This is a genomic window from Limnohabitans sp. TEGF003, assembly GCF_055395455.1.
On the sequence record NZ_AP029225.1, the window covers coordinates 886,499 to 942,303 of the forward strand.

At 60.3% G+C, this 55,805-nt stretch carries 56 protein-coding genes (2 of these 56 running past the window's edge); 28 read left to right on the top strand and 28 right to left on the bottom strand.

The window, feature by feature from the left end:
• The 5 genes from ACZ5RT_RS04280 to ACZ5RT_RS04300 all read right to left on the bottom strand — a co-directional run.
• A protein-coding gene (locus ACZ5RT_RS04280; RefSeq protein WP_464453621.1) for a UxaA family hydrolase crosses the window boundary here: on the bottom strand, positions 1-1,065 show its 5' portion. Its footprint begins 465 nt before the window's first position; only the first 1,065 of its 1,530 coding nucleotides appear in the window; its start codon is at positions 1,063-1,065; its stop codon lies off the left edge, out of view.
• Between the two features lie 45 nt (positions 1,066-1,110).
• Complete coding sequence (locus ACZ5RT_RS04285; protein WP_422171106.1) at positions 1,111-2,505, bottom strand: TRAP transporter large permease; 1,395 nt, start codon at positions 2,503-2,505, stop codon at positions 1,111-1,113.
• A 30-nt stretch (positions 2,506-2,535) separates the two neighbouring features.
• The gene (locus ACZ5RT_RS04290; RefSeq protein WP_416560210.1) at positions 2,536-3,120 is read right to left on the bottom strand and encodes a TRAP transporter small permease; all 585 of its coding nucleotides are present in this window, start codon (positions 3,118-3,120) and stop codon (positions 2,536-2,538) included.
• 149 nt (positions 3,121-3,269) lie between these two features.
• Positions 3,270-4,259, bottom strand: a complete 990-nt coding sequence (locus ACZ5RT_RS04295; RefSeq protein WP_464453622.1) for a sialic acid TRAP transporter substrate-binding protein SiaP — start codon at positions 4,257-4,259, stop codon at positions 3,270-3,272.
• Between the two features lie 56 nt (positions 4,260-4,315).
• Positions 4,316-5,044, bottom strand: a complete 729-nt coding sequence (locus tag ACZ5RT_RS04300; RefSeq protein WP_422171104.1) for a FadR/GntR family transcriptional regulator — start codon at positions 5,042-5,044, stop codon at positions 4,316-4,318.
• Between the two features lie 224 nt (positions 5,045-5,268).
• Here ACZ5RT_RS04300 and ACZ5RT_RS04305 point away from each other — a divergent pair, with 224 nt between their 5' ends.
• The 9 genes from ACZ5RT_RS04305 to ACZ5RT_RS04345 all read left to right on the top strand — a co-directional run bounded on the left by ACZ5RT_RS04305 (position 5,269) and on the right by ACZ5RT_RS04345 (position 13,639).
• Complete coding sequence (locus tag ACZ5RT_RS04305; protein ID WP_464453623.1) at positions 5,269-6,384, top strand: mandelate racemase/muconate lactonizing enzyme family protein; 1,116 nt, start codon at positions 5,269-5,271, stop codon at positions 6,382-6,384.
• On the top strand, positions 6,381-7,130 hold the full coding sequence (locus ACZ5RT_RS04310; protein ID WP_416560214.1) for an SDR family oxidoreductase: 750 nt from the start codon (positions 6,381-6,383) through the stop codon (positions 7,128-7,130). The genes ACZ5RT_RS04305 and ACZ5RT_RS04310 overlap by 4 nt, the downstream gene beginning before the upstream one ends.
• 19 nt (positions 7,131-7,149) lie before the next feature.
• Positions 7,150-7,908: an SDR family NAD(P)-dependent oxidoreductase gene (locus ACZ5RT_RS04315; protein ID WP_422171100.1), complete on the top strand. Its 759-nt coding sequence runs from the start codon at positions 7,150-7,152 to the stop codon at positions 7,906-7,908.
• A 25-nt stretch (positions 7,909-7,933) separates the two neighbouring features.
• Positions 7,934-8,797: a fumarylacetoacetate hydrolase family protein gene (locus ACZ5RT_RS04320; RefSeq protein ID WP_108428418.1), complete on the top strand. Its 864-nt coding sequence runs from the start codon at positions 7,934-7,936 to the stop codon at positions 8,795-8,797.
• A gap of 341 nt (positions 8,798-9,138) precedes the next feature.
• Positions 9,139-9,885, top strand: a complete 747-nt coding sequence (locus tag ACZ5RT_RS04325) for a TetR/AcrR family transcriptional regulator (RefSeq protein WP_291926569.1) — start codon at positions 9,139-9,141, stop codon at positions 9,883-9,885.
• 46 nt (positions 9,886-9,931) lie between these two features.
• On the top strand, positions 9,932-11,743 hold the full coding sequence (locus ACZ5RT_RS04330) for an acyl-CoA dehydrogenase C-terminal domain-containing protein (RefSeq protein WP_464453624.1): 1,812 nt from the start codon (positions 9,932-9,934) through the stop codon (positions 11,741-11,743).
• 23 nt (positions 11,744-11,766) lie between these two features.
• Positions 11,767-12,207, top strand: coding sequence for a DUF2147 domain-containing protein (locus ACZ5RT_RS04335; protein ID WP_464453625.1), 441 nt, complete (start codon positions 11,767-11,769; stop codon positions 12,205-12,207).
• 61 nt (positions 12,208-12,268) lie between these two features.
• On the top strand, positions 12,269-13,033 hold the full coding sequence (locus ACZ5RT_RS04340) for an enoyl-CoA hydratase (RefSeq protein WP_291926560.1): 765 nt from the start codon (positions 12,269-12,271) through the stop codon (positions 13,031-13,033).
• Positions 13,034-13,156: 123 nt separating this feature from the next.
• Positions 13,157-13,639, top strand: a complete 483-nt coding sequence (locus ACZ5RT_RS04345) for a thioesterase family protein (protein ID WP_291926557.1) — start codon at positions 13,157-13,159, stop codon at positions 13,637-13,639.
• Positions 13,640-13,654: 15 nt separating this feature from the next.
• Here ACZ5RT_RS04345 and ACZ5RT_RS04350 read toward each other — a convergent pair whose 3' ends face one another.
• Positions 13,655-14,065: an acyl-CoA thioesterase gene (locus ACZ5RT_RS04350; protein ID WP_464453626.1), complete on the bottom strand. Its 411-nt coding sequence runs from the start codon at positions 14,063-14,065 to the stop codon at positions 13,655-13,657.
• A 41-nt stretch (positions 14,066-14,106) separates the two neighbouring features.
• Here ACZ5RT_RS04350 and ACZ5RT_RS04355 point away from each other — a divergent pair, with 41 nt between their 5' ends.
• From ACZ5RT_RS04355 to ACZ5RT_RS04380, 6 genes are all read left to right on the top strand, one after another.
• A complete protein-coding gene (locus ACZ5RT_RS04355) occupies positions 14,107-15,951 on the top strand; it encodes an ABCB family ABC transporter ATP-binding protein/permease (protein WP_464453627.1) in 1,845 nt (614 codons plus the stop codon).
• Positions 15,952-15,967: 16 nt separating this feature from the next.
• Positions 15,968-16,909, top strand: a complete 942-nt coding sequence (locus ACZ5RT_RS04360) for a LysR substrate-binding domain-containing protein (RefSeq protein ID WP_464453628.1) — start codon at positions 15,968-15,970, stop codon at positions 16,907-16,909.
• Positions 16,910-17,132: 223 nt separating this feature from the next.
• A complete protein-coding gene (locus ACZ5RT_RS04365; RefSeq protein WP_291926549.1) occupies positions 17,133-18,023 on the top strand; it encodes an amino acid ABC transporter substrate-binding protein in 891 nt (296 codons plus the stop codon).
• Positions 18,024-18,116: 93 nt separating this feature from the next.
• Positions 18,117-18,836: an amino acid ABC transporter permease gene (locus ACZ5RT_RS04370; protein ID WP_422171086.1), complete on the top strand. Its 720-nt coding sequence runs from the start codon at positions 18,117-18,119 to the stop codon at positions 18,834-18,836.
• Between the two features lies 1 nt (position 18,837).
• Complete coding sequence (locus tag ACZ5RT_RS04375; RefSeq protein WP_108428407.1) at positions 18,838-19,506, top strand: amino acid ABC transporter permease; 669 nt, start codon at positions 18,838-18,840, stop codon at positions 19,504-19,506.
• A 27-nt stretch (positions 19,507-19,533) separates the two neighbouring features.
• Positions 19,534-20,271, top strand: a complete 738-nt coding sequence (locus tag ACZ5RT_RS04380; RefSeq protein ID WP_291926542.1) for an amino acid ABC transporter ATP-binding protein — start codon at positions 19,534-19,536, stop codon at positions 20,269-20,271.
• Positions 20,272-20,832: 561 nt separating this feature from the next.
• Here ACZ5RT_RS04380 and ACZ5RT_RS04385 read toward each other — a convergent pair.
• The 5 genes from ACZ5RT_RS04385 to ACZ5RT_RS04405 form a co-directional block, all read right to left on the bottom strand.
• Positions 20,833-21,405 carry a protein-tyrosine phosphatase family protein gene (locus tag ACZ5RT_RS04385; RefSeq protein WP_464453629.1) on the bottom strand — a complete coding sequence of 191 codons (573 nt, stop codon included), beginning with the start codon at positions 21,403-21,405 and terminating at the stop codon, positions 20,833-20,835.
• Positions 21,402-22,142 (bottom strand): amino acid ABC transporter ATP-binding protein, encoded by a 741-nt coding sequence (locus ACZ5RT_RS04390; protein WP_464453630.1) that lies wholly within the window; start codon positions 22,140-22,142, stop codon positions 21,402-21,404. Before ACZ5RT_RS04390 ends, ACZ5RT_RS04385 begins: the two co-directional genes overlap by 4 nt.
• A gap of 1 nt (position 22,143) precedes the next feature.
• Positions 22,144-23,250 carry an amino acid ABC transporter permease gene (locus tag ACZ5RT_RS04395; protein WP_464453631.1) on the bottom strand — a complete coding sequence of 369 codons (1,107 nt, stop codon included), beginning with the start codon at positions 23,248-23,250 and terminating at the stop codon, positions 22,144-22,146.
• Positions 23,250-24,446 (bottom strand): amino acid ABC transporter permease, encoded by a 1,197-nt coding sequence (locus ACZ5RT_RS04400; RefSeq protein ID WP_464453632.1) that lies wholly within the window; start codon positions 24,444-24,446, stop codon positions 23,250-23,252. Before ACZ5RT_RS04400 ends, ACZ5RT_RS04395 begins: the two co-directional genes overlap by 1 nt.
• Before the next feature lie 82 nt (positions 24,447-24,528).
• On the bottom strand, positions 24,529-25,572 hold the full coding sequence (locus ACZ5RT_RS04405; RefSeq protein WP_464453633.1) for an amino acid ABC transporter substrate-binding protein: 1,044 nt from the start codon (positions 25,570-25,572) through the stop codon (positions 24,529-24,531).
• 131 nt (positions 25,573-25,703) lie between these two features.
• On the opposite strand from ACZ5RT_RS04405, the gene pyrC reads away from it, so the two are divergent.
• From pyrC to ACZ5RT_RS04440, 7 genes are all read left to right on the top strand, one after another.
• Positions 25,704-26,741, top strand: coding sequence for a dihydroorotase (pyrC, locus tag ACZ5RT_RS04410; protein WP_422171078.1), 1,038 nt, complete (start codon positions 25,704-25,706; stop codon positions 26,739-26,741).
• Positions 26,720-27,565, top strand: coding sequence for a DUF3025 domain-containing protein (locus ACZ5RT_RS04415; RefSeq protein ID WP_464453634.1), 846 nt, complete (start codon positions 26,720-26,722; stop codon positions 27,563-27,565). Before pyrC ends, ACZ5RT_RS04415 begins: the two co-directional genes overlap by 22 nt.
• Positions 27,566-27,633: 68 nt before the next feature.
• A complete protein-coding gene (htpX, locus tag ACZ5RT_RS04420) occupies positions 27,634-28,509 on the top strand; it encodes a protease HtpX (RefSeq protein ID WP_108428402.1) in 876 nt (291 codons plus the stop codon).
• Between the two features lie 222 nt (positions 28,510-28,731).
• Positions 28,732-29,682: a DMT family transporter gene (locus ACZ5RT_RS04425; RefSeq protein WP_108428401.1), complete on the top strand. Its 951-nt coding sequence runs from the start codon at positions 28,732-28,734 to the stop codon at positions 29,680-29,682.
• A 36-nt stretch (positions 29,683-29,718) separates the two neighbouring features.
• A complete protein-coding gene (locus tag ACZ5RT_RS04430; RefSeq protein ID WP_464453635.1) occupies positions 29,719-30,408 on the top strand; it encodes an ABC transporter ATP-binding protein in 690 nt (229 codons plus the stop codon).
• Entirely contained in the window at positions 30,405-31,706 is a 1,302-nt protein-coding gene (locus ACZ5RT_RS04435; RefSeq protein ID WP_464453636.1) for an ABC transporter permease, read from the top strand. The genes ACZ5RT_RS04430 and ACZ5RT_RS04435 overlap by 4 nt, the downstream gene beginning before the upstream one ends.
• 16 nt (positions 31,707-31,722) lie before the next feature.
• Positions 31,723-32,346 (top strand): DUF3299 domain-containing protein, encoded by a 624-nt coding sequence (locus ACZ5RT_RS04440; protein ID WP_464453637.1) that lies wholly within the window; start codon positions 31,723-31,725, stop codon positions 32,344-32,346.
• Between the two features lie 139 nt (positions 32,347-32,485).
• Here ACZ5RT_RS04440 and ACZ5RT_RS04445 read toward each other — a convergent pair whose 3' ends face one another.
• The 12 genes from ACZ5RT_RS04445 to gspG all read right to left on the bottom strand — a co-directional run bounded on the left by ACZ5RT_RS04445 (position 32,486) and on the right by gspG (position 44,118).
• On the bottom strand, positions 32,486-33,385 hold the full coding sequence (locus ACZ5RT_RS04445) for a 5'-nucleotidase (RefSeq protein WP_108428398.1): 900 nt from the start codon (positions 33,383-33,385) through the stop codon (positions 32,486-32,488).
• 183 nt (positions 33,386-33,568) lie between these two features.
• The gene (gene gspF, locus ACZ5RT_RS04450; protein WP_464453638.1) at positions 33,569-34,807 is read right to left on the bottom strand and encodes a type II secretion system inner membrane protein GspF; all 1,239 of its coding nucleotides are present in this window, start codon (positions 34,805-34,807) and stop codon (positions 33,569-33,571) included.
• A 5-nt stretch (positions 34,808-34,812) separates the two neighbouring features.
• Complete coding sequence (gene gspE / locus ACZ5RT_RS04455; RefSeq protein ID WP_464453639.1) at positions 34,813-36,219, bottom strand: type II secretion system ATPase GspE; 1,407 nt, start codon at positions 36,217-36,219, stop codon at positions 34,813-34,815.
• Between the two features lie 10 nt (positions 36,220-36,229).
• Positions 36,230-38,368, bottom strand: coding sequence for a type II secretion system secretin GspD (gene gspD, locus ACZ5RT_RS04460; RefSeq protein WP_464454190.1), 2,139 nt, complete (start codon positions 38,366-38,368; stop codon positions 36,230-36,232).
• Between the two features lie 77 nt (positions 38,369-38,445).
• Positions 38,446-39,240, bottom strand: coding sequence for a type II secretion system protein N (gene gspN, locus ACZ5RT_RS04465; protein WP_464453640.1), 795 nt, complete (start codon positions 39,238-39,240; stop codon positions 38,446-38,448).
• Positions 39,237-39,794 carry a type II secretion system protein GspM gene (gspM, locus tag ACZ5RT_RS04470; protein WP_464453641.1) on the bottom strand — a complete coding sequence of 186 codons (558 nt, stop codon included), beginning with the start codon at positions 39,792-39,794 and terminating at the stop codon, positions 39,237-39,239. The genes gspN and gspM overlap by 4 nt, the downstream gene beginning before the upstream one ends.
• On the bottom strand, positions 39,791-41,053 hold the full coding sequence (gene gspL, locus ACZ5RT_RS04475) for a type II secretion system protein GspL (protein WP_464453642.1): 1,263 nt from the start codon (positions 41,051-41,053) through the stop codon (positions 39,791-39,793). Before gspL ends, gspM begins: the two co-directional genes overlap by 4 nt.
• 7 nt (positions 41,054-41,060) lie before the next feature.
• Positions 41,061-42,059, bottom strand: a complete 999-nt coding sequence (gspK, locus tag ACZ5RT_RS04480; protein ID WP_464453643.1) for a type II secretion system minor pseudopilin GspK — start codon at positions 42,057-42,059, stop codon at positions 41,061-41,063.
• Positions 42,056-42,874, bottom strand: coding sequence for a PulJ/GspJ family protein (locus ACZ5RT_RS04485; RefSeq protein WP_464453644.1), 819 nt, complete (start codon positions 42,872-42,874; stop codon positions 42,056-42,058). Before ACZ5RT_RS04485 ends, gspK begins: the two co-directional genes overlap by 4 nt.
• A complete protein-coding gene (gene gspI, locus ACZ5RT_RS04490) occupies positions 42,874-43,227 on the bottom strand; it encodes a type II secretion system minor pseudopilin GspI (RefSeq protein WP_464453645.1) in 354 nt (117 codons plus the stop codon). The genes ACZ5RT_RS04485 and gspI overlap by 1 nt, the downstream gene beginning before the upstream one ends.
• Positions 43,224-43,706, bottom strand: coding sequence for a prepilin-type N-terminal cleavage/methylation domain-containing protein (locus tag ACZ5RT_RS04495; RefSeq protein ID WP_464453646.1), 483 nt, complete (start codon positions 43,704-43,706; stop codon positions 43,224-43,226). Before ACZ5RT_RS04495 ends, gspI begins: the two co-directional genes overlap by 4 nt.
• On the bottom strand, positions 43,681-44,118 hold the full coding sequence (gene gspG / locus ACZ5RT_RS04500) for a type II secretion system major pseudopilin GspG (protein WP_464453647.1): 438 nt from the start codon (positions 44,116-44,118) through the stop codon (positions 43,681-43,683). Before gspG ends, ACZ5RT_RS04495 begins: the two co-directional genes overlap by 26 nt.
• A 21-nt stretch (positions 44,119-44,139) precedes the next feature.
• Between gspG and ACZ5RT_RS04505 the strand changes: the two genes are divergently transcribed.
• Positions 44,140-44,592: a type II secretion system protein N gene (locus tag ACZ5RT_RS04505; protein ID WP_464453648.1), complete on the top strand. Its 453-nt coding sequence runs from the start codon at positions 44,140-44,142 to the stop codon at positions 44,590-44,592.
• Positions 44,593-44,710: 118 nt separating this feature from the next.
• Complete coding sequence (locus ACZ5RT_RS04510; RefSeq protein WP_464453649.1) at positions 44,711-45,982, top strand: hypothetical protein; 1,272 nt, start codon at positions 44,711-44,713, stop codon at positions 45,980-45,982.
• Between the two features lie 20 nt (positions 45,983-46,002).
• On the opposite strand, the gene ACZ5RT_RS04515 is transcribed toward ACZ5RT_RS04510, so the two are convergent.
• Positions 46,003-47,475 carry an IS5 family transposase gene (locus ACZ5RT_RS04515; RefSeq protein WP_464452555.1) on the bottom strand — a complete coding sequence of 491 codons (1,473 nt, stop codon included), beginning with the start codon at positions 47,473-47,475 and terminating at the stop codon, positions 46,003-46,005.
• Positions 47,476-47,700: 225 nt separating this feature from the next.
• Between ACZ5RT_RS04515 and ACZ5RT_RS04520 the strand changes: the two genes are divergently transcribed.
• The gene (locus ACZ5RT_RS04520) at positions 47,701-48,444 is read left to right on the top strand and encodes a hypothetical protein (RefSeq protein ID WP_464453650.1); all 744 of its coding nucleotides are present in this window, start codon (positions 47,701-47,703) and stop codon (positions 48,442-48,444) included.
• Here ACZ5RT_RS04520 and ACZ5RT_RS04525 read toward each other — a convergent pair.
• The 3 genes from ACZ5RT_RS04525 to ACZ5RT_RS04535 form a co-directional block, all read right to left on the bottom strand.
• Positions 48,401-49,873, bottom strand: coding sequence for an IS5 family transposase (locus ACZ5RT_RS04525; protein ID WP_464452555.1), 1,473 nt, complete (start codon positions 49,871-49,873; stop codon positions 48,401-48,403). The genes ACZ5RT_RS04520 and ACZ5RT_RS04525 overlap by 44 nt on opposite strands.
• A gap of 298 nt (positions 49,874-50,171) precedes the next feature.
• Entirely contained in the window at positions 50,172-51,719 is a 1,548-nt protein-coding gene (ilvA, locus tag ACZ5RT_RS04530) for a threonine ammonia-lyase, biosynthetic (protein WP_464453651.1), read from the bottom strand.
• Between the two features lie 105 nt (positions 51,720-51,824).
• Entirely contained in the window at positions 51,825-52,130 is a 306-nt protein-coding gene (locus ACZ5RT_RS04535) for a hypothetical protein (protein WP_464453652.1), read from the bottom strand.
• Between the two features lie 332 nt (positions 52,131-52,462).
• Here ACZ5RT_RS04535 and ACZ5RT_RS04540 point away from each other — a divergent pair, with 332 nt between their 5' ends.
• Together ACZ5RT_RS04540 and ACZ5RT_RS04545 are read left to right on the top strand one after the other, a co-directional pair.
• Positions 52,463-52,915: an OsmC family protein gene (locus ACZ5RT_RS04540; protein ID WP_464453653.1), complete on the top strand. Its 453-nt coding sequence runs from the start codon at positions 52,463-52,465 to the stop codon at positions 52,913-52,915.
• A gap of 43 nt (positions 52,916-52,958) precedes the next feature.
• Positions 52,959-54,179 carry an ATP-binding protein gene (locus ACZ5RT_RS04545; RefSeq protein WP_464453654.1) on the top strand — a complete coding sequence of 407 codons (1,221 nt, stop codon included), beginning with the start codon at positions 52,959-52,961 and terminating at the stop codon, positions 54,177-54,179.
• Positions 54,180-54,206: 27 nt separating this feature from the next.
• Here the strand turns inward: ACZ5RT_RS04545 and coq7 are convergent, their stop codons facing one another.
• Positions 54,207-54,833 (bottom strand): 2-polyprenyl-3-methyl-6-methoxy-1,4-benzoquinone monooxygenase, encoded by a 627-nt coding sequence (gene coq7, locus ACZ5RT_RS04550; RefSeq protein ID WP_464453655.1) that lies wholly within the window; start codon positions 54,831-54,833, stop codon positions 54,207-54,209.
• A gap of 353 nt (positions 54,834-55,186) precedes the next feature.
• On the opposite strand from coq7, the gene ACZ5RT_RS04555 reads away from it, so the two are divergent.
• Positions 55,187-55,805 carry the 5' portion of a porin gene (locus tag ACZ5RT_RS04555; protein WP_464453656.1) on the top strand. It continues 416 nt past the right edge of the window, so 619 of the gene's 1,035 nt are visible here — the first part of the coding sequence; it begins with the start codon at positions 55,187-55,189; the stop codon falls past the right edge of the window.

The following is a 55,805-nucleotide window of genomic DNA, read 5'->3' on the forward strand; positions in this document are numbered from 1 at the left end:
GGGCGAGGGGTTGTTGTTCATCTCCCCGCCGTTGATGGCGGTGTAGTTTTCCCACCATTTGATGCGCTCGATCAGTTTGTGCGCCACCTCGGGCTTGACCGCACGGCGCGTGAGCAAATGCTCTGCGCCATAAATCTCGGGTGTTTCGCTCAGGATCGCGGTGCCGCCATGCTGCACCAGCAGGTCGACCGCCACGCCCAGCGCAGGGTTGGCGCTGATGCCCGAATAACCGTCCGAGCCGCCGCACTGCAGGCCCACGGTGATGTGCTCGGCGCTGCAAGGCTCGCGGCTGATGGCGTTGGCGCGGGGCAGCATTTCTTCAATCAGCTGGATGCCTTTTTCCACCGTCAGGCGTGTGCCGCCTGTGTCCTGGATGTTGAAGACCTTGAGCGTGTCGCCCTCGCGCAGGCTGCTGTGCGCCAGCCAGGTGTTGAGTTGGTTGGCTTCGCAGCCCAGACCGACGACGACCACGCCCCAGAAGTTGGCGTGGGTGGCATAGCCGGCCAGTGTGCGTTCGAGCAGCTGGATGCCCAAGCCCTCGGTGTCCATGCCGCAGCCCGTGCCGTGCGTCAAGGCGACCACGCCGTCCACATTCGGAAACTTGGCGAGTGCAGCCGGGTTGTTGCGTTTGGAGAAATGGTCGGCAATGGCGCGTGCGGCGGTGGCCGAGCAGTTCACGCTGGAGAGCACGCCGATGTAGTTGCGCGTGGCCACATGACCATCCGAGCGTTTGTAGCCCATGAAGGTGGCCTGTTTACGGGAGGGCTCGGGTTTCACGTCTTGGCCGATGGCGTAGTCGCGCTCGAAGTTGCCTTTTTCCGGGCCCATGTTCAGGTTGTGTGTGTGCACATGCTCGCCCGGCGCGATGGGCTGGTGCGCAAAGCCAATGATCTGGTTGTAGCGACGCACCGGCTCGCCCACGGCGATGGCCCGGGTGGCCACCTTGTGGCCTGGGGGGATCAGGCCGCGCACGGGCACGCCCTCGACGGCGCTACCGCTCATGAGTTGGCTGCGCGCGATGACCACGTCATCGGCAGGGTGCAAACGGATGAAGAGATTGGACATGGTTTGAATCGGTTGGGGACGGAGCCGAAGATCTGTTCCGCGAGGTTAATAAAACTGTTTAGGCAGCCACAGCACCAGGCTGGGCACATAAGTGATCACGACCAGGCTGCCCAGCAGCGGGAACAGCCAGGGCAGGATGGCCATGGTGGTGCGCTCGACGCTGAGTCTGGCCACACGGGCGAGCACAAAGAGCACCATGCCCATGGGGGGATGCAGCAGACCGATCATCAGGTTGAGCACCATGACCAGACCGAAGTGCACCAGGTCAATGCCCAGTTGCTGGCAAATCGGCACGAGGATCGGCACCAAGATGGTGATGGCGGCGGTGGGCTCCAGGAAGCAGCCGACAAACAGCATCAACAAGTTGGCCAGCAGCAAGAAGACCCAAGGCTCTTGTGTGAAGCCCAGCACCCAGCTGGAGATGGCGGTGGTCACACCTGTGGCGGTGAGCATCCAGCCAAAAATGCTGGCTGCAGCCACGATGAACAGCACCGTGGCGGTGGTCTCGACCGTGTCCAGGCAGATCTTCACGAACATCTTGAAGTTGAGCGTGCGGTACCAGAAAAAACCCAGCGCAATGGCCCAGACGCAAGCGGCAATCGCGCCCTCGGTCGGTGTGAACACGCCCGTGGTCATGCCGCCGATCAGCAACACTGGGGTCATGATGGGCAACACGGCTTGAAAGCTGAAAAATTTATCAGCGGCAAACAGCACAAACAAGGCTGCAAAGACGGTGAGTTGGGGTGGCGTACCCATGACGGTGACCAGCCACCAGATGGCCAGCGGCCAGCCGATGACCACTGCGGTTTCGGCCAGGGCCTTGATGACTTTGGGCCATTCGAATTTGACGTCAGCACCCCAGCCATTTTTGTGTGCGAAGTAGGCCACCGTCAGCATCATGAGCAGTCCCATCAGGATGCCGGGCAGGATGCCTGCGAGGAACAAGGCGCCCACCGACACGTTGGCCATCATGCCGTAGATCACAAAGGGCAGGCTGGGTGGAATGATGGGGCCGAGCGTGGCCGAAGCCGCGGTGACGCCCACTGCAAACTCGGTGCTGTAGCCATGGTCTTTCATGGCCTTGATCTCGATGGTGCCCAAGCCTGCCGCATCGGCAATGGCGGTGCCGCTCATGCCTGCGAAAACGACCGAGCCCACCACGTTGACATGACCCAGGCCGCCCTTGAGCCAGCCCACCAGGGCCAGTGCGTAGTTGTAAATGCGGTTGGTGATGCCCGCGTTGTTCATCAGGTTGCCGGCCAGGATGAAAAATGGCACGGCCAGCAGCGGAAAGCTGTCGATGCCCGAGACCATGCGGTGGATCACCACAAAGGGTGGTGAGCTTTGTGCAAACAGCAGGTAAATCAGCGAAGCCCCGGCCATGGCGATGGCCACCGGGATGCCGCCACTCATGAGGAACAGAAAAATGATTTTCAGCATGGAATAACTTTCAAGGGGGCAAGGGCTTGTTCAGCGGTCGGTGATGTCGGTCTCTGGGCGTTCCAACACGGTGTAGCCGCGCTGCCAGTGCACACGCGCCACCCAGATGGCTCGCAGGCACATGGCGGCAAAGCCGGCCATCACCACGCCATACACCAGGTTCATGGGCAAATCGATGATGGTCATCTTGTAGCTGCCGAGCTTTTCCATCATTTGGCCCGTGAGGAAAGTGGCAGCGGCAAAAAAGGCCACACGCATCACATCGACCAGGGTGGCCATCGTGCGGGACAACCAACGGGGCATGAAGCGGAAGAAAAAGTCCACCTGGATGTGGTTGTTCTTGGCCACGCCAATCGTGGCACCCGTGAAGACCACCGCGATCAGCAAATAGCGGGCGATTTCTTCAGTCCACGAGGCCGAGTCGTTGAGGACGTAGCGGGTCACGAATTGGTAAAACACGGTGATGCCCAGCGCCCAGAAAAAGGCGAGGGCCACCCAGGCTTCGATCGGCGTGCCGGACAAATCGACCTCGTCATCGGTGGCGTGAAACTGGCCGTCGTCGCCCATGACTTTGGGCATCGCGTCCAGATCGGGCAGGTGGGATTGGGTGCTCATGGGGTGGGCTCTGAAAATGACAAAGGATGTGCGCGGGTCACACAGGGCGATAACCCCCTGGGTTTAGCTTGTGACGCGCGGGTGCTGGGTGGTTGGCTCAAGAAGGCAGTGCGCCATGGCCGAGACCGACCATGGCGCGCAGGACTCGCTTATTTGGCGGCCTGGATCTTGTCGTAGTCAGCCCGTGTGAAGCCCAGGGACTCCAGTGGCTTGTTTTTCATGACCGCATCCACAAAGCTCTTGCGGTCCACCTCGACAATTTGCAGGCCTTTTTTCTTGAACTCGGCCACCAGTTCGGCTTCACGCTTTTTGATTTGCGCGGTCGAGCGCACAGCCGCTTCTTGCATCACCTCGGTGAACATTTTCTTCTCAGCGTCGCTGAGCTTGTTCCAAAGGTGTGGCGCCACTTGGGTGGTCAGGCCGTCCACGATGTGGCCGGTGAGCATGATGGCCTTTTGCACCTCAAAGAACTTTTTGGCTTCGATGGTGGTCAAAGGGTTTTCTTGGGCTTCCACGGTGCCGTTTTGCAGGGCCAGGTACACCTCGGCAAAAGCAATGGGCGTGGGGTTGGCACCGCAGGCTTCAGGCGTGGCGCGGTAGGCTGGCACGTCGGGCACGCGGATCTTCAAGCCTTTCATGGCCGCGCAGTTGGGGATGGGCTTTTGTGCCGTGGTGTGGCGCGCACCGTAATAGGTGTAGGCCGTGACCTGGATGCCGGTCTTGGCGCGGAATTCGTTGACCATTTCCTGGAACACGGGGCTCTTGGAATAGGCAATCAGGTGGTCGCCATCGCGGAAGATGAAGGGGTAATACGCAATGCCAAAGCGAGGATACGTGCGAGCCGCGAATGATGGGCCGCTGATGATGATGTCCACCGTGCCCAAAGTCAGGCCTTGGTTGATATCGGTTTCTTTGCCCAAAGTGGAAGCGGGGAAGACCTGGATGTCGAACTTGCCATTGCTGCGCTTTTTGATTTCTTCAGCAGCCCAGACCGAGTCGGTGTGGTACGGCTCGGAGGTTTCGTAGGCATGGGCCCACTTGAGTTTTTGCTGGGCTTGGGCACCTGCGCTCATCAGCAAGGTGCCCATGGCCATCACGCCCAATGCGCCCAGGGTCTTCAGTGCGAATCGTTTGCTCATCGTTGTCTCCTCGTTGGGTTTGGAAAAAGTTGCTGACGCGGGAACAGAAAATCACCCTAGCGGGCGGGTGCGCGGCGCCAGCTCGCGCTGTATCTTTTGTGGGCTAGCTTCAGGTGTTTTTGCATGGCTTTGCGGGCTGCACTGCTGTCTCGCGCTTCGATAGCGTGCATCACTTCCTGGTGTTCTGCAATGGCGGTTTGCCATGAGGCGGGGTGTTCAAAATAATCCCCCAGCCGCTCAAACAAGGGGCCGTTGCGGGCCATCCAGTAGCGCTGTACCGTGTCCAGTAGCACGCTGTTGCCGCAGGCTTGGGCAATGGCTTCGTGAAACGCTTCATCGCCCTGACGCGGAACTTCATCCCGCGCGGCTTCGAGCTTCATTTGTTGCAGCCCGTTTTTGATGGCTTTGAGGTCGGCTTTTTTGGCATGGGTTGCGGCCAGCGCTGCCACTTCGGCCTCCACCAGAATGCGGGCGCTCATGACTTCCAGTGGCCCCCAGTTGGCAGGGGTGTTGTCGTCCAGTTCGGCCGGGGCCGCGATCGGTTTGGCGGTCGAGTGTTGCCGCACATAGATGCCGGAGCCGGTGCGCACCTCGATCATGCCTTCCACCTCCAGTGCAATCAGGGCCTCGCGCACCGAGGGACGGCTCACACCTAGTTGCACCGCCAGATCGCGCTCGGCGGGTAGGCGTGAACCCAGCGCAAACTCGCCCGAAGCCATCAGTTGCCGCAGTTGCTCGGCAATCTGTCGGTAAAGGCGTTGGGGTTCAACGGTTTGAAGGGGCATGGCGCGAATCAGGGATAACGTGAATTGGACAAGTGGTCAGACCAGTTGCAGAATCATCACATGTTCAAAAACCATTGCAACTCCGGACAAACCCGCATGGGGCGTGTCGCAGAAACGACCTGTGACAGGCCGCGTCTGTCGCATGCTGGCGCTCATTGAGACCTTTGCCGCAGGCCTGACCTGTCCACTTCAACTGATCAACACCCCTTCTCAAGCTGTCCCAGATGCCCCTTGTCACCATTGACCGCGTGAGCCTTCGGCAAGTCAACCTGCCGCCCAAGGTGTTGCGCACCGACGCCATCCAGTCCTTCGTGACGCAAGAGACCCTCTTGCTCACGCTGCACTGCAGCGACGGCATCTCGGCCACGGGTTATGCCTACACGATTGGCACAGGGGGATCGTCGGTCATTGCTTTGCTCAAGGACCATTTGGTTCCGCGCCTGATCGGGCGTGATCCGGTGATGGTCGAAGCGATCTGGAAAGATTTGTTTTTCCACACCCACGCCACTGCGGTGGGGGCCATGACCAGCTTGGCGCTGGCCTGTGTCGACACGGCCTTGTGGGACTGGCGTGCGCAAAGTCAGGGCTTGCCGCTGTGGCAGTTGCTGGGCGGGGCGCAAGCGCGTGTGCCACTCTACACCACCGAAGGCGGCTGGTTGCATTTATCGCCTGAGGCGCTGGTGGACCAAACCCTCGAGGCGCAAGCCCAAGGCTACAAAGGGGCCAAGATCAAGATTGGTCGTCCGCATGTCAGCGAAGACGTGGCGCGTCTGAGTGCCGTGCGTGACGCTGTGGGACCAGGCTTTGAGTTGATGACCGATGCGAACCAGGGCTTCAACCGTGCCGAGGCCGTGCGCCGTGCGCGGGCCTTCGATGGTCTGGGGCTGGCGTGGATGGAAGAGCCCTTGCCTGCCGAAGACGTTTCGGGGCATCGGCAGTTGCGAGAACACACCCCCATTCCTGTGGCAGTCGGTGAGTCGATGTACCACCCGATGCAGTTCCGTGAATATCTGGAGCAAGGCGCTTGCTCCATCGTGCAGCCCGATGTGGCACGCATCGGTGGCATCACGCCCTGGATCAAAACCGCGCACTTGGCCGAGACCTTTGACGTGGCGGTGTGCCCGCACTTCTTGATGGAGTTGCATGTGAGCCTGTGCGCGGCTGTGCCCAACGCGACCTGGGTCGAATACATCCCGCAGCTCGACGACATCACCACCTCGCGCATGCAGGTGCAAGGCGGCTTTGCCTTGCCACCCGACTCACCCGGTCTGGGCATCGCCTGGGACTGGACCGCCATCACAGCACGACAAACCACCCATCTGGAGATCCAAGCACCATGAGACTCAAAGGAAAAATCGCACTGATCACTGCCGCTGGGCAAGGCATTGGCCAGGCCGCCGCTTTGGCCATGGCTGCCGAGGGCGCCACGGTGTACGCCACCGATGTGAATCCCGATCTGCTCAAGGCCTACCAAGGGGTGGCCAACGTGCACACGGCGGTGTTGAATGTGCTCGACAAAAAAGCCATCACCGCCCAGGTGGCGAGCATGGACCGCATTGACATCCTCTTCAACTGCGCAGGCTTTGTGCACAACGGCAACATCGAGTTGGCCACTGACGAGGACTGGGAATTTGCCTTCAACCTGAACGTGCGTTCGCAGTTCTGGATGATTCAGGCGGCTATCCCCAAAATGGTGGCGCAGTTTCAGAAAGACGGCCATGGCGGCAGCATCATCAACATGGCCAGCGTCTGCTCCAGTGTCCGTGGTTTGCCCAACCGCTTTGTTTATGGTGCCAGCAAAGCAGCCGTGATTGGCCTGACCAAGAGCGTGGCGGCCGACTATGTGCGCCAGGGCATCCGCTGCAACTGCATTTGCCCCGGCACCGTGGACACGCCTTCGCTGCAGGACCGCATCAACAGCTACGCCGATCCGGTGCAAGCGCGTCAGGATTTCATCAACCGCCAACCCATGGGGCGACTGGCGCAGGCGCACGAGATTGCACCCATCGTCACATTCCTGGCTTCCGACGAGTCCATCTTCGCCACAGGCAATGCCTACATGGTCGACGGTGGCATGACCATTTGATTTTTTCAGAAAGACACACATGAACTTGCTCGACATGAAAGGCCGCCACGCGGTCATCACCGGTGGCGCTACCGGTTTGGGTTTTGCCATCGCGCAGCGCATGCTGGCTTCGGGTGCACGCGTCACCATCTGGGACCGCGATGCAGCTGGTATGGCCAAAGCCGCTGAGCAGCTGCGCCAAGGGCAGTTGGGTGCCGTGGTCAACACGGTGCAGGTGGACGTGGCCGACCACGCCTCGGTGGTCAATGCCACCGCGCAAACCACGGCCTTGGCCGGTGTGGATGTGCTGGTCAACAGCGCGGGCATCACGGGGCCCAATGTCAAAGTGTGGGACTACCCGGTGGACGCGTGGAAGCAGGTGTTCGATGTGAACGTGCATGGCCTGTTCCATTGCTGCCGCGAACTCAGCGCCCACATGAAGGCGCGCAACTACGGCCGCATCGTCAACATCGCCTCGGTGGCGGGCAAGGACGGCAACCCCAATGCCAGCGCTTACAGTGCGAGCAAGGCGGCGGTCATTGGCCTGACCAAATCGTTGGGCAAGGAACTGGCCGACACGGGCGTGCGCGTGAACTGTGTCACCCCGGCGGCTGTGAAGACGGCGATCTTTGATCAAATGACGCCCGAGCACATCCAGTTCATGCTCTCCAAGATTCCGATGGCCCGCTTTGGCGAGCCCGAGGAAGTCGCCGCCATGGTGACCTGGCTGAGCACCGAAGACTGTTCCTTCTCCACCGGCGCGGTCTTTGACCTGTCCGGTGGCCGCTCCACGTATTGATTTTTTTGAAAACTGAAAGGCAACTATGAAACTCGTTCGCTATGGCCAACCCGGCAAAGAAAAACCAGGTCTGATCGACGCCGAAGGCCGCTTGCGCGACCTCAGCGGCGTGGTCAAAGACATCTCGCCCGATGTGCTGAATGACAAGGCCCTGGCCAAACTGGCCAAGGTCAAAACCGACAAGCTGCCCTTGGTGCGCGGCAAAAAACGCTTTGGCACCCCCATCTCCTACACCAGCAAGTTCATCGCCATTGGCCTGAACTACGCCGACCACGCTGCCGAGTCGAACATGCCCATCCCGGCTGAACCCATTGTGTTCACCAAGGCCATCTCTTGCATTCAGGGCGCGAACGACGATGTCATGCTGCCCAAAGGCTCCAAGAAGACCGACTGGGAGGTTGAACTGGGCATCGTCATCGGCACCCGTGCCCGCTATGTGTCGCAAAAGGATGCGCTCAACCATGTAGCCGGTTACTGCGTGGTCAACGACGTGAGCGAGCGTGAATACCAGCTCGAACGCGGCGCCACCTGGGACAAGGGCAAGGGTTGCGACACCTTTGGCCCCGTGGGCCCCTGGTTGGTCACCCGCGACGAAGTGCCCAACCCCCAAGCGCTGAGCATGTGGCTCGACGTCAATGGCGTGCGTTACCAGACCGGCAACACCAAGACCATGATCTTCGGCGTGGCCAAGTTGGTCAGCTACGTGAGCCAGTTCATGACACTGGAGCCGGGCGACATCATCACCACAGGCACACCACCCGGCGTGGGCATGGGCGTCAAGAAGGACGGCAAGCCCGCGCCTGTGTTCTTGAAGCGCGGCGACGTGATGCATTTGGGCATCGAAGGTCTGGGCGAGCAAACCCAGAAAGTCGTGGCTTTCAAGGCTTGATGCTTCTGAGACGGCGGTGAGTCACCCGCGACTCGCATGAACTCGTCACCCCCGACTTGATCGGGGGTCCATGTCTTCGTCGACCATGGATACCCGTTCAAGCCGGGTATGACAAAACCTCGTCACCCCCGACCCGATCGGGGGTCTATGCCTTCGGTGCCGATGGATACCCGGTCAAGCCGGGTATGACAAAAACCTCGTCACCCCCGACTTGATCGGGGGTCTAGGACTTCGGTGCTTTCACCGGGCCGCAGCTCCTGATTTACCCTTGATCGGCGAAGTGGTTTGTGTTTTCGGTTGATTTTCGTGCAAAATAGAACGATCGTTCTTTTTTGTGCGCCATGACCGAATCCAAAAAACCTTCCAAAGTCGAAAGATTGCCCGCGCCAGAAGCCGGTCGGCGGGTGCTCATCAAAGGCCAGCAAACCAAGGCCGTGATCATCGACGCCGCCCTGGGCCTGGCCTCGCAGATTGGTCTGGAGGGCTTGTCGATTGGCGCAGTGGCCGAAGTCACGGGCATGAGCAAGTCGGGCGTGTTTGCCCACTTCGGCTCGCGAGAAGAGCTGCAAATTTCCGTCATCCGCGAATACCACGACCGTTTTGAGGCCGAGGTGTTTTACGCGGCCATGCAAAAACCCCGTGGCGTGCCACGTCTGCAGGCGCTGTTTGACAACTGGATGGTGCAGACCTCGGCCGAGATCGATTCGGGTTGCATCTACATCAGCGGTGCTGTGGAGTTTGACGACCGCACCGGTCCCGTGCGCGATGCACTGGCGTCTTCGGTGGCCACTTGGCAAACTGCCTTGCGCCGCGCCGTTGAACTGGCTCAGGAAGAGGGCCAACTCAGCCGTGCGTCCGACGCGCACCAGATCGCTTTTGAAATCCATGGCCTGATTCTGGCGCTGCATTACGAGGCCCGCTTTTTGCGCAACCCGAACGCTGCCGACCGCGCCCGCCAAGGCTTTCAGCACATTCTGGCCCGCTATGCAGGGCCGGGCACACCCCCCGAGCCCGCGCCAGCCAGCGCTGCCAAGTCGCCCAAGCTGGTGGCCGTGCCCAAAGCCCGCCGCAAGCCGGCGAACGATTGATTTCCCCCAAGATCTTCACTGACACACCGATTCAAGGAGTCCCCTCATGCCCGTCTACAACCCACCCCTTCGCGACATGCAGTTTGTCTTGCACGAGTTGCTCAACGTGAGTGCAGAACTCAAGGCCTTGCCCAAGCATGCCGACACCGATGCGGACACCATCAACGCCGTGCTCGAAGAAGGCGGCAAGTTCGCAGCCGAAGTGGTCTTTCCTTTGAACATCTCGGGCGACACCCAAGGCTGCCAGCTCAACCGCGACACGCACGAAGTCAAAGCCCCCGATGGGTTCAAGGCAGCTTACGAGCAGTACGTGGCCGGTGGCTGGCCATCGCTCAGCTGCGACCCCGAGTTCGGTGGTCAGGGTCTGCCCTTTGTGGTCAACCAGTGCTTTTACGAAATGCTCAACTCGGCCAACCAGGCCTGGACCATGTACCCGGGCTTGAGCCACGGCGCTTACGAGTGCCTGCACGCGCACGGCACGCCCGAGCAAAAAGCGCTGTACCTGCCCAAGCTGACCAGCGGCGAATGGACCGGCACCATGTGCCTGACCGAGCCGCATTGCGGCACTGACTTGGGCATGCTGCGCACCAAGGCCGAGCCCCAAGCCGATGGCACTTACAAGCTCAGCGGCCAGAAAATTTTCATCAGCGCAGGCGAGCACGACCTGGCCCCCAACATCGTGCACCTGGTGCTGGCCCGTTTACCCGATGCGCCCCCCGGCAGCAAAGGCATCAGCCTGTTCATCGTGCCCAAGTTCAAGGTGGCTGCCGACGGCAGCATGGGCGAGCGCAATGGCATTTACTGCGGTGGCCTGGAGCACAAAATGGGCATCCACGGCAACGCCACGTGCCAGATGGTTTTGGACGAGGCCGTGGGCACCCTGGTGGGGCAGCCCAACAAAGGCCTGGCGGCGATGTTCGTGATGATGAACGCCGCCCGTCTGGGCGTGGGCAACCAGTCGTTGGGCCTGACCGAAGTGGCCTACCAAAATGCCTTGGCCTATGCCAAGGACCGCGTGCAAATGCGCTCGCTGACCGGCGTGAAGGCGCCCGGCAAACCTGCCGATCCGATCATCGTGCACCCCGATGTGCGCCGCATGCTCATGACGGCCAAGGCCTACGCTGAGGGTGGACGTGCCTTGGCCTGCTACTGCGCCTTGCTGCTCGACAAAGAGCTCAACCACCCCGACGAAGCCGTGCGTGCCGAAGCCGCCGAGGTCGTGGCTTTGCTCACGCCCATCGTCAAGGCCTTCACCACCGACAACGCTTGGGAAGCCACATCGGCCTGCCAGCAGGTGTTCGGCGGCCACGGCTACATCAAGGAGTGGGGCATGGAGCAGTTTGTGCGCGATGCCCGCATCAACATGATTTACGAAGGCACCAACACCATCCAGTCACTCGATTTGCTGGGCCGCAAAGTGCTGGGCAACCAGGGCGCCACGCTCAAGAAGTTCGGCAAACTGGTCGAGCAATTGGTCAAAGCCGAAATGGCCAACGAAGCCATGGGCGAATTCATCCAACCGTTGGCCGACTTGGGCCAAAAGCTCACCCAGCTCACGGGCGAAGTGGGCATGAAAGCCATGAGCAACGCCGACGAAGTGGGTGCTGCGGCGGTGGATTATTTGCGTGTGGTGGGTCACCTGGTGCTGGGCTACTTCTGGGCCCGCTCGGCGCAAATCGCCCTGGCCAAGCTGGCCGAGGCCGAGGAAGAAGCGCAGCGCCCCGACCCGTTCTACCAGGCCAAGCTGCAGACGGCGCGTTTTTACTTCACCCGCCTGATGCCCGAAACCTCCACCTTGATGCGCCGAATACGTGCGGGCAGCGATGTGCTGATGGACACCGACGCTGCGCTGGCATGATCGGAAACTTCAGGAGCACAACCATGAACAACATTTTCCGCACCAGCGCCCTGGTCCTCCTGGGCTGCATGGCTGTGGCAGCCCAGGCCAACAGCCCGGTGGGCCGTTGGCACACGATTGACGACAAGACCGGCGAGACCAAGAGCGTGGTCACCATCGAAGACGCAGGCGGCGTGCTGCGCGGCAAGGTCAGCCAGATCCTGCGCAAGGACGCCGACCCAGCGGCCAAGTGCGGCCTGTGCAAGGACGACCGCAAAGACCAGACCATTTTGGGTATGGAAATCATCCGAGGTGTCAAAAAGTCTGTGGGTAACGACTACTGGGACGGCGGTGAGATCCTCGACCCGGAAGAGGGCAAGCTGTACCGCGTGCGACTGACGCCGGTCGAGGGGGGCGCGAAACTGCAAGTGCGCGGTTTTCTGGGCCCCTTCTGGCGCAACCAGTTGTGGGTCAAGGCCCCCTGACCCTTTCACATTCCAAACTGCCGCCCCATGGGGCGGCCTTTCCATTTTTGAGGCAAGCACCATGTCTGACATCCTGACCCACACCGACGCGGGGGTGATGACCATCACCTTCAACCGCCTGGACAAAAAGAACTCCATCACCGCAGCCATGTACGCCGCGATGGCCGATGCCGTGGCCCAGGCTGCTGCCGACCCCGCTGTGCGGGTGGTCGTGTTCCAGGGGCATGAGAGCATCTTCAGCGCGGGCAACGACATTGGTGACTTTCTGAACCAGCCGCCGACCACGCAAGAGTCGCCCGTGTTCCGTTTTTTGCGCGGCATCGCCACCTTCGAAAAACCGCTGCTCGCCGCCGTGGCCGGGCCTGCGGTGGGCATTGGCACCACCATGCTGTTCCATTGCGACCTGGTTTATGCGGGTGACAACGCCGCGTTTTCCATGCCTTTCGTGAACCTGGGCCTGTGCCCCGAGGCGGCGTCCAGCCTGCTGGTGCCCCGCATGTTCGGCTACCACCGCGCCGCCGAAGCCCTGTTGATGGGCGAGCCGTTTTTTGCCGAAGCGGCGCAAGAGGTCGGCTTGGTCAACCGCGTCGTGCCGCCCACCGAGGTCAACGGCTACGCGCAGGCGCAAGCCCGCAAGCTGGCCGCCAAGCCCTTGTCATCCCTGATTGAGACCAAGCGCTTGATGAAGGGCGGCAACCAGCAGGAAGTGCTGCAAAAGATGGACGAAGAAGGTCAAAGTTTTGGCCGCATGCTGCGCGAGCCGGCCGCCAAAGAGGCCTTTGGTGCCTTCATGGAAAAACGCAAGCCCGACTTCAGCAAAGTCTGAAGTTAGGACCCCGCAGGGCAAGACCGAGAGGTCTTGGGCGTTTTCGTTAAAAACTCAAGCCCGACTTTTCGAAGCTGTGAACCGACGGGGTAGCGCAGCGCCTTTCTTCAATAGAATCGCTGAATGCCCCAACGTTCATCTGCCCCCGTCGTTCTGGAACCCGAATACATCGAGGGCTTTCGCCAGATCTACGAAGAAAAAATCGTCTTCAACCAAACCCTGGGCCTGAAACTGGTCAAGGTCACGCCTGAGGGCGTGGAGGCCCGCATCGATATGCGGCCCGAGTTGGTGGGCCACTTTGCATATAACCGCATCCATGGCGGCGTCATCAGCGCGGTGCTGGACGCCATCGGCAGCGCAGCCGTGATGGCGGCGCTGGCGGCCAAACACATGGACGAGCCGCCCGCCAAGCGCCTGGAGCGTTTTGCCAAGCTGGGCACCATCGATTTGCGGGTGGACTATTTGCGTCCCGGCATTGGCGAACACTTCACCATCACCGCCAACGCGCTGCGCGTGGGCTCGCGGGTCGGGTCGTCCCGCATGGAGTTTTGCGGGCCCGATGGCACCTTGATGTCCACGGGCGCAGCAGCCTACATCGTGTCCTGATCGCCAGCAGCCGATTCACTCGGCCGGCACGGGCCGGGGCTTGCCCTGCTCGTCCACGGCCACATAGGTCAGGTTCGCTTCGGTGACCTTGATGTACTGGCCCTGCAGCTGAAAGCGCTCGGCAAAGACCTCGACTTTCACGGTGACCGAGGTGCGGCCCACACGCACGATGCGCGAGAAAAACGACAGGATGTCGCCCACCTTGACGGCCTGCTTGAAGATGAACTCGTTCACCGCCACCGTCACCATGCGGCCGCGGACGCGCCGGGCAGGCAGCACCGCACCCGCCAAGTCCACCTGGGCCATGACCCAGCCGCCGAAGATGTCGCCACTGGCATTGCAGTCGGCGGGCATGGGGATGACCTTGAGCACCAGCTCCTGGTCGGTGGGCAAAGCCACGGTGTTCGTATGTGGGACGTCAGACATGGGCACAATCGGTGGTTAACATCAAAACCGGATTGTCCCTTATGCGCCACCACGGCGAAACTGCCGCCTCTGCTTCTCCTCATTCTCCCAATCCTGCCGCAAAGCCTGGCCAGGCGACTCAGCCGCCAGCGGGTGGCGATTGGAAGACCCTGTCGCGCCTCCTGCCTTATTTGTGGCAGTACAAATGGCGTGTGGTCATCGCCCTTGGCTTGATGGTGGCGGCCAAGTTGGCCAATGTGAGCGTGCCTTTGCTGCTCAAGGAACTGGTCGACGCCATGAGCCTCAAGCCCGGCAACCCGCAAGCGGTGTTGGTGGTGCCGGTAGCGCTGCTGGTGGGTTATGGTGCTTTGCGTTTGCTGACGTCGGCCTTCACCGAATTGCGCGAGCTGGTGTTTGCCAAAGCCACACAAGGGGCATCACGCAGCATTGCTTTGCAAACCTTCGAGCACCTGCATGCCCTGAGCCTGCGCTTTCATTTGGCACGGCAAACCGGTGGCATGACGCGTGACATCGAACGCGGCGTGCGCGGCATCGAGTCGCTGATTTCGTATTCGCTCTACAGCATCATCCCCACGCTGATCGAAGTGGGGCTGGTGCTGACGATTCTGGCGGTCAAGTTTGACGCCTGGTTCGCGGGCATCACGCTGCTGGCCTTGGCCTTGTACATCTTTTTCACCGTGCGTGTGACCGAATGGCGCACGCAGTTTCGCAAGCAGGCCAACGAGTTCGACTCGGCCGCGCACACCCGCGCCATCGATTCGTTGTTGAATTACGAGACCGTCAAGTACTTTGGCAACGAGCGCTTCGAAGCTGGTCGGTACGACGAAAGCCTGGAGCGCCTGCGCCTGGCGCGGCTCAAGGCCCAGACCACCTTGTCGGTGCTCAACACCGGGCAGCAGCTCATCATCGCCGCAGCCCTGGTGGCCATGCTCTGGCGAGCCACCGAGGGGGTGGTGGCCGGACGCATGACCTTGGGGGATCTGGTCATGATCAACGCCTTCATGATCCAGCTCTACATCCCGCTCAACTTTTTGGGGGTGCTTTACCGCGAGATCAAGCAAAGCCTGACCGATCTGGACAAGATGTTTGTGCTGATGGACCGCGAGCGCGAGGTGGCCGATGCGCCCGGCGCACCCGCGCTGGCCTTGCAGGGTGCGCCCGATGTGGTGTTTGACCGCGTGTCGTTCGCCTACGAGAGAGACCGCCCGATCCTGAAAGACATCAGCTTCACGATCCCCGCCGGTAAAACGGTCGCTGTGGTCGGCCCTTCGGGCTCGGGCAAGTCCACGCTGGCGCGTTTGATGTTCCGCTTTTACGACGTGCAGCAAGGCTTCATTCGCATTGCAGGGCAGGACATCCGGCAGGTCACGCAAGCCAGCGTGCGCCAGGCGCTGGGCATCGTGCCGCAAGACACGGTGCTGTTCAACGACACGGTGGCCTACAACATCGCCTATGGCCGCCCCGGGGCCAGCCAGGCCGAAATCGAGGGCGCGGCGCGTTCGGCCCGCATCCACGATTTCATTGCTTCCACGCCCAAGGGTTACCAGACTTCGGTGGGCGAGCGGGGCCTGAAGCTCTCAGGGGGCGAAAAGCAGCGCGTGGCGATTGCCCGCACCTTGCTCAAGAACCCGCCGATTCTGGTTTTTGACGAAGCCACGTCGGCGCTGGACTCGGCCAACGAACGCGCCATCCAGGCCGAGCTGGCCAGCGTGGCGCAAAACAAAACCACCTTGGTGATCGCGCACCGCTTGTCGACGGTGGTCGACGCGCACGAGATTTTGGTGATGGAGGCCGGGCAAATCATTGAGCGTGGCAACCATGCCCAGTTGTTCGCGCAACAAGGTCGCTACGCCAGCATGTGGGCCTTGCAGCAGTCGGCAGATTGATGGGGGTGTTTCAGCGATGGAAACCAAATGGCTTGAAGACTTTGTGAGTTTGGCCGAAACCCGCAGTTTCAGCCGCTCGGCCCAGTTGCGCCATGTGACGCAGCCCGCGTTTTCGCGGCGCATCCAGTCGCTGGAGGCCTGGGCCGGGGCTGATCTGGTGGACCGCAGCTCCTACCCCACCAAACTCACGCCCGCGGGCGAGACGCTCTATGCGCAGGCGCTGGAGCTGCTGCAATCCCTGCAAAACACCCGGGCCATGCTGCGTGGGCACAACTCGGCCGGGCAGGACTTCATCGAGTTTGCGGTGCCGCACACCTTGGCGTTCACTTTTTTCCCGTCCTGGGTGGCGGGTTTGCGCGAGAGCTTTGGTCCGATCAAGAGCCGTCTGATTGCCTTGAACGTGCACGACGCGGCCATGCGTTTGGCCGAAGGTGGTTGCGATTTGCTGATCGTGTACCACCATCCTTCACAACCTTTGCAACTCGATGCCGAGCGTTACGACATGGTGGTGTTGGGTGCCGAGTCCATTGCCCCTTATGTCAAAGCCCCAACCGAAGGGGCCCAGCTGGGCAGTCTGCCGGGGACACCCGCTCGGCCTTTGCCTTATCTGGGGTATGCACCCGGCGCTTATCTGGGCAGTGTGACGGATTGGATACTCAAGCAATCGGGCACACCGATTCACCTGGACCGGGTGTACGAAACCGACATGGCAGAAGGCCTGAAAGTCATGGCTTTGCAGGGCCATGGCATCGCGTTTTTGCCCGAAAGTGCCGTGCGCAAGGAGGTGCAAAACGGCGCTCTGGTGGAGGCCCATTTGCCGGGGGGGCAAAGTTTGTCCCTGACCATGGAGGTCCGGGCTTACCGGGCCAAACCAGGACCCAAAACCAGTCCCCAGCATCCGGCCCACGAGCTTTGGCAGCATTTGACGCAAGAAAACCAGTTGCCGGCAGGGGGTTGATGGCTTCTGGCATCCCGTTATGCGTTTTTTGCATTAATCTTCCGGGTACACCCTGATGACTGGATACACTCCGGATCACTATAGTGACGGCTTGTCTGCGGCGGGCATGTTTTGTGCTGCTGCTCTGGATGGCCGGGTCTGTCGCCGTGTCATGATGGTGCATCTGTGCCCAAGTTCGGCACGGTTTAACGTTCGCCCTTTTGGCGATTTTTTGGAGAAATGAATGAAAAAACAATTGTTCGCTGCGGCGATCGCTGCTTTGGCCTGTGTGGCCGCTCAAGCCGACACCATCGCCAAAGTCAAGAACTCGGGCACGATCACCATGGGTGTGCGCGATTCCTCAGGCGCACTGTCTTACACCTTGGGTGACGGCAAGTACGCCGGCTTCCACTATGAAATCTGCCAGCGCATCATTGGCAATTTGGAAAAAGCCGTCGGCAAGAAAGTCGAAGTCAAGTTCCAGTCCGTGACCTCGCAAAACCGCATTCCTTTGGTGCAAAACGGCACCGTGGACATCGAGTGCGGCTCGACCACCAACAACGCTGCACGTCAAAAAGACGTGGCCTTTGTGGTGACCACTTATGTGGAAGAAGTGCGTATCGCTGTGAAAACCAACTCCGGCATCACCTCGATCGCCCAGCTCAAAGACAAGAACGTGGCCACGACCACTGGCACCACGTCTGTGCAGTTGCTGCGCAAGCACGAGCGTGCCAACGGCATTGACTTCAAGGAAATCTTTGGCAAGGACCACGCCGACAGCTTTCTGCTCCTCGACTCGGGCCGCGCCGATGCCTTCGTGATGGATGGCTCGATCCTGGCGGGCAACATCGCCAACGCCAAGAACCCTGCTGACTTCAAGATCGTGGGCGAAGTGTTGTCGGTGGAACCCATCGCCATCATGATCCGCAAGGACGACCCCGCCTTCAAGAAACTGGCCGACGACACCGTGCGTGATCTGGTCAAGAGCGGCGAGATGAACAAGTTGTGGGACAAATGGTTCCTGCAACCCATCCCACCCAAGAACGTCAAGATTGGTCTGGCTTTGAGCGACAGCACCAAGGCCGCATGGGCCAACCTGAACGACAAGCCTGCTGAAGACTACGCCAAGAAGTAATTTTCAAGGCGCTGAGCAAACCCCGCCGGGGATAACTTGGGCGGGGTTTCTTTTTTGGGGTGTTGAAATTCCCCTCTTTGCAGGAATGAAACTATGACGTGGGATTGGCAGGTTTTTTTAAGCGATGACGGCAGTGGCCGCACCTACCTGGAGTGGATGCTGGAAGCTTGGCGCTGGACGCTGATGGTGGCAGCCAGTTCGTGGGTGGTGGCGATGCTGGTGGGCGCGGTGGTGGGCACCTTGCGCACGCTGCCCGGACGACCGGTGGTCGCGGCCTTGGCTAACGCCTGGGTAGAGCTGTTTCGCAACATTCCGCTGCTGGTGCAAATTTTCTTGTGGTACTTCGTAGTGCCTAAAATATTCCCGGCTTTTCAACAGGTGCCTGGCTTTTTGCTGGTCGTGTTTGGCCTGGGCTTTTTTACCTCGGCACGGATTGCCGAGCAGTTTCGTGCGGGTATCCAGGCCTTGCCCAAGGGGCAGCGCTATGCGGCCATGGCCATGGGTTTCACCACCGCGCAGTCTTATCGGTATGTGATTTTGCCCATGGCGTTTCGCATCATCTTGCCGCCGCTGACCAGCGAGTCGATGAACCTGCTGAAAAACTCCTCTGTGGCCTTTGCCGTGTCGATTGCCGAGCTGACGATGTTTGCGATGCAGGCGCAGGAGGAAACCTCGCGCGGCATCGAGGTGTACTTGGCCGTCACGGCTTTGTACGCCTTGTCGGCGTTTGCCGTGAACCGCGTGTTTGCGGTCATCGAAAAGAAAATGCGCGTGCCAGGCTTCATCGTTTCGGCCGGAACGGGAGGGCACTGACATGTTGGGACTCGATTTTTCCTATTTCGATCTGGAAGTCCTGCGCAAGTTCGTGCTGGGCGGCTTGCTTTTTAGCGTGCAACTGACCATCACCGCCACCATTGGCGGCGTGATCTTTGGCACCTTGCTGGCCTTGATGCGTTTGTCTGGCTCGAAAATTCTGGCCTTGCCTGCCACCATCTACGTCAACGGCATGCGCTCGGTGCCGCTGGTCATGGTGATCCTGTGGTTCTATTTGCTCATGCCCTTTGTGATCGGGCGACCCATTGGGGCCGAGTGGTCGGCCATCATCACCTTTGTGGCTTTTGAGGCGGCTTACTTCAGCGAGATCATGCGGGCGGGTATCCAGTCGATCCCGCGCGGTCAGGTGTTTGCCGGGCAGGCTCTGGGCATGACCTATGGCCAGAACATGCGTCTGGTGATTTTGCCGCAGGCCTTTCGCAACATGCTGCCGGTGCTGCTGACGCAGACCATCATCTTGTTCCAGGACACTTCGCTCGTTTATGCGATTGGCGCTTACGACTTGCTCAAGGGCTTCACCAATGCGGGCAAGATTTATGGCCGCTCGGAAGAGGCCTACATCCTGGCGGCTGTCGTTTATTTTGTGATCTGTTTTGCACTGTCCTGGAGCGTCAAGCGCCTGCAGGCCAGGATCGCCATCGTGCGCTGATGCACGTGCTGAATTTGGGGAATGAAAATGATTGAAATCAAAAATGTGTCCAAGTGGTACGGCCCGGTGCAGGTGCTCAACGACTGCTCGGTGAGCATCAACAAGGGCGATGTGGTGGTGGTCTGCGGCCCTTCGGGCTCGGGCAAGTCCACCCTCATCAAAACCGTCAACGGCCTCGAACCCGTGCAGAAAGGCAGCATCCATGTGGATGGCGTGTCGCTGATGGACGCGGGCACCGATCTGCCCAAGCTGCGCTCTCGCGTGGGCATGGTGTTCCAGAGTTTTGAACTCTTTCCGCACCTGTCGGTGACCGAGAACCTGACGATTGCCCAGGTCAAGGTGCTGGGGCGATCCGAGGAGGAAGCCCGGGAGCGAGGCCTGAAGATGCTGGACCGCGTGGGCTTGCTGGCGCACAAGGACAAGTTCCCTGGGCAGTTGTCAGGCGGCCAGCAGCAGCGCGTGGCGATTGCCCGCGCCTTGTCGATGGACCCGATCGTGATGCTCTTTGACGAGCCGACTTCGGCGCTCGACCCCGAGATGGTGGGCGAAGTGCTGGACGTGATGGTGCAGCTGGCCAACGAGGGCATGACCATGATGGTGGTCACCCACGAAATGGGTTTTGCCCGCAAGGTCGCCAACCGCGTGATTTTCATCGACGTGGGTGGCCGGATTCTGGAGGACTGCTCGAAGGACGAGTTCTTCAACCACCCCGAGAATCGCCAGCCGCGCACCAAGGACTTTTTGAACAAGATCCTGCAGCACTGAGAGACTCAACCGCTCGTCACACCCGGCTTGTTCGGGTGTCCATTTCTAAAGATTTAGTTGTGTCGGTTGGTGTTTTTTAGAGTGCGTTGGCCGGGATTGCGCCCGGCAGCGCACTCACTTTCTTTGCTTCGCCAAAGAAAGCAAGCAAAGAAAGGCGAGCCGGATTCGCCGTCCCTCCGCTGGCGCTCCAGGCACGCTGCGTTGCTCGGCCTGAACGCGGTGCGCCGCAAACTCGCTTCGCTCAAACACGCGTCGCCCCTGATCCGTTCAGGCCTGCGCTACTCGCCGGCTCATAACGGCGAGAAGTCACTACGGGGCATTGCTTCGCTCGCCCTCACGCATTCCAACGGACCGGAGTTCAGGCGCGCTCAAAGGTTTTTTTGCATTCTTCTTGCAAGTTCACCGAAGACGCTTGCGCCAGAGGCGGGGCCACGGGTTGGGGCGATATGGCGAGCTTGCGAGTGTGAGCCCCGGCCCGTGGCCCCGCCTCTGGCCACCACTGAACTCAACGTTCACTGTCAAATCACCAGCCCTGGCTCCTTTCACCCTGAGTACCAACTTTCAAATGCGTAAAGACGACCAGCGCCGCACGAACTCGCGTTGTGCTTCGGTTTCGGGGCTGTGCGGCTCCTGCGCGTGTTTGTCGACGGCTTGCCATTTACGGGCCAGCAAGTCCAGCGCCTGCTGCGACGGCAGGCCTTGGCTCACCAGCCAGGTGGCGGCCACCGTGCCGGTGCGGCCGATGCCGGCGCGGCAGTGCAGGTAAACCTTGCCGCCTTGGTCCAAGGCGGCTTGCATGTCGCGCAAAATGGCCTGCATGCCTTGTTCGCTGGGTACGCCGAAATCGGTGATGGGGTGGTTGATTCGTTGGCCAACACCTTGCGGACCGGGAACGGGTTGGTACACCGGCACCGGGTCGTCAGTGGAAGTCAGGTCCACAAAGTGGGTGATGCCCATATCGGCCAATGCGGCCAAACGTTCGGGCAGGGCCTTCACACCGACCAGCCCCGGGTGTTCGCCCGCCAGCACCCGGCCCGTCCACAGCCAATAGCTGTTGCCAAAGGGCCGTGCCGCAGCATCGCCACGGCTTTCTTGGGCGATGTCGAACACGGGCGCAGGCGTTTGCGGGCTCAATGCGCCAGGATCTTGGACAGGAAGTCTTGCGTGCGTTCGTTTTGCGGGTTGTCAAAGAACGCAGCGGCCGTGTTTTGCTCGACGATCTGGCCCTGGTCCATGAAGATCACGCGGTCGGCCACCTGACGGGCAAAGCCCATCTCGTGCGTCACGCAGATCATGGTGATGCCCTGATCGGCCATCTCCACCATCACGTTGAGCACTTCGCCCACCATCTCGGGGTCGAGCGCCGAGGTGGGCTCGTCAAACAGCATGATCTTGGGCGTCAGGCACAGGGCGCGGGCAATCGCCACACGTTGCTGCTGGCCGCCGGACAACTGCAGCGGGTACTTTTGCGCCTGCTCGGCGATGCGCACGCGCTTGAGCTGCTGCATGGCGCGTTCCTCGGCTTCGGCCTTGGGCACCTTGCCCACCCACATGGGCGCCAGCGTCAGGTTTTCCAGCACCGTGAGGTGCGGGAACAGGTTGAACTGCTGGAACACCATGCCGACCTGGCGGCGGGCCGACTCGATGGACTTCACGTCGTCGGTCAGCTCGACACCGTCCACCGTGAGGTGGCCGGTCTGGTGTTCTTCGAGGCGGTTGATGCAGCGGATCAGGGTGGACTTGCCCGAGCCGGAAGGCCCGCAGACCACGATGCGCTCGCCACGCGCCACCGACAGGTCGATGTCACGCAGCACATGGAAGTCGCCGTACCACTTGTTGACTTTGGAAAATTCGATGACGGGGGTGCTCACGTTACTGTCTCCGGGTTCCGGTGTTGAGGTGGCCTTCGAGCCACTGGCTGTAGCGCGACATGGCAAAACAGGCGATGAAATAAATGGCCGCCACGAACAGCTGCCCTTCGATGAAGAACTTGCGCCAGTCGGCATCGCCCAGGGCCAGCTGCACCGCACCCGTGAGGTCGTACAGGCTCACGATGGTCACCAGCGAGGTGTCCTTGAAGGCGCCAATGAAGGTGTTGACGATGGACGGCACCACCAGGCGCAACGCTTGGGGCAGAACGATCTTGCGCTGGATCTGCCAGTAGCCCAGACCCAGCGAGTGCGCCGCTTCGATCTGGCCTTTGGGCACGGCCTGCAGACCGCCGCGAATCACCTCGGCCAGATAGGCGGCGGTGAACAAGGTCATGCCAATCAGCACCCGCACCAGCACATCGATCTTGGTGCCCTGCGGCATGAACAGCGGCAGGATGAACGAGGCCATGAACAGCACCGAAATCAGCGGCACGCCGCGCACGAACTCGATGAAAATCACGCACAGCGTGCGGATGGCTGGCAGCTTGGACTGCCGGCCCAGGGCCAACAAAATCGCCAGCGGAAACGCCACCACCAGGCTCACGCTGGACAGCAGCAAGGTCAGGGGCAGGCCGCCCCAGCGCTCGGTGTCCACGGGCGTGAGGCCGGCCACGCCGCCCTTCATGAGCAGGTAGAACACGGCATACACAGCCACCCAGGCCAGCACCAGGGCCGGACGCCAGAAGCTGCGCAGGCAGCTGAGCACCAGCAGCGTCACCAGCAAGCTGGACGCGATCAGCGGGCGCCATTGCTCGTCGTAGGGGTAGCGGCCAAACAGGATGAGGCGGCCTTTTTCGGCCACCACGCCCCAGCAGGCGCCCACGCCTTCGGCGGCCCGGCAGGCGGCGTTTTCGGGCTGCACCACCGCGTTGAACACGGTCCAGTTCAGCAGGGGCGGCAAGGCCCACGCCAGCAGGGTCAGCACCAGCAGGGTCAGCAGGCTGTTGGCCCAGCCGTCAAAGAAACGGCTGCGCAACCAGGGCAGCAGGCCCACCTGGTTGGCGGGTGGCTGGCGTGGCGCAATGGGGGTAAAGACAGCGTGGTTCATCAGCGGTCCTTGATCTGCACGCGGCGGTTGTAGAGGTTCATGAGTGCCGAGGTCAGCAAACTCAGGCTCAGGTAGCACAGCATCACCACGGCAATGCACTCGATGGCGCGGCCCGTCTGGTTGAGTGCGGTGGAGCCGATCGAGACCAGGTCGGGGTAGCCCACGGCCACGGCGAGCGAAGAGTTTTTGGTCAGGTTCAGGTACTGGCTGGTGAGTGGCGGCACGATCACCCGCAGCGCCTGGGGCAATTGCACCAGGCGCAATTCGGCCGCACGGGGCAGGCCCAGCGCCACAGCCGCTTCGTGCTGGCCATAGGCGACCGACTGGATGCCCGAGCGCACCACCTCGGCGATGTAGCCCGAGGTGTAGACCGTCAGGCCGATCAGCAAGGTCAGGTATTCGGGGGTGACCGAGCCGCCGCCGATCACGTTGATCTCGGTGGCTTCAGGAATGCTGAGCTCGCCCGGGGCGCCCCCGGCCAGCCAGCCCAAGGCCGTGACAGCCAGCAAAATCAGCACACCCGTGAAGTGGGTGCGGGCCGGGTGGTATTGCCCGGTGGCTTCAAATTGGCGCAGGGCTCGGCGTGCCCAGAATCGCCAGGCCAGCACACCGGCCAGCAAACCGACCACCGTGCCCCAGTGGCCCGCCGACCATTCGGGCAGCGGGTATTGCAAACCGTTTTTGCTGAGGAACACGCCCGCCAGTGGTTTGAGCGGCGCTTCGATGGTGGGTAGCAGTTCGGTCATGGCGAAGTACCACATGAACAGCTGCAGCAGCAAGGGCACGTTGCGCGTGACCTCGACGTGCACCGCGCACAGGCCGCGCACCAGCAGGTTGTTCGACAAGCGGCCAATGCCGATCAGCGTGCCCAGCAGCGTGGCCAGCACAATGCCCACCAGCGCCACGCGCAATGTGTTGGACAGACCCACCAGGTAAGCGACCCAGTAGCCTTGGGCCGAGTCGAACTCGAACAGGCTCTCGCCAATGGCAAAACCTGCGGGTTGCAAAAAGAAATCGAAGCCGCTCTGGATGCCGCGCGTGCGCATGTTGGCAAAGGTGTTGGACATCAGGTAGCTGACGGCCAGCACGAGCAGCAAAATGGTCAGGATCTGGTAGACCAGGCCGCGAAAGGACTGGCTGCGCCAGGACCAGGCGCGGGCGCGGGGAGGAGGGGGTGGTGCGGGTGGGATCATCATCGTGCATCGGCCCGCACGAGGCGGGCCGATGTCCTTTCTTGGGGGCAGTGTTTGTCTGGGTCAGAAAACACCAGGGGGTCGATCAGCGCACGGGTGGTGCGTACATCAGGCCGCCTTTGTTCCACTGGTTGTTCAGACCGCGTGGCAGTTTGAGGGTGGACTTGGGGCCCACATTGCGCTCGAACATTTCGCCGTAGTTGCCCACGGCCTTGATGGCGCGGTAAGCCCATTCCTTGTCCAGACCCAGCAGTTTGCCGGTGTCTTCCGAGGTGCCCAGGATGCGCTGCACCACGGGGTCGGTGCTGCTCTTCATCTGGTCGACGTTGGCTTGGGTGATGCCGTACTCTTCGGCCTCGATCAGGGCGTAGACCACCCATTTGACGATGGCGAAGAATTCGTCATCACCCCGGCGCACGCTCGGGCCCAGAGGTTCTTTGGAGATCAGGTCAGGCAGGATGACGTGGTCATCGGGGTTGGTGGCTTCCTTGTTGCGCACCGAGGCCAGGCCCGATGCGTCGGTGGTGTAGGCCTGGCAGCGACCGGCAAAGTAGGCCTTGTTGGTGGCTTCCTGGGTGTCAAACACCACAGGCTTGATGTTGAGCTTGTTGACCTTGGAGTAGTCGTTCAGGTTCTTCTCGGTGGTGGTGCCCGACTGCACACACACGGTAGCGCCCTTGAGCTGCTTGGCGCTGGTGATCTTGGATTTCTTGTTCACCATGAAGCCCTGGCCGTCGTAGTAAGTGGTGCCGGTGAAGTGCAGGCCCAGCGAGGCGTCGCGGTTCAGGGTCCAGGTGGTGTTGCGCGACAGGATGTCGATTTCACCGGCTTGCAGCACGGCAAAACGCTGTGTGGCGTTCAGGGGAGTCCACTTGACCTTGCTGGCATCGCCCAGCACGGTGGCGGCCACGGCCTTGCACACGTCCACGTCCAGACCGGTCCAGTTGCCTTGGCTGTCCGCAGCGGCAAAGCCGGGCAGGCTGGGGTTCACGCCGCAGTTCAGGGCGCCGCGCGACCTGATGGCATCCAGGGTTTTGCCCGCCATGGCCGGTGTGGCGACGGCGCCCAGCAAAGCGAACATGGAGGCGGCCAGCAAAGGGCGCTGAATCAGGTTTTGGACAAATTTCATGGATCAACCTCATCGAATTTAAAAATTCATTCTTGCATGAAAAAAACGCCCATTTACCCCGGGTTATCACCGAGCGGCAGCCTGCGGGGCGCGGATTTTGGGGGCTTTGGCCGATTTGGGACAATACGGGCATGACACAAGAACTCACCCTCACCCGCCCCGACGACTGGCACCTGCATGTGCGCGACGGTGCCGCCCTGAACGTGGTGGTGCCGCACACCGCCGCCCAATTCGGTCGCGCCATCATCATGCCCAACCTCAAGCCGCCCGTGACCACGGCCGAGCAGGCGCTGGCCTACAAGCAGCGCATCCTGGCCGCCGTGCCTGCGGGCATGGCCTTTGAGCCGCTCATGACGCTGTACCTGACGGACAACCTGGCCCCAGCCGAAATTGCCCGCGCCAAGGCCGCAGGCGTGGTGGCCTGCAAGCTCTACCCGGCAGGGGCCACCACCAACAGCGACGCGGGTGTGACCGACCTGCGCAAGATCTACCCCGTGCTCGAAGCCATGCAGCGCGAAGGCGTGCTGCTGCTGGTGCACGGCGAGGTCACCTCGTCCGACATCGACCTGTTCGACCGCGAAGCCGTGTTCATCGAGCAGCAACTGATCCCGCTGCGCCGTGACTTCCCGGGTCTCAAAATCGTGATGGAACACATCACCACGAAAGAAGCCGCGCAGTACGTGGCCGCGGGCGACGCCAACCTGGGCGCGACCATCACCGCGCACCACCTGCTGTACAACCGCAACGCCATCTTCACGGGCGGCATTCGCCCCCACTATTACTGCTTGCCTGTGCTCAAGCGCGAGACGCACCGGGTGGCGCTGGTGCAGGCGGCCACCAGTGGCAACAACCGTTTCTTTCTGGGCACCGACAGTGCCCCGCACCCAGCGCACCTCAAAGAGCACGCCACGGGTTGTGCCGGTTGCTACACCGCGCACGCCGCCATCGAAATGTATGCCGAGGCCTTCGAGCATGCGGGCGCGCTGGACAAGCTCGAAGGCTTTGCCAGCTTCTTCGGGGCCGATTTTTACGGTCTGCCGCGCAACACCGGCACCATCACCCTGCGCCGCGAGAGCTGGACGCCCGCTGAAAGCTTTGCCTTTGGCGAGGCCGAACTCAAGCCTCTGCGCTCTGGAGAAAGCCTGCCGTGGCGTCTGGTGGCGGGCTGAGCCCCAACCGGGCCGGGCACCGCTGCGCACCCGCATCGAGCCTGAGCGTGCCCGACATCGATTGGGACGCGCCCTGGCTGGCTGACTGGCGGGCGGTGGGTGAGCTGATCGCACGGCAAGTGGCGGCAGGCATGCCCCAGCCCGAGGCCTTGAACGCGGCGGGCCTTGCCCCGGTGCGCTTTGTGCCGCAAGCCGACTTGCCGGAAGGCCAGGCTTACGAAGATTTCATTTTTGCCACCGGCCAGGTGCCGACCCGCGAGGGCTTGCACGATTTCTTCAACGCCCTGTGCTGGATGCACTTCCCGCTGGCCAAAAAACGCCTGAACCAGTTGCAAGCCCAGGAAATCGCCCGCGCGGGCGTCGGACAGGTGCGCGGCCCGGTGCGCGATGCCGCCACCGTGTTCGATGAAAACGCCTTGCTGATCCAGCCTTCCGATGCGTTGTGGGCCGCCTTGACCGAGCACCGTTGGCGCGATGCCCTGCTGGTTTTGCGCAGCGAGTGGGCGCGCACACGGCTTTGGACCTTTGGCCACGCCGCGCTCGAAAAAGCGGTGCAGCCCTACAAGTCGATCACCGTGCACCTGTGGCGTGTGCCGCCAGGCGTGGCGCAGGCCGACCTTGATGCCTGGCTGGCGCAAGACCTCACGCCTGAAAAACTGGCCCGCAAACCTTTCAGCCCCTTGCCGCTGCTGGGTGTGCCGGGCTGGTGGCCCGCCAACGAAGACCCGGCTTTTTACGCCGATGCCAGCGTGTTCCGCCCCCGCAGGCGACAGCACTTGGCTGAAAAACCGTACGCCAATGCGGAAATCACGCCACCGGCTTGATTTTGCAGACTGACACCCTAATATTCGACCCAACGTGCCCGCGTCTTCGGGTGAAAGTGAAACCTGTCATGAAACGTATTTTCTTGTTTGTCTTGACCAACTTGGCCGTGGTGGTCGTGCTGGGCATCGTCGCCAATTTGTTGGGCGTCAACCGCTTCCTCACAGCCAATGGCCTGAACCTGGGCGCCTTGCTCGGTTTTGCGTTGATCATGGGCTTTGGCGGTGCCATCATTTCCTTGCTGATTAGCAAGCCCATGGCCAAGTGGACATCGGGCGTGAGGGTGATCAACCAACCGGCCAATGCCGACGAAGCCTGGATTGTGGACACCGTGCGCAAGTTCGCTGACAAATCCGGCATCGGCATGCCCGAAGTGGGCATCTTTGAAGGTGACCCCAACGCCTTTGCGACGGGTGCTTTCCGCGACTCGGCCTTGGTGGCCGTATCCACCGGTTTGCTGCAGAACATGACGCACGAAGAGATCGAGGCCGTCATTGGCCACGAAGTGGCACACATCGCCAATGGCGACATGGTCACCATGACGCTGATCCAGGGCGTGATGAACACCTTTGTGGTGTTCATCTCCCGCGTGGTGGGTTATGCGGTGGACAGTTTCTTGCGCAAGGGCGACAGCGAGAATTCCGGCCCCGGCATTGGTTACTACGTCACCACCATCGTGATGGACATCGTCTTGGGCTTTGCCGCCGCCATGATCGTGGCCTGGTTCAGCCGCCAGCGCGAGTTCCGCGCCGACGCCGGTGCAGCCAAGCTGATGGGCCGTAAGCAGCCGATGATCAACGCCCTGGCCCGCCTGGGCGGTGTGCACACGGCCGAGTTGCCCAAGAGCATGGCCGCCATGGGCATTGCCGGTGGCATCGGCCAGCTGTTCAGCACCCACCCGCCCATTGAGCAGCGCATCGCTGCGCTGCAAAACAGCGCGGGCTGATTCCAGTTGGTTGGTGTGGGAGCGAGCCCCTGCTCGCGAATGTGGGCTGAGCGATATCAGCCATTCGGCCGCAGGGGCGGCCTCCCACAAAAACCGTGCAAACCAAGCCCCCTGTGGGAGCGAGCCCCTGCTCGCGAATGTGGGCGTAACCGAGGTGACCTGAGCTCTCGCGGAATCGCCTTAAGATGATGGGGTGATTCATTTTTGCCTGGGTGTTTGCGCATGAAGCCGCGCAAAACCTTTTTCTCTCCCCCGCGTCAATGGTTGCTCGCCCGCCATCGCAGTCGGCGCTCGTTCGCAGGCTGGCCTGTGGCCGTGCGGGGCATGGTCTGGATGGTTGTGGGCGGGATGCTGTTTTCCTTGCTCAACACCATCGCCCGCGAACTGACCTTGCATCTGGACGTTTACCAGTCCCAGTTCCTGCGCTATCTTTTTGGCTTGATCTTCATCCTGCCCTGGGTCTGGCGCGACGGCTGGCGTGCCTACATGCCGGTCAACATGGTGGGTCAATTCTGGCGCGGTGGGGTACACACCCTGGGCCTGATCCTGTGGTTCACCGCCTTGCCCAAAATCCCGCTGGCCGACATGACCGCCATTGGGTTCACCGGGCCGATTTTCATCATGATCGGTGCAGCCTGGTTTTTGGGCGAGCCCATGCGCAAAGATCGCTGGATCGCCGCCATCATTGGTTTTGCGGGCGTTCTGGTGGTGGTCTTGCCCAAAATGTCGGGCGAAGGCGGCTGGTTCAATCTGGTCATGCTGGCTTCGTCCCCTGTGTTCGCGGCGTCCTTTCTCATCACCAAAGCGCTGACCCGTTACGAAAAACCCGGTGTCATTGTGCTGTGGCAAGCCCTGACGGTGTCGGTGCTCAGCCTGCCCATGGCTTTGCCGCATTGGCAAATGCCCACGCCCATGCAGTGGCTGGGTTTTGCCGCCACGGGTGTGCTGGGTACCTTGGCCCACTATTGCCTGACGCGGGCCTTTGCCTTGGCCGACATTTCAGCCACCCAATCGTTGCGCTTTCTGGACCTGGTTTGGGCGTCCTTGTTGGGCTGGCTGGTGTTTGGCGACGTGCCCAGTCAATCGACTTGGCTGGGTGCGTTTGTCATTTTGTGGGCGACCGTCTGGATTGCCCGCAGAGAAGGACGGAGAAAACTGGTCGTGCCCGATTGACGGGGTATATTGCCGCGTCAACTCAGGGAGAGCTTCGTGATCGACATCGAGCCCTTGCGCTTCGCTTGGACCCGGGCGGGCGCTGACACATTGGCTTTGGGCCACTTGCATGTGCCGACAGGCCAAACCGTTTTCCTGCATGGCCCCAGCGGCTGCGGCAAAAGCACCTTGCTGGGCCTGTTGGCGGGTGTGCTGTCGCCGCAATCTGGCCGTGTGCGCCTGCTGGGGCAGGACTGGGCGGCTTTGAAGCCGGGGCAGCGCGACGCCTTTCGGGCGGACCATGTGGGCGTGATCTTTCAGCAGTTCAATCTGCTGCCCTACTTGAGCGTGCTGGACAATGTGACCTTGCCTTGCCGCTTTTCGCCCCTGCGGCGCTCGCGCTGCCAATCGGCTGGCGGAGCCGAAGCGGTGGCCCAAAGCTGGCTTGGGCGCATGGGTTTGTCCGAAGGCTTGTGGACGCGCCGCGCCGATGCCTTGTCGGTGGGCCAGCAGCAGCGCGTGGCTGCAGCCCGCGCCCTGATCGGGCAACCCGAATTGATCTTGGCCGACGAGCCGACTTCGGCGCTGGATGCGGCCTTGCGCCAAGGCTTCATGGATTTGTTGCTCCAGGCCGCACGCGACGCGGGCAGCACCCTGGTCTGCGTGAGCCATGACGAGCAGCAGGCGCTGCGCTTTGATGTGCAGTGGTCCTTGCCCGCATTGCAGCAAGCCGAGGTACCCGCATGAACAGCCTGTTGGGCATCGCGCGGCGCAGTGCCTGGAACCGCCGCAGCACGCTGGCGTGGGTGGTGGTGTCGCTGGCGCTGGCCACCGCCTTGCTGTGGACGCTGGAGCGTTTGCGCCACGACATTCGCCACAGTTTTTCGCAGTCGGTCAGTGGGGTTGACCTGATTGTGGGCGCCCGCAGCAGCCCGGTGCAGCTGATGCTGTTTTCTGTGTTCCACATCGGCAGCGTGCCGCAAAGCATGTCCATGGACAGCGTGCAACAGCTGTCGCAGCACCGTTCGGTGTCCTGGGTCGTGCCCTTGAGCCTGGGTGACTCGCACCGGGGTTTTCCGGTGCTGGGCACCACGCCCGCTTACTTTCAGCACTTTGCCTATGGCGACAAGCAGCCGCTGGCTTTGCAGCAAGGGGCGGTGTTTGCGGGCAATCTGGATGGTTTGTACGAAGCGGTGATCGGTGCCGAGGTGGCGCACAAAATGGGCTACGGCCTGGGCCAACGCATCACGCTGGGCCATGGGATGCACGACCATGGCCACAGCCATGACCACGAGGGGGCAGGCATCGACGAGCACGCCGACAAGCCTTTCAAGGTGGTTGGCATTTTGGTGCCCACGGGCACCCCGGTCGACCGCACAGTGCATGTGAGCCTGCAGGCCCTGCAAGCCTTGCATCTGGACTGGGTGGCCGGTACCCCCATGCCGGGTGGGCAGATCCCGGCCGACCAGGCACGCAAATTCAACCTGGAGCCCGAAGAAGTCACGGCCGCCTTGGTGGGTCTGAAAAGCCGGGCGGCGGTATTCAATGTGCAGCGCTTTGTCAACCAGTACGAGGCCGAGGCCTTGATGGGCGTGATGCCCGGCGTGGCGCTGGGTGAGCTGTGGTCGGTGTTGGGTGTGGGCGAAAACGCTTTGCTGGCCGTTTCGGCCCTGGTCGCTTTGGTGAGCGTGGTTTCGCTGATGGCGGTGGTGCTCGCGGGTCTGAATGAGCGCCGCCGTGAACTGGCGGTGCTGCGGGCTGTAGGTGCCGGGCCGCGCCATGTGCTGGGCCTGCTCACGCTCGAAGGCGTGTGGGTCACCTGCGCCGGAGTCGTGTTGGGCGTGCTGCTGGCCCAGGCGGGCATGGCGCTGGCCACGCCTTGGCTGCAGCAGTCGCTGGGCATCCGCTTGCAAACGGCCGCGCCTTTGCCGACACAACTGGCTTTGGCGGGCGCGGTGTTGCTGGCTGGCTTGCTGGCCAGTTTGGGGCCAGCGTGGCGGGCTTACCGTTTATCCTTGGCCGACGGCTTGTCGCCGCGCGTATGAACACAAAGGACCTGGGATGAACCGCAACACCATGATGAAGGCAGGGCTGTGTGCTTGGGCGCTTTGGCTCACGGGCCAGGCCGTGGCGCAAAGCGTGCGTGACACAGTGCGCGAGACCGTGCCTCAGGTCCAACCGGCTTTGTCTGGCGAGGCCCCGCCGCCCGGTGCCAGTGTGCCCGGCCCCACACGCACCATTGGCTGGGAGCAACTGATCCCGGCGGGTTGGGATCCGTACAAAGACCTCAAGGCGCTGAACCTCGATGGCCTGAAAGACAACGATCCCAAGGCCGAAGAGGCGTTGAAGAAGATGCGCAAGATGTGGGACAACGCCCCCATCAACCCGCTGATCCTAGGGCAGAGCGTGCGTTTGCCGGGCTACATGGTGCCGCTGGAGGATTTGCCTGAAGGCACCAAGGAGTTTTTGCTGGTGCCTTACTTTGGCGCTTGCGTGCATTCGCCGCCACCGCCCGCCAACCAGATCGTGCATGTGGTGCTGGACAAACCCACCAAGCGCTTTCGACTCATGGACACCCTGTGGGTCACCGGCCCCTTGAGCGCCACCAAAACCGACTCGCACATGGGCGTGTCCAGCTACCGCATCGACGCCAAGCAAGTGACCCCGTTTGTGGAGAAAAAGTGAGTGGGGTTCTTGCGGGCATTCGGCCGCAGGGGCAGCCTCCCACAGGGAGCAGTACCTGGTTTCTTATTCAGAGGACTGCTGTGTGGGAGCGAGCCCCCGCTCGCGAATGGCATCAAATCGCGAATGTGTGCAACGAGCTTCAATCCGAGTTCGATATCCCGGAAGCCACATGCCCCGATGGCACATGCCGCGCAGCCGATTCGATGTGACCGGTCTGGTCGTCAAAGAAAAAGTCCGGCTCGAACTCGCGCAAAAACTCACCCTTGGGCAAGCCGCCCAGAAACATGGCTTCGTCCACCTCGATGTTCCAGTCCATCAGTGTGCGGATGGCGCGTTCGTGCGCCGGGGCGCTGCGGGCTGTAACGAGTGCGGTGCGAATCCGCATGGCGGGCGTGCCCTCTTGCTGCAAGCGGTGCAAGGCGGCCAACAGGGGCTTGAACGGTCCAGCCAACAAGGGCTGCCCGGCCTTGTCGCGTTCGTGGGCCTGAAAGGCTGACAGGCCCTCGGCCTGAAACACCCGCTCGGCCTCGTCAGAGAACAGCACCGCATCGCCGTCAAAAGCGATGCGCACTTCGTGCGGGTTTGCCTCAGAGGCCAGCGCCGAATGCGGGTACACCTGTGCGGCAGGCACACCCGCATCCAGGGCTGCTCGCACATCGGACAAATGGGCCGACAAAAACAGGTTGGCGTTCAGCGGTTTGAGGTAGCGCCATGGCGGCTGGCCCCGTGTGAAACTGCCGCGCTGGATCGGCAGGCCGTAATGCTGCGCCGAGCGGAACACCCGCATGCCCGAGACCGGGTCGTTGCGCGACAGGATGACGACTTCAACCCGCTGTGCATCGGCATCGTTGAACGCCAGAAGCTTGCGCACCAAAGAAAACGCCACGCCCGGCTTGGCAGGCTCTTCCAGCCGCCCCAGCTGCAGCTGCATATAAGCCCGGTCGTCGCCTTGCTCGAAGACTTGGTTCTCTTCTTCGAAGTCGAACAAGGCACGCGAAGATATCGCGACGACGAGTTGACCTTCCAGGGATGCGGGCATGGTTCACTCCTTGCAATAAAGCCGTTCACTTGACAGAAATGCCAGACAGCCTTGGTCTTGACAGCAGGATTCCTGGATGCCCGATCAAGTAAGGCATGACGGCGGTTTTGTCATACCCGCGCAGGCGGGTATCCAAGCTAGCAAGCCATCGGTGTCCAATAAAGTCCGGCATGACATCTTCGTTCACTTCACCCACTGATTCAACTCCATGATCGGCATCAGCACCGCCAGCACGATCAGCATGACCATGCCACCCATGCCGACAATCAGCAGGGGTTCTAGGATCGTGGCCAAGGCCATGGCGCGGCGCTGCACTTCGGACGACAGTTGCGTGGCCGCCCTTTGCAGCATCACAGGCAGTTGGCCGGTTTGTTCACCCAGCCGGGCAAACATGGACAGCAGACCTGGAAACCGCGCGTTTTGGGCCAATGCCGTGCCCAAAGGCGCACCTTCTCTCACCCGGACCAGGGCTTCGAGCGCGTCGGCACGCAAAGCCTGGTTGGACAGTGTGTCTGCCGCAGCTTGGAGGGCTTTGAGGATGGGTACGCCCGCGGCCGTGAGCATGGCCAACGTGGAGGCAAAGCGGGCGCTGTTGTAGTCCCGGGCCAGTCGCCCAATCAAGGGAAGGCGCAGCCAAGCAGCGTCAAATTTCAAGCGGAATGCAGTTTGTTTCAAGGCCAGACGCAAGCCAAATGCGCCGCCAGCAGCGGTCAGCAGCAACAGCCAACCCCAAGTTCGCACAAAGTCGCTGATGCCTAACATGGCCACCGTGAGCAGGGGCAGCTGGCGCTTGGTGCCCGCAAACACCCCCGCCACCTGCGGCACCACAGAGGTCACCAGAAAAATCACAATGGCCAGCGCCACCAAGCTCACGATGGCCGGGTACAGCGAAGCCGACAGCAGTTTGGAGCGCAAGACTTGCTGGTCTTCCAGATCGTTGGCCAGTTGGTTGAGCACATCACCCAGGTGGCCACTTTCCTCACCCGCCGAGATCACAGCACGGTCGATGGCCGGAAACTCACTCGGATGCATGCCCAACGCACGGCCCAGGCTGCTGCCCGAGTTGACTTCTGCCCGAATGGCGGCCATCAGCTGGCGCTGCTTGTCGTGTTCGGACTCTTCGGCCAAGGCAGACAGAGCCCGCTCAATCGGCAAGCCGCTGCCCACAAGCCCTGCCAATTGCCGGGTCCAAATGGCGCGTTGGCTGGTGCTGAAGGCGCGGCTGTTGCCAATGCTGCGCTGCCACCAGGGCAGACTTGAGGCGTTGTTGTCAGCAGCCCCGGCAGCGATGACTTCCACCGCTAACGGCACCAAGGATTGCGCTCGCAGTTGCGTGCGAGCCGATTTCAGGCTGTCGGCTTCGACGATGCCTTTGCGCGTGGCACCGTCGGCTTGCAGGGCTTCAAAGCGGTAAGCGGGCATGCGGCTCAGTCTCGCGTCACGCGCAGCAGTTCTTCGGCGCTGGTGATGCCGGCATCCACCAGGCGTTGGCCGTCGTCGCGCATCAGCACCATGCCTTGTGCCAAGGCGGTGGCGCGCAATTCGGATTCGGCGGCACGGTTGTGGATCTGGGCGCGGATCTCGTCACTGGCGACCAGCAATTCAAACACCCCGGTGCGCCCGGCATAGCCGGTGTGGCCGCAGGTTTCGCAGCCAGACCCGCCGCAGTCCGTGCAGCACTTGCGCACCAAGCGTTGGGCCAGCACGCCCAGCAAGGATGAACTCAACAAAAAGGGCTCCACGCCCATGTCGGTCAAGCGGGTCACTGCGCTGGCTGCGTCGTTGGTGTGCAGGGTGGCCAAGACAAGGTGACCTGTGAGCGAAGCCTGGATCGCGATCTGCGCGGTCTCGAAGTCGCGGATCTCGCCGATCATGATCACGTCAGGGTCTTGCCGCAAGATGGCGCGCAGGGCCTTGGCAAAGGTGAGGTCGATCTTGACGTTCACCTGCGTTTGGCCCACGCCGGGCAACTCATACTCGATCGGGTCTTCCACCGTCATGATGTTGTTGCGCGTGGCGTCCAGCCGCTGCAGGGCGGCATACAGGCTGGTGGTTTTGCCGGAACCCGTGGGGCCGGTTACCAACAAAATGCCGTGCGGCTGACCAATGAGTTGGTCCACTTGCTGCAGCACGCGGCCTTGCATGCCCACGGCTTCGAGCGTCAGGCGGGCTTCGCTTTTGTCCAAAAGACGCAACACGGCGCGTTCGCCATGGGCGCTGGGCAGAGTGGACACGCGCACATCGACCGCGCGCGAGCCCAGGCGTAGACTGATGCGGCCGTCTTGGGGCAGGCGTTTTTCGGCAATATCCAGCTCCGCCATGATTTTCAGGCGCGAGATCAGCGCGGCGTGCAGGGCGCGGTTGGGTTGCACCACTTCGCGCAGCGTGCCGTCCACGCGAAAGCGCACGCTGCTGTGGCGCTCATACGGTTCGATGTGGATGTCGCTGGCGCCGTCGCGTGCCGCCTGCGTGAGCAAGGCGTTGAGCATGCGGATGATGGGCGCGTCGTCACTGGCCTCCAGCAGGTCTTCCACCGCAGGCAGCTCCTGCATCATGCGCGACAAATCAGCTTCGGATTCGACCTCGCTGACCACCGCCGCAGCGGTGGACGCGCTGTTGGCCTGCCCGCCCGAATAGGCCTGGTTGATGCGTTGCGCCAGTTCGCCTGGGGCCCAGTGCTGCATCTGAAAGCCTTGGGCAGCGAACTTGCGTGTGACTTCGGAGAGCGCCGAGCGGTCGCTCTCGTCGCACCAGTTCAGGGTCAAGCTGTCGCCATCATCGTCGAGCAGCAGTTGGCTGCTTCGGGCAAAGGCGTAGGGCAGGGGATGACGCATGGCTTGGTGCTCAGGGCTGGCGGGACTGAGGTGCTGCAGGTGCTGGTGCAGCAGGTGCCGCGTTCCCCGTACCCACGGGCGGCAACACCGCCGAGCCATTGACAGGCAAGGGGCCTGTCGCGGCAGGTTGGAAGCCTTGCTGATTCAAACGCATTTGCTCATAACGACCCATGGAAAGGGCTTCGGTGGCAGCGCCGTCGCGTGCCACCACTGGACGCAAGAACACCATCAGGTTGGTTTTCTTACGGGTGCGTGCCTCTGACTTGAACAAATTGCCAAACAAGGGGATGTCGCCCAGTCCGGGGACTTTTTCCTGGCTGGTGCTGGTGTCGTCTTGCAGCAAACCACCCAACACGACGATGGAGCCGTCGTCCACCAGCACGTTGGTTTCGATGGAGCGTTTGTTGGTGATCAGGCCATCTTTGGAGCCGATGGATTTGGCGTCCACGTTGCTGACTTCCTGGTAAACCTGCATCTTGATCGTGCCGTTCTCGCTGATCTGGGGCCGGACCCGCAGTGTCAGACCCACATCTTTGCGTTCAACGGTGGTGAAGGGATTGGTGGTGCCCGCTGCTGCTGCCGCATAAGAACCGGTCACAAAGGGCACGTTCTGGCCAATCACGATCTTGGCCTCTTCGTTGTCCAAGGTGAGCAAGTTGGGAGTGGACAGCACGTTGGCATCGCCACTGGATTGCAGAAAACGGGCCAGTGCACCCAAGGCGAGCACGCCGTTTCGCTGTTGTCCGACAGCCAGGTTGAGGCCGGTAGATGGGGTGTATTGGCCCGAAGCTGCGCCGGCCGCCAAAGTGAACAGATTGGTGCCGCCCACCGAGAAGTTGGTGCCCAACACGCCCACGGTGTTGCTGCCTGTGCCCGTGCCGCTGATCCATTGCACGCCAAATTCGGCCGCTTTGTCGGCACTGACCTCGGCGATCAGGCTTTCCACAAACACCTGGGCGCGGCGCTGGTCGAGCATGTCGATGACGCTGCGCAGTTGCCGGTATTGCGGCTCGGGCGCAGTGATGATGAGTGCGTTGGTGGCCGGATCGGCCTGAATTTGCCCACCTGTAGAAGGTTGCGCTGCCGGGCTGCTGGCACCGGGTGTGCTGGTCGCTGAGTTGGCACCAGCCGCAGGAGCTGCCGCGCTCACAGAGCCGGTCACCGCGTTGCTGCCTTGTGCTGTTATGGCTGCCCGCAAGGTGGTCGCCAATTTGGTGGCATCTGCGTTCTTCAGATACACCACATGGATGTTGCCGCTGGCAGCGCCTGCGCCTGTCGCATTAGGCTGGTCCAGTTGTTCGGCCAAAGAGCGGGTCAAGGCCAAACGTGCTGGATTGGCCGCTCGCACGATCAGCGAATTGGTGCGTGTATCGGCCAGGACGGTGGTTTTGAACAGGGCGTCGGTTTGGCCCTGCGCGGCGGGTGCGCCCGCTGCAGCCCCCGAGTCGATCAGGCGCTGCAGCATGGGCCCCAGGTCCCCGGCAATGCCGTGCTTCAAGCGAATGATTTCCACCCCGGTGGCGTTGGACACATCCAGCGCTGCAATGATGCGGCCCAGGCGCTGCAGGTTGTCGCCATAGTCGGTGATCACCAGCGCATTGGTGCCCGGGTTCACGTTGATGGTGTTGTTGGGGCTGATGAGGGGGCGCAGCACAGGCACCAGGTTGTTGGCGTTTTCGTGGTTGAGGCGGAAGATTTGTGTGACGATTTGCCCGGAGCCAGCGGGCACGGCCCCAGCCGACACGGCACTGCTTTGCAGCTTGGCTTCGGCTTCGGGCAGCACGGTGTAAAGACCTGCCGACTCGACCACGGCAAAGCCTTGTGTTCGCAATTGCGCGGCAAACAGACGCAGCGCTTGGGCGGGGGGCACGGGGAGGTTGCTCGACAAGGACATCGTGCCTTTGACCCGGGGGTCCACCACCACGTTGTAACCTGATAAGGTGGCCAGTGTGCGGGCCACGGCGTCGATCTCGGCATTCACGAAGTTGAGCGTGACGGGTTCTTTCGAGCGTGCAGCCAGTGCAGGTGTAGGGGCTTTGGGCTCGTCCGCAGTCTGGGCTTGTGCCAATGGCGCAGCGATGCAGGCCAGGGTCAAGGCAAACCATTGCCAACGTGCTGGCGTTGACAGAGGCGCCGTCAAGGTGGACATCCAATGGCAGAGCGATGGGGAGGTGTTCATGGCGTTCGGGTGTATGTGGATAAGTATGTGATGGGTTTTGACAGGACTCACCCCAAAGAGATCAGGCTGCGTGCGCCTTCTCGGCGGCCCAGGATGTTCAGTAAATTGTTGAGGGCGGCTGCTTCGCCTTCTTGTGCCCTGGCCTCACCTTTGAAGCGTAAGCGGCTACCCACCCATTGGCCTTCGCCGCTCAAGAGCAAAGGCCCTTGCTGCGTACTCAGTTGCAAGCTGGGTGTGGGCGTGCCTTCTGGGCTCCCGCGCAATTGCAGCAGGTAACTGCCGATGGGTTGAAGGGTGCTCAGGCGCGTTGACAGATTTTGTAATTTCATGTCGACTTGACCTTTCATTTGCATTCGGCCTTGCGTCCAGTGCATTTGCAGGGCTTGGGTGTGCAGTTGCAGTTGACCATCGGGTTGCAAGGTGTTCCAGGGTGCACCCAAACCTGTGAGCAAGGCGGCGGGCCAGGTGGATATGTGGTCACTGGCTTGAACTTGCCAAGTGGACCAGCCTGCTTGGACTTGCCATACGGCGGCTTCGCTCATGCAGCAGTCGGCCTGCCATTTGATCTGCAGACCCGCCCATTGCGGTGTCAGCGTCCATTGCAATCGGCCGGGCAGGGCCTGTGCATCGCGGCTTTCGTCGCCGCCGGTCAACACCAGTTGGGCCGAACCCGACCATACCGTGCCGCGCGCATCGCGCCACAGAACTTGGCCTTGGCTTGCTTGTGCGATACCCCAAGCCAGCCAACGTGCCGGTGCCCAGATCAGCAAGGCCGAGCCCAAGCCGAGCAGCGCTCCCCACAAGGCATAAGCCCAAGCCGGACGGGTGGGTGTGGGGCTCATGGCAATCGCAGCACCAAAGAGCCGCGCAACAGGACTGGACCATTGGCGGGTTGGGTCGTTGTTTGGGTGGGCTTGTTGGCACTAGCAGGTTGCGCCGGGGCGGCACCTTGCTGCAGCTGTGCCTGTATCGGCATGGCCAGGGCACGCTCTCGCGCCAGGCCCATCCAGCGTGCCAAAGCCTCGGGTGGTGCGGCCTCGACTGTCAGGGTTGCGCGCTCGCCCTGCAGATTGAGTTTGGCACCAGGGCCCAATTCAGCCAGGTTCTTTTCCAGCCACTGAACCGATTCGTTTTTGCTGATCGGATTGGGGGCTTGCAGTTTTTTAGCCTGCGCTTGCAGCTGGCGCATCGTTTGGGTTTGAGCGTCCAGACGGGCTTGTTGTGCAGGGGCTGCTTGCCAGGTGCGCCATGCTGGTGCCAGCGCCAATTGCCACATTGCGGCCAGCATAAGCACCGCCCCAGCCAGAAGCAGGAGTTGTTTTTCGCGCGGTGTACGCTGTGCCCAGACGGGCTCCAAGGCGGCCAGCACTGAATTTTTCGAAGGGGTGTCGCTCATGGCTTGACCTCCTCAGAAGGTGCGACGGTCATCAGCCATGCATCGCCCTCTGCACGCCAACGGTAGCCGCGTGTTGTCAGCGCTTTTTGCAGGGCCAGTTGTTCAGCGTTGCTCAACTTGAAGTTTTGCAGGCGCAACTGACCCGGCTGGTAAACCCATTGACCAGGCGCTGCAACGCCAGCAGGCATGGCTTGGCCCAGGCTGCCCAGCATCGACTCCAGATCGCTGGCATGGAGTTGACCGGAAGCCTGGCGCAAGCGCTCGACTTCTTTGGCCATTTGCACAGGCGCATCCACCACAACCTGCGTTTTAGGAAAGGTTTCGCGAAGTATTTGGGACCAGCTTTGTTGCTGCGCTTGCCAATCGGCGCGTGTTTTCCAGGCCCAGGCATTGAGCCCGATCAGCTGCCCTGCCAGCAAGGCCCATACCCCCCAGCGCACGGGACGCCAAGCGGCACTGTGCCAAAACGTGCTGGCAGCGCGTTGCCAGACCTTCAGTTGGCGGGAACGGGCATTCGCCTTGAAGTCAAACTGCGCCAGATCCCAGTCAGCCGCCATGGCGGCCAGCCAGTGCTGGCCGGGCGGAATCAAGCGCGCGGGGCTGTCCAGCATGTCGCTGAGCCAAGCCACCATGCCCGGTTCAGCCTGGATGTCGATGTCTTGCCGGTCTTGATCAGAAAGTCCCAGTCCTTTGCCCAGTCCGCGTAGCGTTTGCACAGGCTGCCCCCAAACGCCACGCTCGGGGTGAGACATCCACAGCCATCCTGTCTGGGTATCGCCCAAGGCGGTCAGCTGGAGTTGCGCCCCTGACGAAACGCCGGACGATGGATTCAGTTCGGGCACGATGCGGTGCACTGTCAAGCCCGCTTGCTCCAGCGCCTGCAGGTGGGCGCTGAGCCAGTTGCGTTCACACACGGCGACCCATGGGCGAGGCGTGCTGTGCCAGTCTGGCTGCATGGCCATGTGCAGTTGCGCCGGATCATCCAGCACGCGATCTTCCAGCAGGCCTTGCAAGGCCGATTGCAATCGGGCAGCCTGTTTGTGCAAACCGGGTGGCAAGTCCACTTGGTGCCATGACAGTGCTGTCGCTGGCAGCAAGGCCACCACATCGGTTTGCCGATCTGCCAAGGGCAAAAGGTTGGCCGTGGCCCACTGCCTTGGCAACGCTGTTGTGCCCAGTTGGGCATCAACGACCGCGTACGGATACGTCAAACTGGGGCTGGGCTGGCCAAGCGGCAATTGAATGATCAGGGTGCGCATGAGCGGCTCATTGTAGAGGGGTGGTCAGGCGTTGTTGGGGGCTCCGCACCCGCCAAACCATGCTGACTTGGTTACCGTCGCGGCGCACCAGCGACTGTTCTTGCTGCACCACCTGGTCGATGCGCATGCGGCCATGGACCTCGAAATAACGGCTTTGAACGCTGTGTTGTCTGTCGTCCAGTTGGCGGCCCGCTGTGCCCAGTGCTTCGCGGGCGGCGTCCAAATTCACCCAATTCCCGCGCTGGCGCAGGTCTACCGCTTGCCGCGCAGAAGCCAGGTCCAGCCCGGGCAAGCTGGCGGACAACACTTCGGCCGATGCCGTGTTCAGGTTCACGGGCGTCGCTTCAGGCAGCAAGGTGATGTGGGGCTGCAGGATCGCCAGGGTGCGGGGGCTCAATCCCAGCCACACCAATTGGGCGGTTTGCTGTGGCATGAGGGCCGTGTTGTCGGTGGCTGATGTGGGCTTGGCGCTGCTTTGCGTTTTGGCTTGCAGTGCAGCTTGCAGTTGAGTGGCCAGGGTTTGCAGCTCAGCCCGTGGCAGGTTCAGGCGCTCAAACAAGGCGGCAAAACGCTCCAGCATTTTGGGTGAAACTTTGCCGTCCTCGATCAGGTTCAGCACGTTCATGCGCGATTGCGCATCGATGATCTGGCCTGACAAAAACACTTCGGCATCGCCCTCACGCCACTGTTGATCCTGCGATAAAAAGGTCGACAACTTGGATTCTTGCACTGGCAAAGCCCAAGGCTCTCCCAAATGATCAACGCCCGTGCCTTGGGTCGATACGGCGTCTTCCCGCAAGATGAGGCGGGTCCAGTCCAGCGCACCCGTCATCATCCAGCCGGTCTGGCTTCGCCCGCGCTCGGCGATTTCGATCTCGACTTGCCGCCAGTGCTGCCACAGGGCAGCACTGGCCAGCGTGGTGACCAAGGCCACCGTGAGCATGGCCATGAGCAGTGCAGCACCTTGCTGACGCTGCTTGTGTGGGGCAGGCGTGCAGTACCTCACGAAGGCGCTCCCGACAGGGTGGGGCGAACCCAGTCCATGGTCACCGCACCCGCACCCGAAGGGCCGGGTGGCAGGCTCAGCACCAGACGAACACCATCGGGGCTGCTTCCATTCGCGTTGGCATTTGAGCTGGCAGCGGGGTTGTTCGTCTGTGTCACGGCATCGCTGGACAAGGGGTTGGCCCAGCTGCCGCCGCGGTGGACAAACAGTTGCCAGCCAGCCAAGGGGTGAATTTGTACTTGGCCAGCGTGGGATGCCTCGCTCGGCGTCTGGCCCCATTGCTGCGCCAGATTCCAGGCGTTTTGCCATTCGTGCCGTTGTGTCAATGGGGTTGATTGCCAGCGCTGCCAGTCACCGCCGCCTGGACGGCCAGGGTCGCGACGCCAAGTCCAGGCCACCACGCGCACGCTGGCTTGAGGGTCTGCGCTGGTCTGCGGCGCTTGTGCGCTTCGGCGCGTCAGGCGCAGCACTTGACCGTCCCAGTCCCAGCTGGGTGTACCAGGCAATTCGGCCAGTTGGTCCAGGTCGGTCTGCCATTGGGCCAGGCCGGCTTGCAAGGTGCGGATGTCGTCAGAGCGCGATTGCAAGCTGCTTTGTGTGCGCAGCATGCCGTCCAGCCCGCGCCAAGCCATCAAGGCCATCAAGGCCATCACGCTGATGGCCACCAGCACCTCAATCAGCGTGAACCCACCGAATGGTGAATAAGTTAAAGCTTTGCCTCTGTGGGAGCGAGCCCCCGCTCGCGAATGGTCGTGGTCCACAAGCCTTCGCGAGCAGGGGCTCGCTCCCACAAATGATGGTTTGCTGGCACGCATCAGTTGCGCCCCATCACCGTAGAGACCTGCAGCACATACTCGCCCTGTTCCAGCACCCGCGCATCCACTCGCCTGAAGTTGGGGTTGGGTGTGGGCCGCACCGATACCTCTACTTGCAGCACACGCCCAGCCTGCATGCATTCGACGCTGCGGTTGCCTGTATCGGGCAATTGCCTGCGCAGCCGCAAAGCAACCAGCTCGTTGTCCGCGCAAATTTGCCCCAGCATGGTCGCTGTCTGTCGATCGGCATTGCGGCTGAGCGAGCCTGTCGCCTTCAAGCCCGCCATCAAGGCCACAGCCGTGATGCTGAGCGCGACCAGCACTTCAATGAGTGTGAATCCGCGCTGGTTCATGGCAACACCGCTTGCGCTGTGTTTTGAACCCTGAAAGGACGCAGGCCATCGGTGACCACCCACAGCTGCCGCTCAGGCCGGGTGCTGCTGTACAAGGCCACGGCCCGTGGCTCGATCAGAGGTTCCGGTCCGAGCAGCAGTGCGGTATCGGGTGCAACGCGGGTGCTTGCGGTCAGCCACTCCCGGGGCAAGCCCGGTGGTGGCAAACCCTCGAACACAAAGCCATGCGCACCCCCTTGGGCTTGGGCTCGCCAAACCACCGGGGTGCCATGGGCACGAGCCTGGGCGCGTGCCGTTTCTAGCAGGTTGGCCAAGCGTTCAGCATCGCGCTCCAGGGCGCTGTCTGCGCTGTCCCGCAGCGACAAACTCACGCCCGCCGTGGCCACCGCGATCAAGGCCACGACCACCAGCAATTCCAGCAGGGTGAAGCCTCGGGCTTGGTGCAGCAGGCGTTTACTGCCAGCTGCCAATGTCTGCATTGTTGCCCTCACCGCCGGCCTGACCGTCAGCGCCAAAGGACAGCACATCCACCTCGCCCTTGATGCCAGGGTTCATGTATTGATAAGGGCGTCCCCAGGGGTCGTTGGGCAGCTTGTCCAGATAAGGCTTCCAATTGCCCGGTACTGGCTCGGTGGTGGGCTTGAGCGTGAGGGCGTTCAGCCCTTGTTCCCCTGTCGGGAAGCGCTGGTTGTCCAGCTTGTAGAGCTTGAGGGCCTGCATCAGGTTGCCCACATCGGTGCGCGCTGCGGTGATGCGGGCATCGTCTGCGCGACCCAGCACATTCGGCACGATGAGTGCGGCCAACACGCCAATGATGGCCAGCACCACCATCAGCTCGATCAGCGTGAAGCCTCGTTGCTTGCGCGATTTGTTTATCAATTCTGTTTTCATAAAGGCCATCATAATCTGCGAATGCCGACATTTTCATCGCCGAACCTCTCCGGTCGTCACGGTCTGTTTCTGCTCACAACAGCCGTCTGGGCCCTTGCGGCAGCCAGCGTGGCTTATTGGGCCTTGCATTGGCCAAAGGCCGAGCCAACCGTAGAGGTCTCTGTTTCTGCTGCCAAAAACCGTGTCAACGACCTGCACGTGCCCATGGCCAGGGCATTGGGCCAACCAGCAAGCTTGGCTACAAGCACTGCGTCTCAGACCAGCAGCAGCTTCAAACTGATGGGCGTGATCGCCAGCGCATCGGGCCAAGGCAGCGCCCTGATCGCCACAGATGGCCAGCCACCCAAGGCCTACCGGGTCGGCCAAACTGTCCAAGTCGGCTGGACACTCGTGTCCTTGACGGCGCGACAAGCTCGTCTGAAGTCAGCCTCTGCAGAGGTGCTGCTTGACTTGCCTTCGGCAGAAAAGCCTTAATTTTTTGCTTTTGACATTTCTGTTGTTTAAGGGTTTGTACCAATATTTACTTGCTTCTAAAAAGTATTTTTCAGGAGCACAATGAACTGATCAGTATTTTTTTGCCTGAAAGGTTCTTATGTTGAAGCAAACAATGAGGTTGGTGTTGTTGCCCGCTGCGGCTGCTGTGTTGGTGGCTTGTGGAGGTGGTGGTGGTGGTGGCACTTCTAGTCCGGTCACTTTGACAGGCGTTGCCGCTTACGGTGCACCCTACCCGGTGGGTTCTAAATTAACGGTCATTGATGGCAGCGGCAAAGTGATCATTGACGGCCAAGAGATCACCAGTTCAGACGGAAGTTATTCCTTGGTGATTCCCGCAACAGCAGTTGCCCCATTCATCATCAGTGTGACTGCCGACGAATTGCCGTCCCTGGTCAGTTTGGTGCCTCAAAAAGCCGATGGCATTGCGAACGTGACACCCATCACCAACTTAATCGCATCGCATTTGGCCAACTCAGGCAATCCTGCTGACTTGGCGGCTGAAATAAGCGCAGGTAATCAAATCACAACGGACAAAGTGGCTTTAAAAACTGCAGAAGTTAAAGCAGTTTTGGCGCCCCTGCTTAGTGCTGCGGAAGTTACAGCCGATCCTTTGACCGGTGCATTCAAAGCTGACGGCACAGGCATGGATCGTGTTTTGGACGCTCTGAAGTTGGACGTCATTCCGGTTTCAGGTACTTCAAACATTGTGATCGGCTTGAAAACCGCCTTGGAAGAAGACGAATTGCCCATTGAATTGGCCTATTCCAGGGGGGCGGGTACTTCAGGCGATGCGCCATCTCTTGCCAGTCAAATCTCTACTGCCAATTTGTCCGCACGTCTGGCTCCCACGGGCATCTCAGTCAAAATCGATGATTGGGTGAAAAGAATGATGGCTTGTCAAGCCGAAAACATAGATGTTCGAGTTAATTTAAAGAATACCAACAACGCTACCGCTTCCAACATCATTTCATCTGTTTGTAAAGATCTATTCATTAATTCAAATCCGTCCGATTATTTTTCGAATGGATACAGGGTTACAGGTAAAGACCATTTTAGTGGTATTTTTTGGGACTCTGGTACCGATTTGAAATTGTCAAATGCTCAGTTGGAATATGTCATTAAAAATACGAATACCACTGATGTGACCAAGCCAATGAATGGCGATGTTGTTTTTTCATATCGCTGGCGCACCACCGATGACAAAACAGATGTTTCTGTTGTTCAAGGACGACTTGTCAATGGCCGGTTGCAAATAACAGGTAACTTGTCTCCTTGGGATGTTGGCGTGAATCCTAGAATTGAAAAGCGCCAATTTACACAAAGCAGTATGTCTGCTAATTCTTATGTCAATACTGGATATTCTATTTAGTCGCCCCTGCAAAATTCATTTCAAGCCAGCGCCCAGCGTTGATCTGAGTTTTGCAGTCGTTTGAGGCCGAAGATTTCTGCCAATTTCTCAAACAAACCCGCTAAACCACTCACCTGCAACAGGCACAACAAAAGGCCCAGGCCTTTCTTGGCGATCATCCGCAGCAGCCAGCGGATGTTGTAGCCCGCCGCGCACAGCACCGCGTGCAGCGCATCACCCTCTGAGCCCTTGAGGTGGCAGCGATCCATGCGGTGATCCGCTTTGAGGTGCCCGATGATCGGCTCGATGGCTTGGCGGCGTTTGAGCAGCCTGCGCTCTTCATCTGTGAGCCGCTTGTCCTTGCCACGGTGTTTGATCTCGATGTGCGGGTTGTCCTTGTCCACACCCCGGTAGCCCAGGTCGGCGTACACCACCTCGGGCTTGACCCCCAAGCCTTGCATCAGGATGGCGCTTTGCTCGATCTGCTCGTGCATGGTGTGTCCGTCATACGGGTTACCGGGAAAGCTCCTGGCGCCCACGATCAGATTGCCCTTGAGCGTCATGGCCAGACCCACCTTCACACCAAACTCGTAGGGGTTGCGGCTTTTACCTTTAGAGATGCACTCCACCTCGGGTGCATGCCAGCTGTAGAGCTTGGCGCGGTTGTCCACTGCCTTGCGGCTGCCGGTCTGCGTGACCAAGCGTTTGGCCTTGCCCAAGGTCTGGCCCAAGGTGTCTTGTATGGCTTGGCTGAGCGTGGTCATCTTGCGAGCCACCTCGCGCTGCAGCCGTCCAACGATGGTGCGCTGGCGTTTGATCATTTTGCGCATGCGTTTGAACTGACGGGCATGGGCATAGCGCCCAGCCTTGTAGCCCAGCAGTTGCCCTTCTTTGGCGTAGGTTTGCTTGAGCTCGATGCCATTGGCTTTGGCCACCTCGACCACCTTGGACCGGGCCGTCTCCAGCAGCTTGCTGTCGGTGGGGTGCGCCACGGCTTTCTCTTGCACCGTGGAGTCCACGATCACGCGCGTCAACTCTTTCTTGGCGATCAGCTTGAGCGTGACGGCCACCTCCATGGTGCGGGCCAGCAGCTCTTCCACACCTTCTTCGCCAAGGGCTTTACGGAAGCGCCCCAGTTGTGTCGGGTCGCACGGCCATTGGTGCTCGAAATACTCATTGCCAGAAAAGTATTGCCAAGTGGGGGTCTCGCCCCAACGCTGAATCACGTCTTCATCGCTCTCGTTGAACGCATGCTTGAGGTACAGCAGCGCCACCATCAGACGGGTGGGCAAACGAGGACGGCCAGCATTGGAGACGCCGCCACCGGCAACGGCCGAGACCGGGCCAAACAAATCCAAATCTTCGATCTTCTTGCCCGCCTTGACCTGGCGTGCCCAACGATGGGCGAGGGAAGCTTCGATTTCTTGCCAAGGCATGCGGTTGGCCAGTACCGCAAGCGGGTGACGCAAATCGATCATCTGGTCCAGGCGGTTGCGGAAAAAGTCATCGGTCATGGCGCTGCTTTCAAAAACTCCCAGAAAACAGCCTCCATTGAATAACTATTTGAGAGTTCTGACCATCCGGATTCACCCCAGATCACAAGCATTCATGCGGGTTGCAGGGGTTTTGCAGGGGCGACTATTTATGCTAACGCCAACAAGCATGGCAATAACGCCAATAACCAAGGTCCGGTTGTCACCTATATAAAGGTCAAGACCCCAAGCGGTAAGACGCTGCACTTGAAACAGAAGACTGGCTACGATTACTATGTATTGGTAGCTAGCCCGACAGATACAAACGGTGTCACAAGTGTTTTGCGTTTGGCCAGCGCAAATCTTGACTCAGCGAATACCCGGTCAGCGAGAGAGTTAGACACCAATTTGTTTTGGGGCAAAAACCCAGATACAGGCGTGGGTGATTGGACTGATGAGCAATTGAAAGCCATTCCAAACCAAGGCAATTGGACTTATGAGTTTTATGACAATGAAACCAATTTGAACTTGCAAGGCCGAGCTGTCAGGCGCACGATTGCGAGAGCGCCTGCGATTGAGGAAATCAAAGCGGTCAACTGGCCCAAACTCACAGACGCTGCTTTGTCAAAAATTGCCAGTACAACGGCCACAACGTCGGGATCTGTAAAAATTTCAACCGTTTCTAAAATCTCTCTTGCAGGTCAAAATGGCGAAGACTATTGGTCAGTTGATTCAAATACGACCTGGTTACCAACAGGTGCAAGGATAAGCGGAGCATATTATCCTAATCCTGGTGGTTCTTGTTCGGCTACCGATCCAGCAAAAACAAATTGGACATTGGTGAGTGGCACTTTGGAATGTGTAAAAAAATCAACGACAGATGATGTTCGTTTTCGATCTAATTTGAGGAAAATAACGATCCCTTGTTCTAGTCAAGGTGTAGGTCGTCGCCCCTGCAAAATTCATTTCAAGCCAGCGCCCAGCGTTGATCTGAGTTTTGCAGTCGTTTGAGGCCGAAGATTTCTGCCAATTTCTCAAACAAACCCGCTAAACCACTCACCTGCAACAGGCACAACAAAAGGCCCAGGCCTTTCTTGGCGATCATCCGCAGCAGCCAGCGGATGTTGTAGCCCGCCGCGCACAGCACCGCGTGCAGCGCATCACCCTCTGAGCCCTTGAGGTGGCAGCGATCCATGCGGTGATCCGCTTTGAGGTGCCCGATGATCGGCTCGATGGCTTGGCGGCGTTTGAGCAGCCTGCGCTCTTCATCTGTGAGCCGCTTGTCCTTGCCACGGTGTTTGATCTCGATGTGCGGGTTGTCCTTGTCCACACCCCGGTAGCCCAGGTCGGCGTACACCACCTCGGGCTTGACCCCCAAGCCTTGCATCAGGATGGCGCTTTGCTCGATCTGCTCGTGCATGGTGTGTCCGTCATACGGGTTACCGGGAAAGCTCCTGGCGCCCACGATCAGATTGCCCTTGAGCGTCATGGCCAGACCCACCTTCACACCAAACTCGTAGGGGTTGCGGCTTTTACCTTTAGAGATGCACTCCACCTCGGGTGCATGCCAGCTGTAGAGCTTGGCGCGGTTGTCCACTGCCTTGCGGCTGCCGGTCTGCGTGACCAAGCGTTTGGCCTTGCCCAAGGTCTGGCCCAAGGTGTCTTGTATGGCTTGGCTGAGCGTGGTCATCTTGCGAGCCACCTCGCGCTGCAGCCGTCCAACGATGGTGCGCTGGCGTTTGATCATTTTGCGCATGCGTTTGAACTGACGGGCATGGGCATAGCGCCCAGCCTTGTAGCCCAGCAGTTGCCCTTCTTTGGCGTAGGTTTGCTTGAGCTCGATGCCATTGGCTTTGGCCACCTCGACCACCTTGGACCGGGCCGTCTCCAGCAGCTTGCTGTCGGTGGGGTGCGCCACGGCTTTCTCTTGCACCGTGGAGTCCACGATCACGCGCGTCAACTCTTTCTTGGCGATCAGCTTGAGCGTGACGGCCACCTCCATGGTGCGGGCCAGCAGCTCTTCCACACCTTCTTCGCCAAGGGCTTTACGGAAGCGCCCCAGTTGTGTCGGGTCGCACGGCCATTGGTGCTCGAAATACTCATTGCCAGAAAAGTATTGCCAAGTGGGGGTCTCGCCCCAACGCTGAATCACGTCTTCATCGCTCTCGTTGAACGCATGCTTGAGGTACAGCAGCGCCACCATCAGACGGGTGGGCAAACGAGGACGGCCAGCATTGGAGACGCCGCCACCGGCAACGGCCGAGACCGGGCCAAACAAATCCAAATCTTCGATCTTCTTGCCCGCCTTGACCTGGCGTGCCCAACGATGGGCGAGGGAAGCTTCGATTTCTTGCCAAGGCATGCGGTTGGCCAGTACCGCAAGCGGGTGACGCAAATCGATCATCTGGTCCAGGCGGTTGCGGAAAAAGTCATCGGTCATGGCGCTGCTTTCAAAAACTCCCAGAAAACAGCCTCCATTGAATAACTATTTGAGAGTTCTGACCATCCGGATTCACCCCAGATCACAAGCATTCATGCGGGTTGCAGGGGTTTTGCAGGGGCGACTAGGTCATTGTGAAGGAACAAGTTTCAAAGCCAATAACTTCTACTCCTTCTCAACATTGTGGGGATTCGACTCTCGCCGCGTTGAGAATGCATTGAGTTTTGATACTCGAAAACAATAAGCACCCATAAAAAGCCACGCACGCCATGTGCGTGGCTTTTTTTATGTGGTCAAGTCACCCACGTAAAAACAACCGATACACCGGGTTGTCCGTCTCTTCCGCATACGGATACCCCAGCGCCTGCAGAAACTTGTCAAACGCCTTGCCGTCCTTGGGCGGTACTTGCAGGCCCACCAAAATGCGCCCGTAATCCGCACCCTGGTTGCGGTAATGGAAGAGGCTGATGTTCCAGCCCGGGCGCATCAGGCTCAAGAATTTGAGCAAGGCACCGGGTCGTTCGGGGAACTCAAAGCGCAGCAGGCGCTCGTCTTGGGACAGCGCCGAATGCCCGCCCACCATGTGGCGGATGTGCTCTTTGGCCAGCTCGTCGTGCGTCAGGTCAATCGCCTTGAATTGCTGCTTGTTGAATTTGGCCGCGATCTTGGCGCTTTCTCCCTTGCCGTGGGTGCTCAAGCCCAGAAACACGTGGGCTTTGTCCGAGTCGCTCATGCGGTAATTGAACTCGGTCACATTGCGCGGGCCACCCGGCAAGCTGCCGATCAGCTCCAGAAAACGTTTGAAGCTGCCGCGCTCTTCGGGAATGGTCACCGCAAAAAGGGCTTCTTTTTCTTCGCCCACGTCGGCGCGTTCGGCCACAAAGCGCAGGCGGTCAAAGTTCATGTTCGCGCCGCACAAGATGGCCGCAAAGGTCTGGCCCTTGCATTTGTGCGTGGCCACATACTGCTTGATGGCGGCCACGGCCAATGCGCCAGCGGGCTCCACGATGGAGCGCGTGTCCACAAAAATGTCCTTGATGGCCGCGCACACCGCGTCGGTGTCCACCGTCATGTAGTCGTCCACCAAGTTGCTGGCCACGCGGAAGGTCTCCTCGCCCACCAGCTTCACGGCCGTACCGTCCGAGAACAGGCCCACATCGGGCAGCGTCACGCGCTGTTTAGCGTTCACCGACTGGATCATGGCGTCCGAATCGTTCATCTGCACGCCAATGACTTTGACGCCGGGGCGCACCGCCTTGATGTAGTTGGCCACGCCACTGATGAGGCCGCCGCCGCCAATGGCCACAAACACCGCATCCAGCGGCCCTTGGTGCTGGCGCAGCATTTCCATGGCGATCGTGCCTTGGCCCGCGATCACGTCCGGGTCGTCAAACGGGTGTACAAAGGTCAGGCCCTGTTTTTTCTCCAGCGCCACCGAGTGGTTGTAAGCGTCGGAATAGCTGTCGCCAAACAACACCACTTCGCCACCCAGGCCTTTGACCGCATCGATCTTGACTTGCGGTGTGGTGGTGGGCATGACGATCACGGCGCGGGTGCCCAGGCGGCTGGCGCTGAGAGCAACGCCTTGCGCGTGGTTGCCAGCCGAGGCGCAGATCACGCCCTTTTTGAGCTGCTCAGGGCTCAGGTGCGCCATCTTGTTGTACGCCCCGCGCAACTTGAAGCTGTGCACGGGCTGCTGGTCTTCGCGCTTGAGCAGCACCTGGTTGCCCAGGCGGCGCGACAGGTTTTTGGCGGTTTCAAGGGCCGATTCGCTGGCCACGTCATAGACCTTGGCGTTCAGGATTTTGATCAGGTAATCGGCGGGTTTCAGGTGTGGGGTCGTCATGTCCGGCGCGATGGCGGACGTGCCGCATCGCCTAAAAAGTGTGGGCTTGATGATAACGGCCAAAAAAATGCCCCAAGTCTTGCGACTTGGGGCAAATCCACCTTTTCAGAGGGTGGAGGAGACAAGAGGTGCATGCAAAAAAGCACGCTTGTTCGCAATTGTACGGGTGTTTTTGTTGCGTTGCAGCAAGTTGGGTGTCTCAAAATGCAAAAAATTGTCAAATCCCGAGATGCTCGTCCGCTGTTTGGGCTTTACCCGGGTTGGATAGCTGTCGCCCCCTGCACGAATGCTGGCCAGCCCTGCCAGCTCGAATATTTGTTTCCTCTGGCTTGAATATTTGCCATCCCCAAGTTGAATATTTGTCACCCCCGACTTGATCGGGGGTCCATGTCTTTTGCCTTCTTCGGCCATGGATACCCGCATGCGCGGGTATGACACAGGTCGATTGTGCCAACCGACCCGGCTTGTCGCCCGAAGCCCGTATGTGTCGCCCGAAGCCCGTATGTGTCGCCCGATATCCGAATTGGTCGCCCAAAAGCTCAAATTTGTCACCCCCGACTTGATCGGGGGTCCATGTCTTTTGCCTTCGTCGGCCGTGGATACCCGCCTGCGCGGGTATGACAAAGAACAAATTCGGCATGTCAAAGAACAAAGTGGCTGTGACAAAGAACAAATTGGGCTTGGGTAACATACGCACAACCCATTTGCTGGCGTAAGGCTGGCCACTCAATAAGGACATGAAAATGGAATGCACAGTCACCTGGACCGGCGCTGCCGGTACCCGCTCGGGCATGGGCTTTGTGGCCGAAACCGGTTCGGGCCACATCGTCAACATGGACGGTGCGCCCGACGCCGCCAAGCCAGAAAACGGCGGCCAGAACCTCGCGCCCCGCCCGATGGAGATGCTTTTGGCTGGCACCGGTGGCTGCACGGCCTATGACGTGGTGCTCATCCTCAAGCGGGGGCGGCATGACGTGCGCGGCTGCAGCGTCAAGATCAGCAGCGAACGCGCCGAGGTGGACCCCAAAGTCTTCACCAAGATCAACATGCATTTCACAGTCTCAGCCAAAGGTGTGCCAGCCACTGCAGTAGAGCGGGCCATTGCCATGAGCCACGACAAATACTGCTCGGCCAGCATCATGCTGGGCAAAACGGCCGAGATCACGACCAGCTTTGAGGTGGTCGAAGTGGCGTAAAATATTGAATTTATGGAAACACTTTCCATAAATTCAGAAAATCATGCTCAACCGAACCCTTGCAACCACCATTCGCAGTGTCAGTCAGAACTTTCCGGTTTTGATGTTGACCGGGCCGCGCCAAGTGGGCAAAACCACTTTGCTGGCCATGTGCAGCGAAGGCGCCCGGGCCTACGTCACGCTGGACGATATGGACATGCGCCAACTGGCCCAGCAAGACCCTGCGCTGTTTTTACAGACCTGGCCTGCACCCGTCACGATCGATGAAGTGCAATACGCGCCCCAACTGTTCAGCGCCATCAAAATGGCTGTTGACAAAGACCCGCGTAACGGACAGTTTTGGCTCACCGGTTCGCAAAAGTTTCAACTCATGCAGGGCTTGACCGAAAGCCTGGCAGGGCGCGTGGCCATTGTGGATTTGTTGGGTCTGTCCCAGGCCGAGCAGCAAGGTCGTGCCATGTCATCGCAGCCCTTTGTGCCCACCCCCGAATGGATTGCCCAGGCCCGTGCGGTAGCACAGCCCCAGTCGCTAAAGGATTTGTATGCGCAAATTTGGTTGGGGGCTTACCCGCGTTTGCAGACACAAGGCCCCCAAAGTCGCGATGTTTTTTACCGCTCGTACGTACAGACCTATGTACAGCGCGACGTGCGCGAGCTGCTCAAAGTCTCGGACCCTTTGAGTTTTCACCGTTTTTTGGGTGTGGTGGCTGCCAGAACCGGGCAGCTGCTCAATTACGCCAACTTGGCCAACGAGGTGGACATCGACACCAAAACTGCCAAAGCCTGGCTGTCGGTGCTGGAGGCATCTGGCCTCGTCTATTTGCTGCAGCCTTACCACCGCAACTTGGCCAAGCGCATGCTCAAGTCACCCAAATTGTATTTTTTGGACACAGGGCTGGCCGCTTACCTGACCAAATGGAGCTCGCCCGAAGCGCTGGAGGCGGGCAGCATGTCGGGTGCCATCTTGGAGACGTGGGCTGTGGCTGAAATTCTGAAAAGCTATTGGCACAACGGCAAAGAGGCACCACTCTACTTTTATCGGGACACCGAGCAAAAAGAAATTGATTTGCTCATTGAAACCGACGATGTGATTTATCCGGTTGAGATCAAGAAAACCGCTACACCGTCCACACAGGCCAGCAAAGTTTTTGGCGCGGCAGAACACTTGGGTAAGAAGGTTGGCTCCGGGGTTGTGTTGTGCCTTGTGCCACGTGACGTGCCCTTGTCACCGAGTGTCACGGCCATACCCATGGCCTATCTGTAGACCCTGTATGCCATGACACAGCCAGGCTCAAACCCGGTGCGCCACCGTCGTCATCACCTTGGACGCCAGCTGCATCAGTGACTTGACGGGTCCGGGCAGCTCCACTGCCCCGGCCTTCATGGCCATTTGGGCGTGGGCCATTTCGTCGGCTTTCATTTGCGCCACGATGGCCCGAGAGGCGCTGTCGGCTGCGGGCAAGCGGTCCATGTGGCTTTGAAGGTGCGCTTCCACCTGCCGCTCTGTCTCGACCACAAAGCCTAGACTCACTTTGTCGCCACCCAGCTTGCCTGCGGCATAGCCAATGGCAAAGGCGCCTGCGTACCAAAGCGGGTTCAAGAGCGAAGGGCGATCTTTCAGGTCCTTGAGGCGCTGCTGCGTCCAAGCCAGGTGGTCGGTCTCTTCACGGCTGGCCTCGGCCAGTTGGGCGCGCAGTGCAGGGTCTTTACTCGCCAACGCTTGCCCGGTGTACAGCGCTTGGGCGCAGACCTCGCCCACGTGGTTCACGCGCATCAGCGCAGCTGCCTCGCGCCGCTCGGTATCGGTCAATTCCAGCTCAGCAGCAGGGGCCATGGGCGTGGGGCGGCTGGCACGGGGCTCGGCCCACAGGGTGCGCAATGCGCTGTCAGCAGCCAGGATCAAAGCATCGGTGTTCATAAAGGGTAGCTTATCAAAGAGCATTGAAATCTTGAGTGCAAGGGGAGACCGACTGGTTATTTATAGAAGTTAGGAAAGTGCAACTCTTGATTTGATGCTTTTGACAATCCTTGGAAGTTGTTGAATTCATTGATAAAAATAGAGTGAAAGTGATTCAATTAAAAACAACCTTTGCAGGTTTGTTGCAGAGATGCAACGGAAAAGACCTTTATTCTTTGAAATTCTTGGAAAAGACGCCTTGCTCTGGTCGAATACATACAACCTTCCGAATTTGGAGGTTGGCTAAGCGTTCAGACGGGTGAACTTCACCTGGTGGATTCGAAGCTCTTTTTTAAACTTTGGAGAAATTTGCAATGAAAAAAACTCTGATTGCTCTGGCTGTTCTGACAGTTTCCGGCGCTGCTTTCGCACAATCTTCCGTGACTTTGTTCGGCGTGGTTGACGCTGCCGTCACTTACACCAAGACTGGTGCTAAAAAGACAACAGCTATGACCGACTCCGCCCAGAACTCCAGTCGCATTGGTTTCCGTGGAGAAGAAGACCTGGGTGGCGGCATGAAAGCTGGTTTCCACCTGGAAGCTGGTGTTAATAACGACAGCGGTGCTGGCGATGCAACCAACACCAACAACCAAGCTGTGACTGCTTTGACAAGCGCTGGCACACAAGGCCTGACCTTCAACCGCCGCTCTACTTTGAGCTTGATGGGTGGTTTTGGTGAAGTCCGCGTTGGTCGTGACTTCACACCTTTGTTCTGGAACCACACTGTGTACGATCCGTTCGGTACTAACGGCGTGGGTGCATCCCAAGCCAACGCTGGCGCCAACCCAGCAACTCTGCTGACAGGCGTACGTGCTTCTAACAGCATTGGTTATTTCAGCCCCTCCTTCAATGGTTTCCAAGTTCAGTTGCAGACTTACTTGGGCGAAAACGCATCTAACGATACAACCAACGGCAAAAACTCTGGTTCCGGCA

Coding starts and splice junctions, on each gene's coding strand:
- ACZ5RT_RS04285 (WP_422171106.1), bottom strand. CDS start 2,505: ATGCTGAAAATCATTTTTCTGTTCCTCATGAGTGGCGGCATCCCGGTG.
- ACZ5RT_RS04290 (WP_416560210.1), bottom strand. CDS start 3,120: ATGAGCACCCAATCCCACCTGCCCGATCTGGACGCGATGCCCAAAGTC.
- ACZ5RT_RS04295 (WP_464453622.1), bottom strand. CDS start 4,259: ATGAGCAAACGATTCGCACTGAAGACCCTGGGCGCATTGGGCGTGATG.
- ACZ5RT_RS04300 (WP_422171104.1), bottom strand. CDS start 5,044: ATGCCCCTTCAAACCGTTGAACCCCAACGCCTTTACCGACAGATTGCC.
- ACZ5RT_RS04305 (WP_464453623.1), top strand. CDS start 5,269: ATGCCCCTTGTCACCATTGACCGCGTGAGCCTTCGGCAAGTCAACCTG.
- ACZ5RT_RS04310 (WP_416560214.1), top strand. CDS start 6,381: ATGAGACTCAAAGGAAAAATCGCACTGATCACTGCCGCTGGGCAAGGC.
- ACZ5RT_RS04315 (WP_422171100.1), top strand. CDS start 7,150: ATGAACTTGCTCGACATGAAAGGCCGCCACGCGGTCATCACCGGTGGC.
- ACZ5RT_RS04320 (WP_108428418.1), top strand. CDS start 7,934: ATGAAACTCGTTCGCTATGGCCAACCCGGCAAAGAAAAACCAGGTCTG.
- ACZ5RT_RS04325 (WP_291926569.1), top strand. CDS start 9,139: ATGACCGAATCCAAAAAACCTTCCAAAGTCGAAAGATTGCCCGCGCCA.
- ACZ5RT_RS04330 (WP_464453624.1), top strand. CDS start 9,932: ATGCCCGTCTACAACCCACCCCTTCGCGACATGCAGTTTGTCTTGCAC.
- ACZ5RT_RS04335 (WP_464453625.1), top strand. CDS start 11,767: ATGAACAACATTTTCCGCACCAGCGCCCTGGTCCTCCTGGGCTGCATG.
- ACZ5RT_RS04340 (WP_291926560.1), top strand. CDS start 12,269: ATGTCTGACATCCTGACCCACACCGACGCGGGGGTGATGACCATCACC.
- ACZ5RT_RS04345 (WP_291926557.1), top strand. CDS start 13,157: ATGCCCCAACGTTCATCTGCCCCCGTCGTTCTGGAACCCGAATACATC.
- ACZ5RT_RS04350 (WP_464453626.1), bottom strand. CDS start 14,065: ATGTCTGACGTCCCACATACGAACACCGTGGCTTTGCCCACCGACCAG.
- ACZ5RT_RS04355 (WP_464453627.1), top strand. CDS start 14,107: ATGCGCCACCACGGCGAAACTGCCGCCTCTGCTTCTCCTCATTCTCCC.
- ACZ5RT_RS04360 (WP_464453628.1), top strand. CDS start 15,968: ATGGAAACCAAATGGCTTGAAGACTTTGTGAGTTTGGCCGAAACCCGC.
- ACZ5RT_RS04365 (WP_291926549.1), top strand. CDS start 17,133: ATGAAAAAACAATTGTTCGCTGCGGCGATCGCTGCTTTGGCCTGTGTG.
- ACZ5RT_RS04370 (WP_422171086.1), top strand. CDS start 18,117: ATGACGTGGGATTGGCAGGTTTTTTTAAGCGATGACGGCAGTGGCCGC.
- ACZ5RT_RS04375 (WP_108428407.1), top strand. CDS start 18,838: ATGTTGGGACTCGATTTTTCCTATTTCGATCTGGAAGTCCTGCGCAAG.
- ACZ5RT_RS04380 (WP_291926542.1), top strand. CDS start 19,534: ATGATTGAAATCAAAAATGTGTCCAAGTGGTACGGCCCGGTGCAGGTG.
- ACZ5RT_RS04395 (WP_464453631.1), bottom strand. CDS start 23,250: ATGAACCACGCTGTCTTTACCCCCATTGCGCCACGCCAGCCACCCGCC.
- ACZ5RT_RS04400 (WP_464453632.1), bottom strand. CDS start 24,446: ATGATGATCCCACCCGCACCACCCCCTCCTCCCCGCGCCCGCGCCTGG.
- ACZ5RT_RS04405 (WP_464453633.1), bottom strand. CDS start 25,572: ATGAAATTTGTCCAAAACCTGATTCAGCGCCCTTTGCTGGCCGCCTCC.
- pyrC (WP_422171078.1), top strand. CDS start 25,704: ATGACACAAGAACTCACCCTCACCCGCCCCGACGACTGGCACCTGCAT.
- htpX (WP_108428402.1), top strand. CDS start 27,634: ATGAAACGTATTTTCTTGTTTGTCTTGACCAACTTGGCCGTGGTGGTC.
- ACZ5RT_RS04425 (WP_108428401.1), top strand. CDS start 28,732: ATGAAGCCGCGCAAAACCTTTTTCTCTCCCCCGCGTCAATGGTTGCTC.
- ACZ5RT_RS04435 (WP_464453636.1), top strand. CDS start 30,405: ATGAACAGCCTGTTGGGCATCGCGCGGCGCAGTGCCTGGAACCGCCGC.
- ACZ5RT_RS04440 (WP_464453637.1), top strand. CDS start 31,723: ATGAACCGCAACACCATGATGAAGGCAGGGCTGTGTGCTTGGGCGCTT.
- ACZ5RT_RS04445 (WP_108428398.1), bottom strand. CDS start 33,385: ATGCCCGCATCCCTGGAAGGTCAACTCGTCGTCGCGATATCTTCGCGT.
- gspF (WP_464453638.1), bottom strand. CDS start 34,807: ATGCCCGCTTACCGCTTTGAAGCCCTGCAAGCCGACGGTGCCACGCGC.
- gspE (WP_464453639.1), bottom strand. CDS start 36,219: ATGCGTCATCCCCTGCCCTACGCCTTTGCCCGAAGCAGCCAACTGCTG.
- gspD (WP_464454190.1), bottom strand. CDS start 38,368: ATGTCCACCTTGACGGCGCCTCTGTCAACGCCAGCACGTTGGCAATGG.
- gspN (WP_464453640.1), bottom strand. CDS start 39,240: ATGAGCCCCACACCCACCCGTCCGGCTTGGGCTTATGCCTTGTGGGGA.
- gspM (WP_464453641.1), bottom strand. CDS start 39,794: ATGAGCGACACCCCTTCGAAAAATTCAGTGCTGGCCGCCTTGGAGCCC.
- gspL (WP_464453642.1), bottom strand. CDS start 41,053: ATGCGCACCCTGATCATTCAATTGCCGCTTGGCCAGCCCAGCCCCAGT.
- ACZ5RT_RS04485 (WP_464453644.1), bottom strand. CDS start 42,874: ATGCGTGCCAGCAAACCATCATTTGTGGGAGCGAGCCCCTGCTCGCGA.
- gspI (WP_464453645.1), bottom strand. CDS start 43,227: ATGAACCAGCGCGGATTCACACTCATTGAAGTGCTGGTCGCGCTCAGC.
- ACZ5RT_RS04495 (WP_464453646.1), bottom strand. CDS start 43,706: ATGCAGACATTGGCAGCTGGCAGTAAACGCCTGCTGCACCAAGCCCGA.
- gspG (WP_464453647.1), bottom strand. CDS start 44,118: ATGAAAACAGAATTGATAAACAAATCGCGCAAGCAACGAGGCTTCACG.
- ACZ5RT_RS04505 (WP_464453648.1), top strand. CDS start 44,140: ATGCCGACATTTTCATCGCCGAACCTCTCCGGTCGTCACGGTCTGTTT.
- ACZ5RT_RS04510 (WP_464453649.1), top strand. CDS start 44,711: ATGTTGAAGCAAACAATGAGGTTGGTGTTGTTGCCCGCTGCGGCTGCT.
- ACZ5RT_RS04515 (WP_464452555.1), bottom strand. CDS start 47,475: ATGACCGATGACTTTTTCCGCAACCGCCTGGACCAGATGATCGATTTG.
- ACZ5RT_RS04525 (WP_464452555.1), bottom strand. CDS start 49,873: ATGACCGATGACTTTTTCCGCAACCGCCTGGACCAGATGATCGATTTG.
- ilvA (WP_464453651.1), bottom strand. CDS start 51,719: ATGACGACCCCACACCTGAAACCCGCCGATTACCTGATCAAAATCCTG.
- ACZ5RT_RS04535 (WP_464453652.1), bottom strand. CDS start 52,130: ATGGCCGAAGAAGGCAAAAGACATGGACCCCCGATCAAGTCGGGGGTG.
- ACZ5RT_RS04540 (WP_464453653.1), top strand. CDS start 52,463: ATGGAATGCACAGTCACCTGGACCGGCGCTGCCGGTACCCGCTCGGGC.
- ACZ5RT_RS04545 (WP_464453654.1), top strand. CDS start 52,959: ATGCTCAACCGAACCCTTGCAACCACCATTCGCAGTGTCAGTCAGAAC.
- coq7 (WP_464453655.1), bottom strand. CDS start 54,833: ATGAACACCGATGCTTTGATCCTGGCTGCTGACAGCGCATTGCGCACC.